Raw genomic sequence first — 55,614 nt, forward strand, 5'->3', positions numbered from 1 at the left:
TTGCGGGTCAGCAATTTGTGCGTCACGTCAAGCGGCATCATCGCGATCGGCACGCCTGAGCGAAAGACGATATCGGCTGCCTCGGGGTCGACATAGATGTTGAATTCGGCCGCCGGCGTGATGTTGCCGCCCTCGAAGAAGCCGCCGCCCATCATCACCAGTTCGCGGATGCGCGGAGCGATGTCGGGCGCTTTCTGCAAGGCCAGGCCGATATTGGTGAGCGGCCCGAGCGTGCAGAGCGTCACCGTACCCTCAGGCTCGCGACGCAGCGTCTCGATGATGAAATCGACCGAATGGCCAGGCTGCAGCGCCATCGTCGGCTCGGCGAGATCAGGGCCGTCGAGGCCGGTCTTGCCGTGCACATGTTCGGCCGTCACCAGCTTGCGGGCGATCGGCGCGTCGGCGCCGGCGAAGACCTTCGTCTCGGTCCGGCCGCAGAGCTCGCAGACGATGCGCGCATTGCGGCTGGTGAACGACAGCGGCACGTTGCCGGCGACCGTGGTGATTCCCAGCACATCAAGCTCGTCCGGGCTGCCGAAGGCAAGCATGATGGCGGCCGCGTCGTCCTGGCCGGGATCCGTGTCGATGATGATCTTTCTTGCATTTGCCATTGCGATCGTCCCATCCTCGCCATATCAGTTGCCGCGGCATGCACCACTTCTTCATTTCCCGTCACAAATCAGCACATTTCGCACGGGCACGTTTTGATGCGAGGCAGCAGACGCTTTGTCAAGCAAGGAGGCGGGCGCCGGCCATCTTAAAATCGAGAGGGCCTAAAACGGCGAAGGCTTAAAATCGGGGAGCCGACGCCGACCGGTTGCCTGTGCCTTGCAGCATCGGGCGGCTCTCCCCATATTAGCGGCATCCGGATGCTGCACTTGAGGTCCGGGATGGTCGCTTGCATCAAGGACTTGAAAAGAGATGAGCCGCATTACCCCTTTCGCCAGCCCGCTGCTTCTGGGCTTCGATGCCATGGAAAAGACGCTGGAGCGCATTTCCAAGGCAAGCGACGGATATCCGCCCTATAATATCGAACGCATCGGCGCCGACAGCGGCGCGCCCGAACGTCTGCGCATCACCCTTGCGGTGGCCGGTTTCAGCGAGGAGGAGCTCGATGTCTCCATCGAAGAGAACCAGCTTCTGATCCGCGGCCGCCAAGTGGAACAGGGTGAACGCGATTATCTCTATCGCGGCATCGCCGCCCGCCAGTTCCAGCGTACCTTCGTTCTTGCCGATGGCATGCAGGTGCTCGGAGCCGGTCTGAAGAACGGTCTGCTCTCCGTCGATCTAATTCGTCCGGAACCCGCGCGCATGGTCAAGAAAATTAACATTTCGGTCTCACAGTAGCACAACGGTTTGTTGAACCGTTGGTCCCTTCTTCCGGAGGAACAGGAATGTTGATGAAAGAAGCCACGTCTCACTTGACCAAATCCGAACTTGCCCACATCGGCAGCGGCGAGGTCGCCTATATCAGAAAAATGCGGACCGAAGAGGTCGCCAGGTGTTTTCCCGAGGCGCCGGATATCGATCCGAACGTCGACCTCTGGGCACTCTTCGGCGCCGACGGCACGCCGATCCTCTTGACGGACAACCGCTCCAGCACCTTCTTCAAGGCTGCCGAAGACGAACTGAAGACGGTCAGCCTGCACTGACCGTCGAAGAACGCCTGTGGCGTGTGACCGCGATTGCGGTGCATCAGGCATTTGTAGCGATGCCGCTTCGAGATAAACTGATCGTCGTTGGTGCCGTGCGGCCCCCTCATCCGACCCTGCGGGCCACCTTCTCCCCGCTGGGGAGAAGAGGGGAGCAAGGCGCGCCGACACTGCCCAACGAACCCGCCTCTTCCGAGCACTTCATTCAATGGAATCCGAGGCGAAGCGGCAATCTCCCTCTTCTCCCCAGCGGGGAGAAGGTGGCCCGAAGGGTCGGATGAGGGGGCCACACGGCACGCCCGTCGCTATTCCCTTTAGCCGCCGTTGAAACTCAGATCTTCCTAAACGTCAGATAGGCCGAGGACCGGCCCTCACGCCGGGCCTTGGCCTCATAGCGCGTGCTTGGCCAGCCCTGATAGGGCGTCAGCCAATCCGCCGCATTGTCGGCCATCCAGTCGAAGCCGCCATGGTCGCGGCATTTGATGAGCGTCCAGTTCACATAGGTGTCGATATCGGAGGCGAAGCAGAAGAGGCCGCCGGGCCTCAGCACGCGGTGGAAGCGGTCGAGATTGGTCTTCGAGACAAAGCGGCGTTTCCAGTGCTTCCGCTTCGGCCAGGGATCGGGATAGAGCAGATCGATCTGATCGAGTGAAGCGTCCGGCAGCCAGTCGAGCAGCTGCGTCGCGTCGTCATTATAGACGCGGATATTGCGCGCGCCGGTCTCGCCGATGCGCGACAGCAGCTTCTGCATGGAATTGACGAAGGGCTCGACGCCGATGAAGCCGGTCGACGGTCTCTCCAGGGCGCGGTGGATCAGGTGCTCGCCGCCGCCAAAACCGATTTCCAGCCGCAATCTCTCGGGCGGAACCGGGAAGAGGGAGGTCAGCGGCTCCGGTGGAGCCGCCGAGAGATCGATCAGGAATGCCGGCAGCAGACTGTTCAGCGTCTCGGCCTGGTGTTCGCGCAGGGCCTTGCCCTTGCGGCGACCGAAAAAGGCTTCGGTCGCCCGGCCGCGGCGTTCCATATCCGTCATGCTGATCTCAGGCCTTCACGCTTTCCTTGAGCGCCTTCACGAGGTCCGTGCGCTCCCAGGAGAACGAGCCGTCGCGGCCGGCCTTGCGGCCGAAATGGCCGTAGGCCGAGGTCTTGGCGTAGATCGGCTTGTTGAGGTCGAGATGGCGGCGGATGCCGGTCGGCGAAAGATCCATGTTCTTGCGGATCGCGGCTTCGATCTGATCCTCGCTGACCTTGCCGGTGCCGTGCAGGTCGACATAGATCGACAGCGGCTGGGCGACGCCGATCGCGTAGGAGATCTGGATCGTGCAGCGGTCGGCAAGGCCGGCGGCAACGACGTTCTTGGCAAGGTAGCGGGCGGCATAGGCGGCCGAACGGTCGACCTTGGTCGTGTCCTTGCCGGAGAATGCGCCGCCGCCATGCGGAGCCGCACCGCCGTAGGTGTCGACGATGATCTTGCGGCCGGTCAGGCCCGCATCGCCGTCCGGTCCGCCGATGACGAACTTGCCGGTCGGGTTGATGTACCACTTGCAATCGTCGGCGATCTTCAGTTCGCCCAGCGCTTCACGGATATAGGGCTCGACGACGGCGCGGACCTTGTTCGAATCCCAGCTCTCGTCGAGATGCTGGGTCGACAGCACGATCGAGGTCGCTTCCGACGGCTTGCCGTCGACGTAGCGCACGGTCACCTGGCTCTTGGCGTCGGGGCCGAGCTTGGCGACTTCGCCGTCGCCCTTCTTGCGGGCGGCTGCGAGCAGCTGCAGGATCTTGTGGGAATAATAGATCGGCGCCGGCATCAGGTCCGGCGTTTCCTTGCAGGCGTAACCGAACATGATGCCCTGGTCGCCGGCGCCTTCGTCACCCTGCTGGTCGGCGGCGCTGTCGACGCCCTGGGCGATGTCGGCCGACTGCGAATGCAGCAGCACGTCGATCTTCGCCTTCTTCCAATGGAAGCCGTCCTGTTCGTAGCCGATATCCTTGATGGCGCGGCGCGCTGCGGCCTTGAACTTCGACGGATTGATGACGTCCTTGCCGTCCTTGTCCTTCTTCATCAGGCTCGGCGGCAGGCGGACTTCGCCGGCGATGACGACGCGGTTGGTCGTCGCCAGCGTTTCGCAGGCAATGCGCACGCCCCACGGATTGACCCCGGTCTTGGCCGCTTCGCGGTAGACCAGATCGACGATCTCGTCGGAGATGCGGTCACAGACCTTGTCCGGATGACCTTCGGCAACAGATTCGCTGGTAAAGAGATAATTCGCGCGCATTCCGGGATTCCCCTCAAAGAACAAAAGCTAGCTAGTAGGTACTCAGTTCGAGGCTCGATGACAAGCGCAGAAGGACATAAATATATCTTTATATCTGCGGCAAAGTGACAAATTTTGCCCTAAAAACGCAAAAAAGGCGGCCTTTCGACCGCCTTTCGAATTCTGCGATGGGGTGGTTCAGTCGGCGTCAGCTTCAGCCGCCAGCGCCTTCACCAGCTCCACGACCTTGCGGCGAACCTTCGGATCGGAAATCTTGACGAAGGCGCGGTTGAGCTGCAGGCCTTCCGAGGAAGAGAGGAAATCGACGACGTAATTCGAGCTCGAAGCTTCGGCCATGCCGCCGACGGCGCTGGAATGTTCGCCGGGCGCGTCCTCGAAGAAAAAGGAAACCGGAACATTGAGGATGTTCGAGATATTCTGCAGCCGGCTTGCGCCGACGCGGTTGGTGCCCTTTTCGTATTTCTGGATCTGCTGGAAGGTGATCCCGAGGCTCTCGCCGAGTTTTTCCTGGCTCATGCCAAGCATCGTGCGGCGAAGGCGAATACGGCTGCCAACGTGGATGTCGATCGGGTTAGGCTTCTTTTTGTTTTCAATCATGGTCGTGCCCTAGCTAAGAATTTCAATCTGTTTCTAACCGGCATGCCCCTGATCCATCCCAAACGCCACGTTGCAAGCGGTGAGAACCCATCTGCAAACATACGCTCAGAACGCCGATTGTCATCACTATGCAATTTTAGGGGTTTTTGGTCAATTCAACCCGGAAATAAAACCCCTACGAGAAATTAGCGCAATCAAAATGAGCAGCGCCTCAGTCAACCAGAAGTATGTTTGCCGGGGGATTGTCGGTTCGGCTCCTTCGCCGAACCTATCGAGGGTTGCATCGATGAAGCCGGTTTCCTCGAGATCGAGACCCCCGATAATTTCCCCATGCGCGTTCACCAGCGCTGAAATGCCGCTGTTGGCATCGCGAATCAGCGGCAGTCCGGTTTCGACAGCCCGGACCCGCGCCTGCTGGAAGTGCTGATAGGGTCCGGGTGTTGCGCCGAACCAGGCATCATTGGTGATATTGAGGATCGCATTGGCGTCTTTGATGTCGCCGGTCATCTCGTTGGGGAAAATGATCTCGTAGCAGATCAGCGGGTAGAGATTGAGCCCGCCGGGCAGCGCCAGCAGGTGCCGGCTTGCCGCCGCGGAAAACCCGCCCGGTATCTCGACGACGTTCTGGATGCCGAATTCGGTGAGCACGTCCTCGAAGGGCAGGTATTCGCCGAAGGGTACCAGATGCACCTTGTCGGAGGCGGCGATGATCTGGCCGCGGCCGTCGATGACGTAGATGGAATTATAGTAGCGCGCCGGCGTGCCGGGTCCCATCTCCTCGGCGCGAACCGCGCCGGCGATCAGGATCTGGTTGTCGTCGAGCGTATCGGCGATCCGCGTCAGCGCATCCTGGTTGTCGGTCAGGATGAAGGGGATCGCGGTTTCCGGCCAGACGATGATATCGGGCTTGCGACCGCCATTCCTAGGCGCTTCGGCCGATAGCTTCAGATGCGTCTCGAAGATCGCGCTGCGATCGGCGTCATTGTCCATCTTCGCCGCCTGGTCGATATCAGGCTGCACCAGCCGCACCACCGGCCGCTTGTCCTCGGGCAAGGTCTCCGGCCGCGGCGCCAGATGGAGGACATAAGCGCCATAACCGAGATGGGCGGCAAACAGCAGGACGGCGAGCGGAATGCCCAGCCGCGCGCCCTGGCGCGTGCCGATAAGGGCGGGCGCAGAAAAGATGAAGACGGCAAGCGTCGTTACCCCCATCGCCCCGATCACATGCGCCGACTGCATCATCAGCGGAACCGGCATCATGCCGTAGCCGATGGCGTTCCAGGGAAAGCCGGTGAGGATGACGCTGCGAAGCCATTCCATCAGCCCGAAGCCGGCCGCAAGTGCGGCGATCCGTCCCAGGCCGTCGGACCAGAAGATCCGGGCAAGCGCGGTCGCCAGCCCGTAGAAAATCGCAAGACAGGCCGGCAGCCCGAGAATGGCGAGCGGCAGCGCCCAGGCGAATTCCTCCTGATCGACCAGCAGCGCACGGCCGAGCCACCAGAGGCCGGCGACGAAATAGCCGAAGCCGAACAGCCAGCCGGTGGCAAATGCCGGCCACAGCCGGCCGGCGAGGCCGCTTTCAGGCGAAGCCGCCGCCCCGTCGATCAGCCAGACGAGCAGGGGGAAGGAGACGAACATTGCCGCGAAAAAGCCGAAGGGCGGCAGCGCCAGCACGGCGAATGCGCCGGCGGCGATGGCCAGCAGCGACCGTTTGAAACCCCAGACCAGGATAACCCTGTCCGCAAGCCGCTCCATGCACACTCCCATCAAACCGCGAATCAACCCGTTCGCAGTCTTTCAAAAAAGCGGCTCTTTGTCCTGTTAATGCATATCGGCCGGAGCCTGTGCAGCGGCTCCGGGATAACGACACGGGTAAAACAAACGACTTTAGCTGGCGGTCGATTCCGCCGGCCGGTCGTCGCCGGCGTCGGCACCGGGAGCGATATCGCCATCCGCCTTGGCGCGGCGGCGGATCGCGTGGCGCTTGCGGGTGATCCGCAGCCGCTTGATGCGGCGCGGATCGGCGTCGAGGATGTGGAACTCGAAGCCCGGCAGGGCCTGGACGACTTCGCCGCGGACGGGAATGCGGCCGAGCGCCGAGAAGATCAGGCCGCCCAGCGTATCGACCTCGTCGACCTGCTCGCTGATGTCGAAATCCGGCCCGATCGCTTCGGCGATTTCTTCCAGTTCGACGCGGGCATCGGCAACGAAGACGTCTTCGGCGACGCGCTTGAACATCACCTCTTCGTCGTCATGTTCATCGTCGATATCGCCGACCACCATTTCGACGATGTCCTCATGCGAGGCGAGCCCGTCGGTGCCGCCATATTCGTCGATAACAAGCGCCATCTGCGTGCGGTTCACCTGCATGCGGCGCAGCAGGTCGGAGGCCAGCATGGACGGCGGCACGAACAGGATCTTGCGGATGATGCCGGCCTCGGCCAGGGTCTTCTGCAGGTCGACGCGGGCAAGATCGAAATTCGGCTTGGCCGACCGCGTGGTCTTCTGGATGTTCTCAGGCGCAACCTCGATCGCCGGCGCGGCGACGGTCGGTTTCGTCGGGCCGCGGCGCTTGTTGCGCGCCTGCTTGGCGACATAGGAGAGCAGGTCGCGGATATGGACCATGCCGCGCGGATCGTCGAGCGTGTCGGCATAGACGGGCATGCGCGAGCGGCCGGATTCCTCGAACAGGATCATCAGTTCGCCGATGGTGATGTTCTGGTCGACCGCCTCGATATCGGCGCGCGGCACCATCACGTCGGCGACACGCACCTCGCGAAAGCGCAGGATATTGTGCAGCATTGCCCGTTCGTCGGGCGAAAAGGCATCGTCGCCGGCCGCATCGGTCATCAGCGCGTCGGCAAGATCCTCGCGCAGCCGCGAGCCTTGCTGCGGTCGAAGGATGCGCGCGGCGCGCGACCAGAAGGATTGGGATCGGCCAGATGGCCGACTACTACTGCCCGCCTCGTCCGAAGAGGAGGATGGCTCGGAGTCCTTGGCGTCTGCCGCCGGCTTCGTCGTAAAGTCGCTCATGGTTCCATTTTAAGGTCTTGACCCTCGTAGGGATCAGATAGGCCGAGCTGCGCCAAAATGCGAGTCTCCAGCCCCTCCATAATTTCGGCTTCGGCATTATTCATATGGTCGTAACCGAGAAGATGCAAGAAACCGTGCACCAGAAGATGGGTCAGGTGGTCGTCGAAACTCTTTTCGAACTCGTGGGCTTCCCGCTCCACCGTCTCCCGGGCGATGATGATGTCGCCGAGCATCGGACCGGGCATTTTGCCGGGCTGAACCGGAAAGGCCGGAAAGGAGAGCACGTTGGTCGCCTTGTCCTTGCCGCGCCATTCGGCGTTGATGTCCTGGATCGAGGCGTCGTCGGTGAAGACGAGAGAAACCTCGGGCGGCATCGCCGGGAAGGGCTGCTTCTCGCTGTCGTGGAGATAGATCACTGCTGCGCCGAGCACACGTTCGCAGAACGACAGCAGCGTCTCCTCGCCCGGCCAGCCGATGTCTTCGACGCTGATCTGGATGTCGAGTTCGGCCATCAGTCCTGCCGGCTGGCTTCCGCTTCGGCGGCAGCATAGGTGGAATCATAGGCCCTGACGATACGCCCGACCAGCGGATGGCGCACGACGTCGGTATCCTTGAAGCGCACGATCGAGATGCCCTCGACGCCGTTGAGAAGCTGCAGGGCCTCGACGAGGCCGGATTTGACGCCGCGCGGCAGGTCGATCTGGCTCGGGTCGCCGGTCACGATCATGCGCGCGTTTTCGCCGAGACGCGTCAGGAACATCTTCATCTGCATCGATGTCGTGTTCTGCGCCTCGTCGAGGATGATGGCGGCATTGGCGAGCGTGCGGCCGCGCATGAAGGCGAGCGGCGCGATTTCGATGACGCCGGCGGTGATCGCCCGGTCGACCTTGTCGGCGGGGATCATGTCGTAAAGCGCGTCATAGAGCGGGCGCAGATAGGGGTCGACCTTTTCCTTCATGTCGCCGGGCAGGAAGCCGAGCCGCTCGCCGGCTTCGACGGCCGGACGCGACAGGATGATCTTTTCGACCGCGCCGCGCTCCAGCAGCTGGGCGGCATGGGCGACGGCGAGATAGGTCTTGCCGGTGCCGGCCGGGCCGACGCCGAAGACCAGCTCGGCACGCTCAAGCGCCCTTATATAGGCGTCCTGGGTCGGCGTGCGGGCGATGATCGTCTTCTTGCGTGTGGAAACCTGCGCCATCGTCAGCTTGGCCTTGCGCTCCATGGTGGGAAGGCTGAGCTGGTCGTCGGCGGCGACCGCCATGCGGATTGCGCCCTCGACGTCGGATCGTTCCACGCTGCCGCCTTTCTGAAGTTTTTCATAGAGATAATCGAGGGTGCGCCGCGCCTGGTTGGTGGTCACGACATCGCCTGTGATGACGACCGAATTGCCGCGGGCCCGCGCATCGATGTTGAGCCGTTCCTCAAGCAGCTTGAGGTTCTGGTCGAACTGACCGAAGAGCTCGCTGGCGAAGCGGTTGTTCTCGAACGTCAGGACGAAGTGATTGGTGTCGCTCGGCGTGCGGGGGTGGCGCGGTGAAGAAGAAACCAATTCTTGTCCGTTCAAGCGGTCGGGCTCCTTGGGTTAAACCGCAGCCTCTGCGCGTTCGGCAAACAGGCTGTTCGTTCCGGTTCCGGTGATTCGCACTTTAATAATGTCACCGATTTGCGATGCTTTTGCATCAACATTCACTGATTGAAGCCAGGGAGAACGTCCGATCAGTTGTTCCGGCATGCGACCGGGCTTTTCGAGCAACAGGTCGATCTCCTTGCCGATGCAGGATTCGGCAAATTCCTGCTGCTGCTTCAGGAGAAGCGCTTGCAGGCGTTCCAGCCGTTCTGCCTTGATCTCTTCCGGCACCTGGTCCTTCAGCTCCGCGCCGGGCGTGCCCGGCCGCGTCGAATATTTGAACGAGAAGGCCTGCGCATAACGGACCTCCGCCACAAGCCTGAGTGTATCCTCAAAATCGGCGTCTGTCTCCCCCGGAAAGCCGGTGATGAAATCGCCGGACAGCGCGATGTCGGGCCGCACCGCGCGGATGCGTGCAATCAGGCTGAGATATTCGGCCGCCGTGTGGCGCCGGTTCATCGCTTTCAGGATGCGGTCCGAGCCCGATTGCACCGGTAGGTGCAGATAAGGCATCAGCGCCCTGAGGTCGCGATGGGCCTCGATCAGCCGGTCGTCCATGTCGCGCGGATGGCTTGTCGTATAGCGCAGCCGCGCCAGGCCGGGGATCTCGGCCAGGCGATAGAGCAGGTCGCCGAGGCTCCACGCCTCGCCGCCGGATCCGGCGCCGTGCCAGGCATTGACGTTCTGTCCGAGCAGGGTGATTTCGCGCACACCGCCCTCGACGAGCTTTTCGGCTTCCTCGACGATCTGGGAAACCGGCCGCGACACTTCCGAGCCGCGTGTATAGGGCACGACGCAGAAGGTGCAGAACTTGTCGCAGCCCTCCTGCACCGTCAGGAAGGCGGTGACGCCGCGGGCACGGATCTTCCGGCTCTCGGCGATCGGCAGATGCTCGAACTTGTCCTCGATCGCATATTCGGTATCGACGACGCGGCGCCCCTGCTTGGCCTGGCGCAAGGCTTCCGGCAGACGGTGATAGGTCTGCGGGCCGATGACGACATCGACGGCCGGCGCCCGGCGGAGAATCTCCTCGCCTTCGGCCTGGGCGACGCAGCCGGCAACGCCGATCATCATCTCCCTTCCGTCCGCCGCCTTCTTCTTTTTCATCTCGCGCAGTCGCCCGAGCGCCGAATAGACCTTCTCGGCCGCCTTCTCTCTGATATGGCAGGTGTTGAGCAGAACGAGGTCGGCCTCTTCCATATCTTCGGTCGGCTCGTAACCGTCGCGGGCGAGCGCGTCGCTCATCCGCGTGGAATCATAGACGTTCATCTGGCAGCCATAGGTCTTGATGAAGACCTTGCGGCTGTTGGAACCGTCGCGGAGTGTCGGCTCCGGGGCCTGGAGGAGGGCGCTGTCCTGTGTCATGGCGCGCTATTTAGTGGTTTTTCACGCTCGAGAAAATCGAAATCTTGATTTAGGCAATGTCGCGCCCGCGCAGGCGGCTGTTCAACAGGTTACGGATGCGTGAGGCGATGGTCGCGCTCACCTCCTTGCGATTGGTGTCGGTGCGGTATTCCACCGCCTCGCCGAAGGAGACCTCGGCATCGATCGCGCCGCAGCGCACGATGTCGAGAAGGTGCGGCAGCAGCTCGATATCCCCAGGCCAGGCAGCGAGCGGCCGGTGATAGCGCCCCATGGCGATGCCGTGCACCCTGGTATAGGCAATCGCCAGCGGCTGCACCACGACGGTTCCGGTCGGCGAATAAGGCACCGCCATCGCCGCGGCGCCGAACAGCGAGGACTTGACCTCCAGCAGCCGGTTGCCGTCCGAGGTCGTGCCTTCCGGAAAGAGCACGACGATCTCGCCATCGGCCATGCGCCCGGCGATCTCGTTGGCCTGATGACCGGTCCTGCGTTTCTCCTCGCGCACGACGAAGACGCTCTTCTGCAGCTTGGCAAGCGTGCCGAAGATCGGCCATTCGCTGACCTCGATCTTGGCGATGAAGGCGACGTCGGCAACCGACGACATCACCATGATGTCAAGCCAGGACGAGTGGTTGGAACAGAGCATCAGCGGCCGGCGCTCTTCCGGCCTGCCGGTCACGCGGACGCGGATGCCGAGGCAATAACAGACGATACGGTGCCAGAGGCGTGGCAGCCTGCGCCGCAGCCGCCAGTCGAAACGAAGCGCCAGCACCTGCAGCGGCATGAGCACGATGCTGACGGCAAGGATGACGACCGCAGCAAGGGCAATGCGCAGCCAGGCGATCAAAGGCTGGTCTCCCGGGCGGCCATTGCTTCAGAGATCTTCCTTCTTCAGCGGGATGCCGTAAAGCTCCAGCCGGTGGTCGACCAGCTGGAAGCCGTGCTCGCGGGCGATGCGCTCCTGCAGCGCCTCGATCTCCGGCGAGCGGAATTCGATGACGGTGCCGGTCTTCAGGTCGATCAGGTGGTCGTGATGCTCTTCCGGCACCGTTTCGTAGCGAGAGCGCCCGTCGCGGAAATCGTGGCGGGCGATGATGCCGGCATCCTCGAACAGTTTCACGGTGCGGTAGACGGTGGAAATCGAGATCTTCGCATCGACCTTCACCGAGCGGCGGTAGAGTTCTTCGACGTCGGGATGGTCTTCCGAGCCTTCCAGGATGCGCGCGATCACACGGCGCTGCTCGGTCATGCGCATGCCGCGTTCGGTGCAAAGCTCCTCAAGGGTCTTGGCTACATCAGTCATCGCCCGCCTTTAGAGATATTTCGTGTTTCGACAACGCCGCACGGCGCTTGCGCCGGCCTGCAGGTTGCCTCGCTGCAAGGCAACTACCGAAGAACGCGCTTCATGACAAGCGCTGTGGAGAGGGCCCCGTTTTCCTGCTTGTAGTACCCCTTGCGTTCGCCGACCTTTTCAAAGCCGAGCTTGCGATAGAGGCCAAGGGCGGCCCTATTGCCGTCGTCGACTTCGAGAAACATGCTCTCGCCGCCGCGCGCGCGCGCTTCCCGCATCGCCGCCTGCATCAGCCGCCAGCCGAGGCCGGCGCGGGCCACCTTCGCCTGCACGGCGATCGTCAGAATCTCCGCCTCGCCGGCGACATGGCGGGCAAGGATAAACCCCGGAAGCGGCTTTTTCAGGATGGCATTGGTCTGGCGCGCGACGAAGCCGAACACCGTCTCCTGCGACAGCAGGCTGTGGAATTCGCCGTCGCCCCAGGGGCGCGCGAAGCGTTCGCCGTGCAGGACGGCGACATCGCGGCAATCCTCGCGCTCCATGGCGATGATCTCGAATTCCGGCTTCAGCGTTAGATAGGCTTCCAGCATGGTCACACTCGTCGGGCGATCGCATACCCGGCCTGCGGCTTGGCATCGGGTCCGCGCAGATAAAGGGGCTTCGGCTTTCCGGAATCGGGGGAGGCGGCAGCACCGAGGCGCGCCACGACGGAGATCGGGAAGTTGTTGGTGTGGTCGCCGCCGGCGTCGGGCCTCAGGAAAGGCGTTGCCGAACCGGTGATCTCGCCGTCGAAACCGGCGGCAAAGGCCTGCGCTTGCGTCACGCTGAGCGCCCGCGGCGCATCGAGCGGCGCACCGTCGGCTGCAAAGGATTGAAGGTAGATTTCGTCGCGCTTGGCGTCCATGGCCGCGAGCACGGCGCGATGCGGCGTCTTTTCGCGCTGGGCCGATGCCATGACCGCGAGCGTGGTGACGCCGACGGCGGGCACATTGAGGGAAAGAGCAAAACCGCGGGCTGCGGCAACGCCGACGCGGATACCGGTAAACGACCCGGGGCCGATGGTGACCGCAAGCCGGTCGATGTGAGAAAGCGCCAACCCGGCCTGATCCAGCGCCCGGTCGACGATACCGATCAGATGTTCAGCATGCCCCTTGCCGATCATGTCCGATGCCTCCCCCAGCATCGTATTCCTGCCGCTGTCATAAACGGCGGCAGCGCAATCCACACCTGCCGTGTCCAGCGCCAGAACGATCATGCCATCAATTTCCGAATAAACTCTTGTCGCCTCTTCATAAATCCGCCTGGCCGAACGAGAGATGAACGGCCGGACGGATTCAGGAATTTAAGCGGCAATCACTTCCTGCACTTCCGGCACGAAATGGCGCAGCAGGTTCTGAACGCCGTGCTTCAGCGTTGCCGTCGATGACGGGCAGCCGGCGCAGGAACCCTTCATGTTCAGATAGACCTTACCGTCCTTGAAACCGCGGAAGGTGATGTCGCCGCCGTCCTGGGCAACGGCGGGGCGCACGCGGGTCTCCAGCAGCTCTTTAATGGTCAGCACGATCGATTCATCGCCTTCGTCGAAGAACTCGTCGCCGGCATCGGCGTCTTCGGAAAGGATGGAGGCATCGCCCATCACAGGCTTGCCGGACATGAAATGCTCCATGATCGAGCCAAGGATAGCCGGCTTAAGATGCTGCCATTCGGCATTGTCCTTGGAGACGGAAATGAAATCATAGCCGAAATAGACGCCGGTGACGCCCGGGATTTCGAACAGGCGGGCAGCCAGCGGCGAAGCCTCAGCCTCCTCGGCGCTGCGGAATTCGGCCGTGCCGTTTTCCATCACGACCTTGCCCGGCAGGAACTTCTGCGTGGCGGGGTTCGGCGTGGCTTCGGTCTGAATGAACATCTGCTTCTCCATGCGGCAGGCACAGGACCTCGGCCGTCTTTAGAATTCTTCAAAAGAAGATAAGCCCATTGCCGGTTCCATTCAAGAGATTTTTACTCAAGAATGATCAGCAGAGGGCGTCGATTTCCTCGTTGGTCAAAGTATCCGGCAGCACGGTGACCGGGATCGGAAATGCCGCGGCGCGGCCGGCGATCGACGAGACCAGCGGTCCCGGACCTTCCTTCGCCGAACCGGCGGCCAGCACCAGGATCGCCACATCGCGGTCGTCCTCGATCACTGCGTTGATCTGTTCGGCCGCACCACCTTCGCGGATGACGATCTCCGGCTCGATGCCGATCGTCTCGCGCACGATCTGGGCGATCTTGGCAACGACCGCCTCTGCCTCCTCACGCGCCTCGGCCCGCATGATCGCCTCGACGCCGAGCCATTGCTGGAAATCCCCGTCGGGGATGACGTAGAGCAGCACCAGCCCGCCATTGGAATTCTTAGCGCGCCGGCCGGCATAATGAACGGCGCGCTGGCATTCCGGTGTCCCGTCGATTACCGCCATGAATTTGCGGCGATGACCTTCGAGCCGTGAGAGTCGTTTCGATACCATGGTGCGGACTCTGACACCCGAAGCGGAGAATTTGCAAGCCCAGTTTTTCCTCTTCTCCTCCCGGGAGAAGTTCCCTCTTCTCCCCGGCCGGGGAGAAGAAGAGATCTACCTCAATAGAGGAAGCCGATGACGTCGCGCACTTGCCTCATCGTCACCTCGGCGCGTGCTCTCGCACGTTCGCCGCCCTTGCGCAGGATGGCGTCGATATGGCTGGTATCGTCCATCAGCCGGCGCATTTCGCCGGTGATCGGCGCCAGCACGTGGATGGCGAGGTCGACCAGCGCCGGCTTGAAGACGGAGAACTGCTGGCCGCCGAATTCGGCAAGCACGTCGGCCTTCGATTTGTCGGCCAGTGCCGCATAGATCGCCACCAGATTTTCGGCTTCCGGCCGGCCCTGCAGCCCGTCGATCTCGCTCGGCAAACCGTCCGGATCGGTCTTGGCCTTGCGGATCTTCTTCGAGATCGCGTCCTCGTCGTCCATCAGGTTGATGCGCGACAGGTCGGAGGGATCGGATTTCGACATTTTTTTGGTGCCGTCGCGCAGCGACATGACGCGCGGCGCCGGTCCGCCGATCAGCGGCTCGACCATCGGGAAATAGGCATGCACCGGCTCGTTGCCGACGGTGATGTCGACGCCGTAATCGGTCCTGCCGATATGCTCGGCATAATCGAGGTTGAACTTCATCGCGATGTCGCGGGCAAGCTCCAGATGCTGCTTCTGGTCCTCACCGACCGGCACATGGGTGGCGCGATAGACGAGAATGTCGGCGGCCATCAGGCTCGGATAGGCGTAGAGGCCGAGCGAGGCCTGCTCGCGGTCCTTGCCGGCCTTGTCCTTGAACTGCGTCATGCGGTTCATCCAGCCGATGCGGGCGACGCAGTTGAAGATCCAGGCAAGTTCGGCATGCTGCGGCACGGCCGACTGGTTGAAGACGATATGCTTTTCCGGATCGATGCCGGCGGCGATGAAGGCGGCGGCGATCGAGCGCGTCTGGCTCGGCATGTCCTCATGCACGAGCTGGGCGGTGAGCGCATGCATGTCGACGACGCAGTAGATGCAGTCATTGCCCTCCTGCAGCGCCACGAAGCGGCGGATCGCGCCGAGATAATTGCCGAGATGCAGATTGCCGGTCGGCTGCACGCCGGAGAATACGAGTTTCTTGAATTCGCTCATGTCGTCCTCAATAGGCTGGTGGAGGGCCCACAGCTTTGGTTTGCTGCATGGCAGCAGGGCTTTTCGCCGATGTTGTCAACGCGGCGGCTTATGCACGGGCAATCGGTTGCAATCAAGGGGTTCAGGCTGCGGCATGCTGGATCAGGTCGAAGCTGTTGCCGTAGGGATCGGCAAAGACTGCGACCGTGCCGTAAACCTCATGCCTGGGCTGCTCCAGAAAGCGCACGCCGGCGGCGAGCATTGCGGCATGGTCGCGGGCAAAATCGTCGGTCTTCAGGAAGAAGCCGACACGGCCGCCGGTCTGGTTGCCGATCGCCGCCCGCTGCGCCTCGTTTGTCGCCTGCGCCAGCAGAAAGGCGGCGCCCTCTCCACCTTTGGGCCTCACCACCACCCAGCGCTTGCCCTCCGGTTGTTTCTCGTCCTGCAGGCAATCGAAACCGAGGTCACCGCAATAGAACGCCTTGGCGCGGTCGTAGTCGTCGACGACGAGGGTGACGAGGAAAAGCGACTGGATCGTCATGGGCGGCTCCGGGCTGACATGGGTTTTCTTGCGGAGCTTGGCAGAAAAGGCAACGAAAATCGTGGTGCGGGCAGTTGACAATATTCCTCGGTAACGTTGCTGCCCCTCACCAACAAAATCTAAGACTTAGCCTTCGGCTAAGATCTTGATTTTGTATCCTCTCCGACAAGGGGAGAGGTATCAGGAGGCGAGCGCCGCGCCCTTCCTCTCCCTTGTGGGAGAGGAAGCAATTTCAACATCTTAGCTTTAGCTAAGTGTTAGAAATTGCAGGTGAGGGGATCATACCCTATCGTCGGGCGCGTTGCAGGAGGGAAGCCATGCGCGACATACCGCCGCCGATCAACCGAAGCCGTGCCAAGGCGATGCGGAAGGATTCTACACGGGCGGAAAACATGTTGTGGCAGGTCATTCGCGATCGGAAACTCGAAGGCTTCAAGTTCAGGCGACAGGTGCCGCTGGGGCACTACATTCTCGACTTTGTTTGCTTCGAAACTAAAATCATCATCGAAGTCGATGGTTGGCAGCACGCCGAGAGCGCCGCTGATCATGTCCGCGACGATCATTTCAGGGCCGAAGGCTTTCGCATCCTTCGCTTTTGGAACGATGAAGTCGAAAACAGCCTCGATTTCGTCTGCACTTCCATCCTGACGCACCTTCGAAATCGAGGCGAATAGCCTCACCCTTCCGTCTTCACCGGCTTGCGATTGAGATTGCGCCTTATCATGCCGAGATCCGCCCCGCCGATCAGGAAGGCGGCGGCGAAATAGATCAGCATGGAAATCGCAATCAGCAGCCCGAGCGTTCCGATCTTGGTCAGAAGCGGCGCGCCGGAAGCAAGCCACGGCGCAAAATACTGCTTGAGGAAGACGATGGCCGCGCCCATCACCGCCGCGGCGACGATCAGCAGAGCGGCGCGCTTTGCCAGCGCCCATTCCCATGTCAGGTGGCCGCGGCGCAAAAGCGTGGTGAACAGCAGCACGGTGCTGATCCAGCCGGCGGTGGCTTCGGCAACGGCGATGCCGGGCGCGCCCATATAGGGAAAAAGGGTGAGCGCCGTGGCGCAGTTGGTCGCCACCGCGATCGCCGAAAAACGCATCGGCGTCTTGGTGTCCTCGCGGGCGTAGAAGCCCGGCTGCAGCGCCTTGATCAGCACGAAGGCCGGCAGGCCGATGCCGTAGATCGCCAGGATCGCGCCGACGACGGCGGTGTTTTCCTGATGGAAGGCGCCGCGCTCGTAGAGCACGCGGATGATCTCGTCCGACAGGATCCACAGCGCGAAGGCGGCGGGGATGGTCAGGAACAGCACGAATTCGATCGAGCGGTTCTGCAGGTTTCCGGCCTCGCGCAGGTTGCCGCCCTTCAGCGCCCGGGCAAGCTCCGGCAGCAGCACCACGCCGACGGCCACACCGACGACGCCGAGCGGCAGCTGGTAGATGCGGTCGGCATATTGCAGCGCTGCGATGGCGCCGTCGCGGGAGGAGGCGATCGCCTGGCCGATCAGCTGGTTGATCTGGGTGATGCCGCCGGTCACCGCGGCCGGCACCGCCAGGATCAGCAGCCGCTTGACGTTCGGGGTCATCTTCGGGAAACGGAAACCGATGCTCATGCCGGCGGCAAGCACGCCGATATAGACGACGGCGAGCTGCAGCACGCCGGCGGCAAGAACGCCCCAGGAGAGATACCAGGCGGTCGTCAGCGGATCGGCGCCGGTATAGAGCGCATAAAACAGCGCCCCGATCATCACCACGTTCAGGAAAACAGGCGCGATGGCCGCGGCGAAGAAATGATGCAGCGAATTCAGCATGCCGCTCATCATCGCCGTCAGCGACATGCACATCAGATAGGGAAACATCACCGCCGCCATGCGGATGGTGATCGAGAATTTCTCCGGATCGTCGGCAAAGCCAGGCGCGATGACGAAGCGCACCAGGAGCGGCATGGCAAGCTCCATCACGATGGTGATGAGCAGCAGCACCGAAAACAGGACGCCGAAGACTTCTTCCGAAAAGCGCTTGGCGCCATCCGTGCCGTTCGCCTCGATCTCCTTGGCAAAGAGCGGCACGAAGGCGGCGTTGAAGGCGCCCTCGGCAAACAGCCGGCGGAAGAGGTTCGGAAAGCGGAAGGCGGCGTAGAAAACGTCGGCCATCGGCCCGGTGCCGAGTGCGGCCGCCATCAGCGTTTCGCGGGCGAAGCCGAAGAGACGGCTGCCGAGGGTGGCGCCGCCGACGGTGGCGAATTTCTTGACGAGGCTCATGCGGATCGGCTCATGCGTGTGGGGCTCATGCGGAGGAATCGGCTTTCTTTTCGGCTGAAGGCGATGTCCGGGCTGTGGCGGCCGGCGCGATGATGCCGGAGGGCATGCGCTCACGCAGCTCGTCCTCCTCCTCGGCCATGACGGCCTTCATCCGGGCGGTGATATTGGCGCGTTTGCTGTCGCCCGAGATCTTCTGTCCCACAAGGTCGGTGACGTAGAAGGTGTCGATCACCTTCTCGCCGAAGGTGGTGATGCGGGCCGACTGGATGTCGAGCGACAGATCGGAGAGTACGGCGGTGATTTCCGACAGGAGTCCCGGCCGGTCGAGGCATTCGACCTCGATGACGGTGAACTTGTTCGACAGGCTGTTGGTGATGTTGACCGACGGCGGAATGACGAAAGCCTTGCTTTTCTTGCGGTTGCGCGTGCGCGTGGCGATGACCTCGGGCAGGCGCTTGCGCCCCGACAGCACATCCTCGATCATCCGGCCGATCGTGCCGGCCCGGCGCAGCTCGTCGGCATCGTCGGCAAATTCGCGGCTGACATGGATGGTGTCGAGCGCCCGTCCATCGGATGTCGTGAAGATCTGCGCATCGACGATGTTGGCCCCGGCCGCAGCGCAAGCGCCGGCGATGACGGCGAGCAGCCTGGGATGGTCGGGCGACAGCACGGTGATCTCGGTGATGGCGTGGAAACTGTCGGTTCGCACCATGGTGGCGAGCGCCTGGCCCGCCTTGTCGGCCTGACGGATGAAGTGGGCATGGCGGATCTGGTCTTCCAGCGGCACGGAGAGCAGATAGGGCTGGTAGTGCAGCTTGGTATAGGTATTGCGGTCCTTCTGGCTCCAGTCGGAAAGGGCGGCATGCAGCGCCTCGGCGGCGGCGTTGGCGCGCTCCTTGCGGGAAACCTCCGAAAAGCCGCCGGCGAGCAGCAGCTCGGTTTCGTAATAGAGCGTGCGCAGAAGCTGACCCTTCCAGCCGTTCCACACGCCCGGACCGACGGCGCGGATATCGCAGATCGTCAGGATCAGTAGCATCTTCAGCCGATCGAGCGACTGCACGCGGTCGGCGAAGTCGGTGATCGTCTTGCGGTCGGTGAGGTCGCGGGTCTGCGCCACCATCGACATGGTCAAATGTTCCTCGATCAGCCAGACGACGATCTCCGTCTGCTTCTGCGACAGGCCGAAGCGGGCGCAGAGCTTGCGGGCGACGCGGGCGCCGGCGATCGAATGATCCTCCAGGCGGCCCTTGGCGATGTCGTGCAGGAGAACGGCGACATAAAGCGCTTCGCGGTCCTCGATATTGGATATCAGCTTGTTGGCGAGCGGATGCAGATCCTCCGAGCGTGACTTGTCGATCTCGGAGAGAACGTCGACGGTGCGGATCAAATGTTCGTCGACCGTATAGTGGTGATACATGTTGAACTGCATCATCGCGACGATCTTGCCGAATTCGGGGATGAAGCGGCCGAGCACGCCGGCCTCGTTCATCCGGCGCAGGATGAGCGCGGGATCGCGTTTCGACGTCAGGATCGACATGAACAGCCGGTTCGCCTCGTCGTTTTCCCTGAGCCTGTTGTCGATCAGGGAAAGCGAACGGGTGACGCGTTTCAGCGCGTCCGGATGAAATTCCAGCCCGTTGATGTCGGCGACGTGGAAGAGCCGGAGGATGCTGACCGGATCGCGCTTGAACACCTCGGGATCGGCAAGCGCGATGCGTCCGCGGTCTTCGACGAATTCGACGCTGCCGGCGATTTTGCGATTTCGGTGGGTGAAGCGGCTGATGACGCCGGTAAGGCCGGGGATGGATTTGGCCTGCTGGTCTTCGAGCGCGGCGCAGAGGATGCGGGTGAGGTCGCCGACATCCTTGGCGACGAGGAAATAGTGCTTCATGAAGCGCTCGACGGCCGAAAGGCCCGGGCGGGTGTGATAGCCGAAGGCCTCGGCGATCTCGCGCTGGATGTCGAAGGACAGGCGCTCCTCGGCCTTGCCTGTCAGGAAGTGCATGTGGCAGCGCACCGCCCACAGGAAATCGTCGGCTTTTTCAAGCAGACGGTATTCGTGTTTCGACAGCACGCCGAGCTTGACCAGTTCCGCCTGGTCGCGCACGTGATAATAATATTTGGAGATCCAGAACAGCGTGTGCAGGTCGCGAAGCCCGCCCTTGCCTTCCTTGACGTTCGGCTCGACCAGATAGCGCGTATCGCCCGCCTTGCGGTGGCGCTCATCGCGCTCGGCAAGCTTGGCGGCGATGAATTCCGGGCCGGTGCCGGTGACGATTTCCTTGTCGAAGCGGGTCTCGAGCTGGGTTTCCAGCCGCTGCAGGCCGCAGATATAGCGCATCTCCAGAATGGCGGTGCGGATTGTCATGTCGGATTTGGAAAGCGCGATGCATTCCTCCACCGTGCGGGTGGCGTGGCCGACCTTGAAGCCCATGTCCCAGAGCACATAGAGCATGAATTCGACCGCCTTGTGCGTCTCGTCCGCCGGCTTCGGCAGGAAGAGGAAAAGCAGGTCGATATCGGAGCCCGGCGCCAGCGTGTCGCGGCCGTAGCCGCCGACGGCGGTGACGGCGAATTTGTCCTTCTGCTGCGGAAAGATATGGGCGGTGGCGAAATGATAGAGGACGGAGATGATCTGGTCCTGCAGCCAGGAAATCCGGTAGGCGCAGTTCAGCCCGCCGCCGTCGGCCAATAGTGCGGCCCGCGCCTTCTGCCGGCCCTCCGTGCTGGCCTTTTTCAGGGCGGCGAGAAGGTCGGCGCGCAGGACGTCCGGCCGGTTGCGGTTGGCCTCGGCAATGGCGTCGCACTGCTTCCGCAGCAGCTCGACGTCGAGGATGTCGGAGAAATCGAGGTTGCGCATCGCTGTCGCCGGGGCGGTTTCCTGTTCATGCCGGGCGGCCTGATCCGGGCTCGCCTCACGTTTCGTCTGCATGCGCTATAACCCCTTTGCCCCGCGATTGACACGGGCTCTCATACTGCAAGAACCTTTAAATTTGGCGAAATGGTGTTGGTAAGCCGCGCAACAGCTTTCCCGAAAAGCTCAGCTGGCAGCCCGTGCGTTCAGCAAATACAGCACCTGCCGCGTCTCGCTCATGATCTCCTCGAGCGATTGCCTGTCGCATTCGCGATAGCCCGCCTTGGCGATCGACGTTGCGAGCTCCGAGATCATAGCGCAGCAGCGGGTGATTTTCAGCATGCCGATTGGCGAGGTCCAGCCGCGCGCATTGCGATCCTCGTCGGCGCGCCGCATCGTGTCGAGCATGGAGCAGATGAGCGAGAGACGCTCGGTTTCTCGAACCAATTTTTCCATGAACATCGGTTGCGCCCCTATTTCAGCTTCTTCTTGAGGTCGTAAAGCGCGTCCATTGCCTCGCGCGGCGTCATGTCGTCGAGGCTCATCGCTTTCAGCGCCTCCTCCACCTTGGAGGGGCCGCGGACGGTGTCCTCGCGGCGCACCGCCACCTGGAAGAGCGGCAGGTCGTCGATCAGCTGGCTCGCCGGGTTTTTGCGGTCGGCATCCTCCAGGCGGGTGAGCACGTCGCGGGCTCGTGTCACGACCGAGGCCGGAAGCCCGGCAAGCCTGGCCACCTGGATGCCGTAGGAGCGGTCCGCCGCACCCGGCCCGACCTCATGCAGGAAGATGACGTCGCCGTCCCATTCCTTGACGCGCATGGTCGCGTTCGATAGCCGGCCAAGTTTTTCCGAAAGCACGGTCAACTCGTGGAAATGCGTGGCGAACAGGCCGCGGCAGCGATTGCCCTCATGCAGATGTTCGACGGAGGCCCAGGCGATCGACAGGCCGTCGAAGGTGGCGGTGCCGCGGCCGATTTCATCGAGAATGACGAGCGAGCGGTCGCTCGCCTGATTGAGGATCGCTGCGGTTTCGACCATCTCGACCATGAAGGTGGAGCGCCCACGCGCCAGGTCGTCGGAGGCGCCGACGCGCGAGAAAAGCCGATCGACGATGCCGATATGGGCCGATGCCGCCGGCACGAAAGAGCCCATCTGCGCTAGGATCGCGATCAGCGCGTTCTGCCGCAGGAAGGTTGACTTGCCGCCCATATTCGGCCCGGTCAGCAGCCAGATCGCGCCGTCCTTGTCGCCTGTTTTCGGCGACAGGTCGCAATTGTTGGCGACGAAGGGGCCGCCTGCCTGCCGCCGCAGCGCCTGCTCGACCACAGGATGGCGTCCGCCTTCGATCGCAAACATCTTCGAGCCGTCGACCTGCGGGCGGCAATAGGCCTGCTCTTCGGCGAGCAGCGCCAGGCTGGCGGCGACGTCGATGACGGCAAGCGCCCGGGCGCCCGATTTGATCGCTTCGGCTTCCGCAACCACGGCTGCCGTCATCCTGTCGAAGGCGGCAAGCTCGATCGTCAGCGCCCGATCGGCGGCGTTGGCGATGCGGCTTTCGAGATCGGCAAGCTCGGTGGTGGTGAAGCGCATCGCGCTCGCCATCGTCTGACGATGGATGAAGCGCGCCTTTGCTTCCGCCGTGTCCGTCATCGGCGAGGCATTGCCGGCCGTCACTTCGATGAAATAGCCGAGGATGTTGTTGTGCTTGATCTTCAGCGACCGGATGCCGGTCTCCTCGGCATATTGCAGTTGCAGCCCGGCGATCACCCGGCGCGACTGGTCGCGCAGCGCCCGAACCTCGTCGAGCTCGGCGCTGGCGCCGTCGCGCAGGAAGCCGCCGTCGCGCTTCAGCAGCGGCAATTCGTCGGCGAGCGTCTCGGCCAGCAGCTTTTCCAGGCCCGCCGGAAGGGCCTGCAGCCCGGACAGCGCCTGACCAAGTTCTTCCGGCAGCATCGCGCCTGCGAGCAGATCGGCAAGTCCGCCGGCCGCCTGCAGGCCCTGGCGGATCGCCCAGAGATCGCGCGGGCCGCCGCGCTCGAGCGCCAGACGCGACAGGGCCCGCGGCATGTCGGGCACATGTTTCAGCGTATCGCGCAGATTGCCGCAGAGCAGGGGTTCGTCGATCAGGAAGCCGATCGAATCGAGCCGGGCATTGATGCGGGCAGGATCGGTCAGCGGTGACATCAGCCGCTCGGCGAGAAGCCGTGCGCCGCCACCGGTGATCGTGCGGTCGATCGCCTTCAGCAGCGAGCCGTTGCGATCGCCCGACAGCGTGCGGGCCAGTTCCAGATTGGCGCGCGTGGCCGGGTCGATGAACAACGTCGACGCCGCACTTTCACGCTCCGGCTTGCCAAGCGGCGGCCGCTCGGCGATCTGGGTCTTTTCGACATAGGCGACGGCGGCGGCCGCCGCCGCCAGCTCGGCGCGGGAAAAAGTGCCGAATCCGTCGAGTGTGGCGACGCCGAAATAACGCGCGATCCGGCCTTCGGCGCTGGCGCTGTCGAAGAGCACGGCCGGCTGCGGCACCGCGGTGCGGCCGAGCACGTCGAAGACCGGCTTGAGTTCCGGATCGTGGAAGATCGTGTCGGGCAGGATGAGCTCGCGCGGATCGATGCGCAGGATATCGGCAAGCAGCCGCGAGGCCTCGGTCTCGGCGAGCCGGAAGACGCCGGTGGAAATATCGATCCAGGCGAGCGCCAGCAAGGGTTCGGCCGCGCCGCGAATGCGGGTGAGCGCCATCAGATAGTTGGATTCCGAGGGCGACAGCAGTTTTTCCTCGGTGATCGTGCCCGGTGTGACCAGGCGGACGACGTCGCGCTTGACGACGGATTTGCCGCCGCGTTTTTTCGCTTCGGCAGGATCCTCGATCTGCTCGCAGACGGCGACGCGGAAGCCGAGTGAAATCAGTTTCTGCAGATAGTCGTCGGCCGCATGCACCGGAACGCCGCACATCGGGATATCCTGGCCCATGTGCTGGCCGCGCTTCGTCAGCGTGATGCCGAGTGCGCGCGAGGCTTCCAGCGCATCTTCGAAGAACAGCTCGTAGAAGTCACCCATGCGATAGAAGAGCAGCGAACCCGGATTGTTCGCCTTGATCTCGATATATTGCTCCATCATCGGCGTCGCCGAGGCACGGCTTTCCGCCGTGGCAAGCTCGGCAGCCGAAAAGGCTTCATTCTCTGTGTCTATTCGTGCGTTCACGGAGGTGCAGTTTTTCCCAAAAAAACAGGTGCCAACCCTATCCGCGCGCCGCTATAGATGACAACAGCATTTGAGGAACAGCAAAGCGTCGCCCACAGGACGTTGGAGGATTTATGCCCGATATCGATAAGAAGGACCGGCCGGTGACCTCTGTTACCGACCAGGAGGCGCTCGAATTTCACGCCATGGGCCGGCCCGGCAAGCTGGAAGTCGTCCCGACCAAGCCGATGGCGACGCAGCGCGACCTGTCGCTTGCCTATTCGCCGGGGGTGGCCGTTCCGGTCAAGGCGATCGCCGCCGATCCGCAGACCGCCTACGACTATACCGCCCGCGGCAACATGGTCGCCGTCATATCGAACGGCACTGCGATTCTCGGGCTCGGCAATCTCGGTGCGCTCGCCTCCAAGCCGGTCATGGAAGGCAAGTCGGTGCTGTTCAAGCGCTTCGCCGACGTCGATTCCATCGACCTCGAAATCGATACCGAAAATGTCGACGAGTTCATCAATTGCGTGCGCTTCCTCGGTCCCTCCTTCGGCGGTATCAACCTCGAGGATATCAAGGCGCCGGATTGTTTCGTCATCGAAAGCCGGCTTCGCGAGCTGATGGACATTCCGGTCTTCCATGACGACCAGCATGGAACGGCGATCATCGCCGCTGCCGGCCTGATCAACGCGCTGGAGCTGACCGGCCGCGACCTGAAGACGACGAAGCTCGTCTGCAACGGGGCGGGCGCTGCGGCGATCGCCTGCGTCGAACTCATCAAGGCGATGGGCTTTGCGCCTGACAATATCATCCTCTGCGACACCAAGGGGGTTATCTACCAAGGCCGCACCGAGGGCATGAACCAGTGGAAATCGGCGCATGCGGCAAAGACCGACACGCGCACGCTGGAAGAGGCGATGGTGGGCGCCGACGTCATTTTCGGCCTGTCGCAGAAGGGTGCGTTTTCGGCGGAGATGATCCGCTCGATGGCGGACCGGCCGATCATCTTCGCCATGGCCAATCCCGATCCCGAGATCACGCCGGAGGAGGTCGCCCGCATCCGCGACGACGCCATCATGGCGACCGGCCGTTCGGACTATCCGAACCAGGTCAACAACGTCCTCGGCTTTCCCTATATTTTCCGCGGCGCGCTCGATGTCCGTGCTTCCACCATCAACGATGCGATGAAGATCGCCGCCGTCAAGGCGCTGGCAAACCTCGCCCGCGAGGACGTGCCGGATGACGTGGTCGCCGCCTACCAGGGCAACCGGCCGCGCTTCGGCGCGCAATACATCATTCCCGTTCCTTTCGATCCGCGCCTGATCTCGGCGATCCCGGTGGCGGTCGCGGAAGCCGCGATCGAGAGCGGCGTCGCCCGCAAGGTCATCACCGACATGGCGGGTTACGCCCGCGAGCTTTCGGCGCGCCGCGATCCGATCGCCTCGACGCTCGCCAGCCTCTACGAGCGCGTTCGCCGCCGCCCGAAGCGGATCGTCTTTGCCGAGGCCGAGGAAGAACAGGTCCTGCGCGCAGCACTCTCCTACGCCAACCAGCAGCTCGGCACCGCCATCCTGCTCGGCCGCGAGGACCTGATCCGGGCGACGGCCGAGCGCGCCGGCATCGATCTCAGCCGCCCGGGCCTTGAAATCGTCAATGCCCGTATCTCGACTCGGGTCGAGGCCTATATCGATTATCTCTATGCCAGGCTGCAGCGGCAGGGTTATCTGCATCGCGACGCCCAGCGGCTGATCCATAACGACCGCAACCATTTCGCCGCCACCATGGTGGCGCTCGGCGATGCCGACGGTATGGTGACGGGCATCACCCGCAACTATTCGACGGCACTCGAGGATGTGCGCCGCTGCATCGACGAGAAGCCCGGCCACCGCGTCATCGGCGTGTCGCTCGCGCTTTGCCGCGGCCGCACCGTCTTCGTTGCCGATACGGCTGTGCACGACATGCCGACGGCCGAGCAGCTTGCCGATATCGCCGAGGAAGCCGCCGGTCTCGCAAGGCGCATGGGGTATCCGCCGCGTGTCGCCATGCTTGCCTATTCCACCTTCGGCCATCCCTCGGGCGAACGCTCCGAGCGGGTGCGCGAGGCGGTGAAGATCCTCGACAGGCGCCGCGTCGATTTCGAATATGACGGCGAGATGGCCGCCGATGTCGCCCTGAACCGCAAGGTGATGGAGCAATATCCTTTCTGCCGCCTCTCCGGCCCGGCCAATGTGCTTGTTATGCCGGCCTTCCACTCGGCCTCGATCTCGACGAAGATGCTGCAGGAACTCGGCGGCTCCACGGTCATCGGCCCGATCCTGGTCGGCCTCGACAAGCCGGTGCAGATCACTTCGATGGGCGCCAAGGATTCCGACATCGTCAACATGGCGGCGATCGCTGCCTATGGCGGCTCGTAAACCTTATCCTGTCCGCATAAGAGACGGCATTCAGTGCCCGGCCGACAGTGCGTCGGCCGGGCACTGGTTTTTGCGGATTATTCCACAGCTTTCAGCTCGCGCGCCTCAGGACGTTCAGGCCGCTGTCCATAAGTCATACTTTTGATACAATAATCTCTTACGCGGCATGAATTGCCCGCCCGGACTTTGAAAGAGTGACGGGCAATTGACGGTTTTGCTGCTCGATTGTTTAATATTTCATCACCGGGTTGGGTTCCATGGCAGAAGACGCATCCCACACTTTCGTCGCCCGATTTCAGGGGCCGACTTTCGACGATATGGTCGAGGCCCTGACCAGAGGATTTGGTTCGCTCGACGCGTGGCGTACCGGCCGGGAGAAACCGCTCGACTGGAAGGTCGGGTTTTGGGGTGATGAAGGGCTGTCGCTGGTCAGCAACCAGGATACCGGCGACTGGGGTGCAAGAACGGCGCACGGAACGCCGGAAACTCTGGCAATCGTCGTTCCGCGCACGGGTGCCCTCAATGTCGGGTTTGGTCGCACGGTGGTCGAAGCGACGCCCGGGCGGCTGCTATTGATGAACAATCTCGAGTCGGATTGGGTTTCCATAGGAGCCGCGCCTCACCGGTCGGACACGCTCAGTCTGAACTGGACAATCCTGGCCCAGGCCGTCGCCGCCATATTCGAGAGGCCTCTGATCGGGGCAATGGAATTGCTGCCCGTCATTGATTTTTCTACGGCAGCGGGACAGTTGTTCGGCAATCTGGTGCAAACGATCATCCTCGGCATGCGCAACAACGGGCCGCTGCTTCACTCGCCAATCGCCATGTCGAACCTGACCCAGGCACTTGCCGATCTCGTGGTGCGCCTGATTCCCAACCGGCTGTCGCATCTGCTCGACAACAAAATCCATCTGATAGCGCCGCGGCATGTCCGTCGAGCCATTGATTTCATGTATGCGAACATCGCCCAGCCGTTGACGATGCAGAGTGTCGCGGAGGCGGCAGGCGTTTCCATTCGCTCTCTTGAAGTCGGTTTTCGTGACTTCAAGGGAACGACGCCGGCAGCCTATCTGAGATCACTCCGCCTGCATGCTGCCCGAGAGGATCTCCGCGATCCTTTGAACCGACAGCCGTTGCGCGACATCTGCCTGAAGTGGGGATTCTTTCACTTTGGCCGTTTTTCGGCACTCTATCGGGCGGCGTATGGGGAGAACCCATCGGACACGAGGAGGCGATCCGGCGGATGAGGCCACCGCCGGCGACATGCGTCAGCTCGCGAAGCGGCCGGCGTCGGCGCCGTAATAATTCAGGTAGCGGTCGGAAATGCTCGAGATCGGCAGCACGATCAGCACGTCGGTCGTGTTGAAGGCATGATCGACGACGGCGCTGGAGCCGACCATCGCGCCGAGGCGCAGATAACCCTTGATGAGCGGCGGCAGGGCCATCAGCGCCCGCTTCGGGTTGATGGCCTCGACCGGCATCAGATCCATGTTGCGGGCGAGATCCGGCAGAGCCCCGACGGCCCATTCGTCCTTCGCCAGCACATTGTGGTAGAGGAAAGACAGCGCCAGCGCATGACTTTCGAGATAGACGCCGGGGAACGAGGCGCAGCCGAACATGGCGCTGACGCCATGCTTCAGCGCATAGGCCCAGTTGCCCTGCCACAGCAGCTCGACGGTGCGCTTGGTGCGGTATTCCGGCAGCACGCAGGAACGGCCGAGTTCCATGAAGCGCTTGTCCGGATGTTTGGCGATCAGGCTCTCGATCTCGAATTCGGAAGCCGAGTAAAAACCGCCATTGGCGATGGCGACATCCTGGCGCAACAGCCGGTAGGTGCCGACGATCTGGTCTTCGGGATCGCCCTCGATCGAGCGGTCGAGAACGAGAAGATGGTCGCAGAAAGCGTCATAGGCATCGACATCTCGCTGGCGGCGCATGGCATCCAGCGGCAGCTGCGCCTTCATTTCGTCGACGAAAACCCGGTAGCGCACGGCCTGGGCGGCATCGATCTCGCGCGCCGTGCGGGCAAGGCGGGTTTCCAGATTGCCGATGCGGCCCAGAATATCGCCGTCCTTTTGCGCAGCCGCCGTCGAGGGCCGTACAGCCTCCGCGGTGGTGTCACGATTCAGGATGTCGATGGCGGACATGACGATTCTCCCGTTGCCGGCTTATCGACGCCATAAAACACTTCTCTGCGACAGGAAAGTGACATATTGAATTTCCCGGCGCAAGAAGCGGGCCGGTCCCGCGGCACGTTATCGCGCCTCTGCCCGGCGGGCGGAAAGCGCGGCGACGGCCTGAACTTCGGTCAGCAGCCGCAGCGGGTCGACCGGCTTGACCATGACGCGGTTGGCGCCGTTCAGCAGGACCTGGCGGCGTGAGTCGTCGCTCTTGTCTGCAGTCAGCACGATCACCGGCACCGAGGCAAGATCGAGCCGCCTTTCGTGGCCGCGCAGGCGCGCCAGCATGTCGATACCGTTGCCACCGGGCATCGACAGGTCGCTGATGATGATGTCGGGCCGGGCATCCGCCTCGCACAGGGCGCAGTCGAGCAGCGCCTCGAAATCCTCGACATGGCGCACCTTATGCCCGCCCTTTTCCAGGACGACTCGCACCAGCATGGCATTGATCGGATCGTCCTCGCCAAGCAGGATGTTGAGGCCGCCTGTCGTCGCCATCATCTCCGCCACCGAAAGGCCGAAGCCGGGCTGGTTGTCGTTCAGCGCGTCGCGTTTCTCCATGCCGCGCATGCGCCCGCGCAGCACGTCGATCAGCGATTGTTCGCGCAGCGGCCGGATCAGCCAGGCATCGAAGAGATCGAGCGGATGGGCGCTGCGCTCCTCCGGATTGACGAGCAGGACCTTGCGCAGGCCAAGGGCTGCGATTTCGGCGCGGTCGGCCAGATGAGCGGAAAATTCCGCCGACATGCGATGGTCGATGATAATATCGGTCGGCCGCTTGCCGCCGTCTGCCAAGCCGAGCAGCGTTGCCCGCGCGCTTTCACCATCGGCGACGAGATGGCAGAGACCGCCGAGTGCGGTGATCGTCTCGGCGATGGCGGCGCGCGCAGCACCCGCCGGCGCCAGAAGCACGACGCTGTTGCCGGCAAGCAGCGTATTGCGCCTGTCGGGGCGCTCGCTGCCGATATCGACAGGGAAGCGGATGGTGAATTCGCTTCCTCTGCCCTTTTCGCCGGCTACCGTCAGCGTGCCGTTGAATTCGCGGATGATCCGGGCGGAGATCGCAAGGCCGAGCCCGGTGCCGCTGCTCTTGTCGGCAACGCTCCCGCCCTGCTCGAACTCGCCGAAGACGCGCGCCTGCTCCTCCGCCGTCATGCCGGGACCGCTATCGGTGACGGTGATCGACAGGTTGTCCGCATCGATCGACACGCGAATGAAAACGCCGCCGACCTGGGTGAACTTCACGGCATTGCCGATGACGTTGAAGAGAACCTGGCGCAGCCGCGCCGGATCGAAGCTCATATTCTCCGGCACATCGGATGAGACCGTGGCGCCGATCTCGATGCCTTTTTCATGTGCCCGGTGGGCGAGCATCTCGACGACGCTTTCCAAGAGCTTACGCAGCGATTCCGAGCGCGGATGCAGCGCGAAGCGGCCGACCTCGATGGTGGAGAAATCGAGCAGATCCTCGACCAACTGCGTCAGCGCGTGGCCGGACTGGCGAATATTCGCCAGATAGTCCTGCTGCTCCTGCGTCAGCCGCGTCTCGGCAAGCAGATGCGTCATGCCGAGGATGCCGGAAAGCGGCGTGCGCACCTCGTGGCTGACGGTGGCAAGCAGCCTGGATTTGGCGGCGCTGTTATATTCGGCTTTCTGGCGGGCCTCCTCGCGGCCCTGGGCGATCAGCCGCTCGTCGGTCACATCTCGCGCCACGCTCTGCAGCAGCAGGCGGCCGTTTGCCGGATCGCGGGTCACGACGTCGCGCCAGAGAAAGATGCGCTGGCCGTCCGGTGTCGAGATCTCGACGTCGTAGCAGTGCGGTATCGGGCCGGGGCGGAAGGCAAGCCCGATCTCCTCGCAACTGCGTCCCTCCGGATGCAGACGCCCGGTCAGACGGCGAAACGTGTCGTTGGCGGAGATGATGCGCCGATCCATGCTGCGGCTGACGGTGATGTCGCCGAGCACGTCGTGCACGTCGGCAAACAGCTTTGCGCCGTCGTTCCAGTCCGGCAGGGGTTTGCCGTCGCGCGGAGCTCTGCGCCGCCGAACCATCAGGACGGCATAGCTTGATATGACGGCAAGGCCGAGAACGACAAGCCCGCCCGACAGCAGCAGCGGGTCGCCGGCATGGGCAAGCAGCGTCAGGATCATCGCGGCAAGCAGGCCGGCGCCGCCAAGCCAGTAGAACAGCAGACGCCGTGTCGCTGCAGGCGGCCCCATCGTGCGATCGTCGGCTGCCTCGGGCGCCGATGCGCCGGGCCGCAGGGAGAGGCCCCCCATCCGCTCTTCATGCGGCTTGGCGGCGGGTCCGCCGAAGGCGGCGGACAATGTTTCCTGCAATTGCCCCAGACTTTGCATGCTATCTGGCTAACATGAGGCCTCTTCCGAATGCCTTCAGGAATTCGATAAGATTTTAGCGACCGGCCTTTTTCGGCAGCAGCAGCTCGTCGAGAATGACGCAGCCAGCGCCGATGGTGATGAAGCTGTCGGCGAGATTGAAGACAGCGAAGGACCAGCTTTCGGTGTGGAACAGAATGTAATCGATCACGTGCCCATAGGCGAAGCGGTCGACGAGATTGCCGATCGCGCCGGCAATGATCAGCGCATAGCCGAGATGGGCAAGCCAGCGGTCTTTCGCCGTGCGGTACCACAGCCAGACGACGAAGGCGACGATGACGAGCCGCATGCCGACGATGAACCAGCCGTCCATGCCCGACAGCATCGAAAAGGCGACGCCGAGATTGTAGGTGCGGTAGAGCGCCAGCATCGGAATAACCGGCACGGCTTCTTCCAGCGGCAAATAGTGGTCGACGGCGATCTTGGCCACCTGGTCGATCAGAACAGCGATCAGGATGAAGAGGAGGATCGGCGCCGGGCGCGAAAACAGCGCGGGGCGGGTAAGCGTCTGTTCGGTCATTTGCCCTCGGCAAGTGAGAGGAGATGGCGGCGCGCCTCGAAAAGCATGACGGCGGTGGCGACGGCGAGGTTCAGGGAATCGGCGCGGCCCTGCTGGGGAATGCGGGCAAGCGCGTCCGCCTCCCTGGCCAGCTGATCAGGCAGGCCGGACTGCTCGTTGCCCATCAGCAGCACGACGGGCTTTTTCCGGTAGTCGATCGTCCGGTAATCGACGGCGCCGGCAAGATGGGTCGCGACGATGGAAACGCCGGCCGATTTCCGCCAGGCGATGAATTCCTCCGGCGTCGCCCGCGCGACGGGAACGGCAAAGACCGAGCCCATGGTCGCCCTGACCGTTTCCAGCGAGAAGGGATCGGTCGCCTCTCCGACCAGAATGACGCCCGAGGCGCCGGCCGCATCCGCCGTGCGGATGATGGTGCCGAGATTGCCGGGATCGCGCACCCGGTCGAGCGCCACCCAGGTCTCGCCATCCCTCGGCCTGATATCCTTCAGCGGCTTCCAGCGCTGCTCGAAGATGCCGACGACCATTTGCGGATTGTCGCGGCGGGTGATCGAGGCGATGACCTTTTCGCTGACTTCGAGCACCAGCCCGCCCGCGGCGACGGTCCTTGCCGCCATCTGCTCGACCAGCGGCTTGCCCTTGGCGGCCTTGGCATAGACCAGCGTACGGATCGTCCAGCCGAGCTCGATCGCGTCGATGACGAGCTTCAGCCCTTCGGCGAGGAAGGTGCCGCTCTCCTCCCGCGCCTTCTTGTTGGTCAGCGCCTTGATGTCCTTGATGATCGGATTGGCGAGCGAGGTCACCTCCTTCACCTGCCCGACCCTGCGCGGTCCCTGATCGTGGAAGTCCTTGCTCATTTCGGCACCCAGCGGGAAAAGAGGGAGGTGGAAAGCGCGCGGCCCGGCGTCTTGCCGTCGAGGCCCGCCTCGCGAATGACCAGCTCGCCGGATTCGACAGCGCCGCCGGCGCCGCGCATCGTCTCGCGCATCAGCTCGTGGATCGAATAGAAGCTGGCGCGGATCGAATAGGCCGTCAGCACCAGGCCCACGGCCTTCGGCGACAGGATCTCGCGGCAGACATCGAGCATCAGGGGAAGATGCTCGAAGAGATGCCAGACTTCGCCGTTCGGGCCGCGGCCGAATTTCGGCGGATCGGTGAGGATGATGTCGTACTGGCTGCCGCGGCGTTCCTCGCGCAGGATGAATTTCATCGCATCCTCGCAGATCCAGCGGATCGGCAACTTCTCCATGCGCCCGAGCGCCTGGTTTTCCCGCGCCCAGCCGATCGCCTTCTTCGAGGCGTCGACATGGGTGACTTCGGCGCCGGCGGCTGCAGCAACCAGCGAGGCGACGCCGGTATAGCCGAAGAGATTCAGCACCTTCAGCGGCCGGCCGGCCTTTTCGACCTGATCCTTCATCCAGCTCCAGTGCACGATCTGCTCCGGGAAAACCCCGACATGGCGGAAGGAGGTGAAACGGCCGAGGAAGTCGACGCCGAGCAGATTGAGCGGCCAGGTCTCGCCGAGCGCCTCTTTCGGGAAGCGCCAGCGGCCGGTGCCTTCCTCGTCGGTATCGCCGGTGAAGACGGCGTCGACCTTTTCCCAGACATGGGCCGGCAGCGACGGCCGCCACAGTGCCTGGGCCTCCGGGCGGATGATACGGTAGGGGCCGTATTGCTCCAGCTTTTCGCCGTTGCCGCTATCGATCAGGTGGAAGTCGCCGGCTCCGAGCGATTCGAGGATGACCGGCACGCGCTCGGTCGGGCGCTCGCCGCTGCGTGTCATCAGCGGACGCTCGATGGCGGCAGGTAGAGCGGCCTCGCGCGCCGTCTCGCGGCTGACTGCCGGCCGGACGACCGGCTTCGGCGGGCGGGCGGCCCGGTCGTCCCTGCGGCTTTCACCGGAAGGACCTGACGTCTTCTTCTGGCCCGGCCGGCGTTCTCTCTGTTTCAACGTGTTTTTCCGCGTGTCTGTCGGGGTGTGTTCACGAGCGGCTGCGCCTTTGCAGCGCCCTTTGAATTATGCAGTAGCCCAGAAAACCGTACCGGATCAACTGCGCGTCGACCCGGCTTGGGGCGAGAGCACAGCTTGTCCCGGCGTGGCCGCTATTTCAAGCCTTCGGTCGCCCGTCCACGAAGCCAGCTTTCGGCCGCATAAAGGGCGGCGACATGCATCGACTGCATGATGACCGCGCCGGACTTGATGTCATCGAGGATGGCGGCAAGATCGGCAAACAGCAGCCCGACCTTCTCGCCGGGGTCGAAACGCGGTTCGCCGGCTCTGCCGAGACCGAGCGCCAGCCAGCTCGTCACCATGTTGCTCTGGCTGGCGGCATTCGGATAGGAGGTCAGCAGCTTGACGAAGGTCGAGGCCTCATAGCCGGTCTCTTCCCGTAATTCGCGCCGTGCTGCCGCCAACCCCGCATCGCCCGTCTCGATATCGCCAGCTTCGGTATCTCCAGGCTCGACGCCGCCGGAAACGAGGCCGAGCACGATCTCGCCGCGGCCGTGCCGGTATTCCCGCGTCAGCAGCACACGCCCGTCGGGCATGACGGGGACGACGTTGATCCAATCGGGATAGTCGAGCACATGGAAGGGGGCGACGACGATTCCATCGGCGGTGACGCAATCGTCGCTCCGCAGCCGAATCCAACGATCCTCATAGGTGATGCGGCTTGCCGTCACGCTCCAGGGCTTCACGTCGTCGTCCATCGCCGGCTCCTTGCTTCGAACGCCAGATAACATTCCTTTCCGGCGTGGCAAATAGCCTTCCCGCTGGATAAGGTGAGCGAATCGGAGATGGGGCTATCGAATGGATTTTACCGGCGAAGAACACATCGCCGCGCCGCGGGACGTCGTCTGGGCAGCACTCAACGATCCCGAGATCATGCGCGGCTGCATCCCCGGCTGCCAGAGCATCGAGCGGCTGTCGCCCGATATTTTCGAAGCGACGATCAAGGTCAGGTTCAGCCTGCTGTCGGCCACCTTCCATGGGTTGCTGACGCTCTCCGATGTCGACGCGCCGAAGAGCTACACACTGTCGGCCGAAGGCAAGGGTGGCCTTGCCGGCTTCGCCAAGGGTAGCGCCGATGTCGTGCTCGAGCCAAACGGCGGCGCGACCATCCTGCATTATCGGGCAAAGGCCGAACTCGGCGGCAGGCTCGCGCAGTTCGGCGCCCGCCTGCTCGATTCGACCTCGCAGAGGCTCGCCGAAGGGTTCTTTTCCGATTTCAACGCCGCCGTCGTCGCGAAGATGGCGGCCGGCTGATCCCGGCCAACGGCTTCGGACTTGGCGCGAGGTGGGGGCTTGGGTTAAATCGACGTCATGACGTGGACAATCAGGCCGCCGCGGGCGGAAGACCAGGAAGTGCTCGCGGAGATTTATCTTTCCGTGCGCCGTCAAACATTCGTCTGGGTCGATCCCGGCAAGTTCTACCGCGAGGATTTCGCCGCCCACACCAATGGCGAGACGGTCTTCGTCTGCGAGCATGAAAACGGCAGTGTGGCCGGCTTCCTGTCGCTCTGGCCGGCCGATGATTTCGTTCACATGCTTTATATAAGGCCGGAGTTCCAGGGGCGCGGCGCCGGGACGGCGCTGCTGCGGGCGCTGCCGGAATGGCCGCAGCACCCATACCGGCTGAAATGCCTGGTGAAGAACCGGCGGGCGAAGGCCTTTTACCTCGCCCACGGTTTCCGCGTGACCGGCAACGGCGCGTCGCCGGAGGGCGATTATGAGGAGCTGAGCTTTTTTCCGCTGTAATCGGTCGCGAAATATCGAGCCGGTTATCGTGCCGGCAATTGCCCGGCGATTTCCTCGGCGCGGCTCTTGTGGCGGTCGGCCTCGCCCTGCCAGCGGATGGCTTCCTTGGCTTCGGTGCGGGCGCGTTTGCGGTGTTTGCCCTGGCTGAACCAGGTAGCGGCCGAGCCGATCAGCATGCCTGCAATCAGCGCGATGAACAGGAAGACGAAGAAGGGCGCGGAAACCGCAAGCACCTGATCGTCGGGCCGGAACGGATTGAAGGCGAGCGTGACGCTTTGCCGGTTGGCGACGCAGAAGACGATGAGGATGACGCCGAGCGGCAGCAGAATCAACAGGTTGACGATCTTCTTGGCCATTGGAGGTCTCCATGCGTCGGCGCTTTATATCAACGTATCGGCCCGAAAATCGATTCCGATTTTCGGGCCGATACGTTGAGCAGAATAGGAAAACGGCGATCGAGTTCAAGTGCGGTTTCGCCGCAGGTGGCTCAATCCTCTTCGTCCGCCTGGCCGGGATTCAGCCGCTCGCGCAGCTCCTTGCCGGTTTTGAAGAAGGGAACCCACTTCTCCTCGACGAAGACCGTATCGCCGGTGCGCGGGTTGCGGCCGGAGCGGGAAGGGCGGTTCTTGACTGAAAACGCGCCGAAGCCGCGCAATTCGACGCGGTTGCCCGCGGCCAGTGCATCCGTGATCTCGTCGAGAACCGCGTTGACGATATTCTCGACGTCGCGGTGATAGAGATGCGGGTTGCGGGCCGCAACAATCTGCACCAATTCGGACTTGATCACGTTCGCCCCCTTAAATTATTGATTTCTTATCAATCGTGGCCAACCTGCCAAACTGAAAGCAGCCCGTCAAGAAGCAACTTTGGGGGCAGGATTCCATTGATATCCTGGCCTTTCAACAGATCGTCATAACCGAAGATCGTAATCAGCCGCGAAACAGCCCCTGCGAGCAGAAACGGCGTATTGCTCTTTTTGTCCCAGTCCACCATCGGCAGGTCGGCGTCGATGCCGCGCGATTTGAGATAGGCCCGGATTTCCGGCTCGCCGCCGATCGTATCGACGAGTTTCACCTTCAGCGCCTGGCGGCCGGTATAGATCGTGCCGTCGGCGAGCTTCAGCACCTCGTCGCGCGGCAGCTTGCGCCGGTCGGCGACCAGGTCGACGAACCAGTTGTAGCTGTCGACGACCATGTTGCGGATCATCGCCTTGGCCTCCTCGCTCGCTTCGTGGAAGGGCGAGGGCTCGGCCTTCAGCGGCGAGGATTTGATCTCCTGCAGCGACACGCCGATCTTGTCGAGCAACGGCTGGATCTGCGGATACTGGAAGATGACGCCGATCGAGCCGGTGATCGAGCTGTCGCCGGCAATGATCGTGTCGCCTGCCGTGGCGATCATGTAGCCGGCGGAGGCGGCAAGAGTGCGCACGTCGGAGACGACAGGTTTCTTCGCCGATATCGCACGGATCGCCTTGAAGATTTTTTCGCCGCCATAGGTCGTGCCGCCGGGCGAGGAGATCGAAATCACCACGGCCTTCACCTGGTCGCTGGTCTCGACTTTCTTCAGCCGCTCCAGAAGCTCGTCGTCATCGACGATCAGCCCTGATATCGTCACATGGGCGATATGCGGGCGGGCGGTCTTGGCATCGCCGACGGCGAAGCTGTAGAAGGCGAAACCCAGGGCCACGACGAGGGCCACCGCGGCCAGGCGCCAGAACCAGAGTTTGCGGCGCAGTCGCCGCCGATCCGCAATCATCGAACTGTCCATTGAAACCTCCAGCGCTGGCACCGGCTTCGGCATGCCGCCGATGGATCCGATGAAATGGCAGCGGCTTGTACGAATGCCACTTTTTGATGTTTTTCCGTTTTGTTGCTTGTTGCAGAAAAAATTCCATATTGGCAAGCCAATGTAATAATGCGAAACGAACTGTGATTGGCGGCCGGCTTTGTTCTGAAGGCGCGGCGATCACCGCACATGGACGAGGCCTATGCTCGATACCCTGAAGAACAACGGACATGCCGCCTATGCCGGGTCCGGCAAGAGCGCCTATGGCGATGCGTTGTTCCATTCCGCCCGCGTGCGGCGGCTGAAGATCTTGCTGCCGGTGGCAGCCCTCGTCATCGCGGCCGGCCTCACGGCGGTTGCCTTGGTCAAGATCTATCTGCCCGAGAATATCAAGATGGAAGGCGCCAAGATCGAGAACGGCAAGGTCGTGATGGAGAAACCGGCGATATCGGGCCGCAATTCCGACGGTATCAACTATTCGATGCTGGCCGAACGGGCGTTGCAGGATATCCGCAATCCCGATTTCATCACGCTCGAAACCATCAAGGCCGCCGTGCCGATGAATGACGGGCTGATTGCCCGTGTCGTCGCCTCGACCGCCGATTACAATCGCGCCACCGACAATCTGCATATGACGGCCCCCTTCACCCTGGTGCTGAGCAGTGGCCTCAATGCAAAATTCCAGTCCGCCCAGCTCGACATCAAGGGCGGAAACATGCGTAGCGACGACCCTGTCACCATCACCAAGGACAATGCCTCCATTCTTGCGCAGACGATGGAGATAACCGATAAGGGGCGGGTGATCACATTCGAGGGAAATGTTCGCATGAATGTCGATCCATCCGCCATCCATAAACAGGGCACTTAACCAGCCGGGTCATTCATGACAAAAGATTGTCGCATTTCCACTTGCAAGACCGGCATGGCGTTCATTGCCGGCGCATTTGCCCTTATTCTGACGGCCACTGGCGCGGGCGCGCAACAGGCGACCACGATGTCGGGCATGAAGCTTTCCAACGACCAGCCGATCCAGATCGAAAGCGACAAGCTCGAGATCCACGACCAGGAGCACACAGCGCTGTTCACCGGCAAGGTCAAGGTCGTCCAGGGGACGACGACGATGCAGTCCGGCAAGATGACCGTCTATTACAAGGACAAGGCGGCAAAGCAGGCCGCTGACGGGGCACAACCCGCAGCCCAGCCGGCGGCGAAGCCGCAGCAGTCGGGTTCGCTGGCCTCGGGAAGCGCCGATATCGACAAGATCCTGGTGACCGACAAGGTCTACCTGACCTCAGGCACGCAGACAGCGACCGCCGACGACGGCGCTTTCGACATGGCCTCGCAGACCTTCGTCCTCACGGCGGATCAGGGCAACAAGGTTATTCTGTCGGATGGGCCGAACGTCTTTACCGGCTGCAAACTGACCGTTCACATGCAGACCGGCCAAGCAGAGCTTGAAAGCTGCGGCGGGCGTGTCCAGATTCAGCTGGATCCGAAATCGCAGCCGAATGCACAGCAGCAGAAGCAGAACTGAAAAGCCGGCCTCCCACGTGAAACTATCATCGCTATCCACCATGTTCGGCAAGCCTGAGCCGCAAGCTTCAGGCGCCGCCGACAAGACTCGTTATCAGGGAACGCTGATCGCCCGCGGTCTGACGAAGACCTATGCGACGCGGCGCGTCGTCAACGGCGTCTCCCTGGTGGTGCGCCGTGGCGAGGCCGTCGGCCTGCTCGGCCCGAACGGCGCCGGCAAGACGACCTGTTTTTACATGATCACCGGCCTCGTGCCGGTGGATGAAGGCACGATCGAGATCGACGGCAACGAGGTCACGTCCATGCCGATGTACCGCCGCTCGCGCCTCGGCGTCGGTTACCTGCCGCAGGAAGCGTCGATCTTCCGCGGCCTGACGGTAGAAGAGAATATCCGCGCCGTTCTCGAAGTGCATGTCAAGGACAAGGCCGAGCGCGAGCAGAAGCTCAACGAGCTGCTGGAGGAATTCCATATCCAGAAGCTGCGCAAGAGTGCCGCCGTCGCCCTGTCGGGCGGTGAGCGCCGCCGCCTTGAAATCGCCCGTGCGCTGGCGACCGACCCGACCTTCATGCTGCTCGACGAGCCCTTCGCCGGCGTCGACCCGATCTCGGTCGCCGACATCCAGAATCTCGTGCACCACCTGACGGCGCGCGGCATCGGCGTTCTCATCACCGACCACAATGTGCGCGAGACGCTGGGCCTGATCGACCGCGCCTACATCATCCATGCCGGTGAAGTGCTCACCCATGGCCGGGCCAACGATATCGTCAACAATCCGGAAGTGCGCCGGCTTTATCTCGGCGACAATTTCAGCCTCTGAACGGCTGATGACGCCAAAGATGGGGACGCTGCCTCAGTCGTCCTGAAACGGCGCAGACCTTTCGCCGACATCTGTCCCACCGCAGAAATTAACCGCGCCGACATAGTTCCGCTTGACCAAATGATATAAAAAAGCAATTTTTGGGCCAGTTGGATTTCCGTCGCCTGAAGTGTGATCGGACGCGGTTTCCCGGAGGAATCGAGGGAGTTTCGCGTCCGTCATGGCACTGTCCGCCAGTCTTTTCCTGCGCCAGAACCAATCTCTGGTGATGACACCGCAACTGATGCAATCGATCCAGTTGCTGCAGATGACGCATGTCGAACTCACCCAGTTCATCGCCCAGGAAGTCGAGAAGAACCCGCTGCTCGAATTTCCGTCGAATGACGGCGAAGCGGGCTCCGAACGCGGCGAAGCCGAAGACGAGCCCTATGCTCGTTCACCCGAGGACGCCGGCTCGGACGACGGTGACGACAACCGCACCGAGGCGCTCTCCAGCGACTGGTACGACAATGGCGGCAGCGCCAGCACCAGCCGGCTGAGCGACGAGCTCGACGCCAACTATACCAATGTCTTTCCCGATGACAGCGCGCCGCAGCGCCTCGATGCGCCGGAACTCGTCGGCCAGTGGAAATCGATGCCCGGCAGCGGCGGCGAGGGGGCCGATTACGATCTCGACGATTTCGTCGCCGGCCAGGTGTCGCTGCGCGATCATCTCGCCCAGCAAATCCCCTTCGTCCTGCCCGACATGGCCGATCGGCTGATCGCGCAGAATTTCGTCGATCAGCTCGACGATGCCGGTTATCTGCAGGTCGATCTCGTCGAGACCGGCGAGCGGCTGGGCACCAGCCTCAGCGCGGCCGAGCGCGTGCTTGCCGCCCTCCAGACGCTCGATCCGCCGGGGGTTTTCGCCCGCAGCCTCGCCGAATGCCTGGCGATTCAACTCAGGCAGAAGGACCGGTACGACCCTGCCATGCAGGCGCTCGTCGAAAACCTCGAACTGCTGGCGCGGCGCGATTTCGCCACGCTGAAGCGGCTCTGCGGTGTCGACGAGGAAGACCTTCTCGACATGCTCGGCGAGATTCGCCAGCTCAATCCGAAGCCCGGCAGCGGTTTCGAGACGGGTGTGTCCGAGGCGATCATGCCCGATGTGGTCGTCAGGCCCTCCTCGGACGGTAGCTGGCTGGTCGAGCTCAATCCGGATACGCTGCCGCGCGTGCTGGTCAACCAGTCCTATTTTTCCCGCGTGACCAGGAACGGCGAGGATCACGCCTTCCTCTCCGAATGCCTGCAGAGCGCCAACTGGCTGACGCGCAGCCTGGACCAGCGGGCAAAGACCATCATGAAGGTGGCAAGCGAGATCGTCCGCCAGCAGGACGCCTTCCTGCTGAATGGCGTCGACCATCTGCGCCCGCTGAACCTGAAGACGGTCGCCGAAGCGATCAAGATGCACGAATCCACCGTCAGCCGCGTCACCTCGAACAAATACATGCTGACGCCGCGCGGTCTCTTCGAGCTCAAATATTTCTTCACCGTCTCGATCAGCGCCGTCGCCGGCGGCGACAGCCATTCGGCCGAGGCCGTGCGTCACAAGATCCGCGCGCTGATCATGCAGGAAAGCCCGGACGCAGTGCTCTCCGACGACGATATTGTCGATATGCTGAAACAGGGCGGAATCGATCTCGCCCGCCGCACTGTCGCCAAATACCGGGAGGCCATGAACATCGCCTCTTCGGTTCAGCGCCGTCGCGAGAAGCGGGCGCTCGCCAAGGTCGCCGGCTTCTGACGCGGGGGCTTCGGTCCTGATCGAAACATTGCCGCCCTCATCCCGCTATTCCTCTGCCGGCAGGACTGATTGCAACCAAAGAGAGAGGTTGTTAGGGGCTGCTGGCGGGTGGTCGGTGGCGGGTGCTGTCCGGCTGGGGATTTGCGGCACGTTTTGCGAGCATTAGCGATAGCAATTCTTCGCCCACTTGACTTTTCAGCAGCGGCTGGCTAGAAGCCCGCCGCAATCGATGCCGCAGAGGGCGTCCGGAGTTATCCCCATCATCTCAAGGGCACCAGGGTACCGCAGGCCTACGCCGATCTTGCTTGAGATTGCGCGAAGTGCTTGGATGAACCTGAGGCTTGGCGTAAACTGATACCCGCAAACGACCAGAAGAAGGGAAACTCCATGAGTGTGCGTGTATCCGGTAAACATATGGAAATTGGTGACTCGTTCCGTCAAAAGATCGAGGACCAAATTGGTATGGCCATCACGAAATACTTCGACGGGGGGTATTCCGGCCAGGTGACCGTTGTGAAGGCAAGTTCCCGGTTCTCCGCAGATTGCAAGCTTCATCTCGACAGCGGGGTGGTGCTGCATGCTGCCGGCGAAGCGACCGATCCCCAGCTTGCTTTTGACGCCGCTTCGGAGCGCATCGAAAAGCGTCTGCGCCGCTATAAGCGCAAGCTGAAGGACCATCATGCCGGAAACCATCTGAACGGTTTTGCAGAAGTCTCCTACACGGTCATGGATTCCGTGCCTGACCACGAGGATGAAATTCCCGACGATTTCGCCCCGGCGATCGTCGCTGAAAGCACGAAGCAGCTGAAGACCATGTCGGTCGCCACCGCCGTGATGGCGCTCGACATGACCGACGAGCCGCTTCTCCTGTTCCGCAGCCCCGGCAAGGAACATTTGAACATCGTTTACCGTCGGCACGACGGAAATATTGGCTGGATCGATTCAGCCAATATCAAAGGCTGAGGTCAGGGCTCCGAGCGGCGGTATCGCCGCCGCTCCTTGCATCTGATCCCGGCGACAGAAGGAAAAAGAAATGGCATTGGCAGATTTGCTCCATCAGGATGCGATCATTCCCGCCCTCAGAGTAAATTCCAAGAAACAGCTGCTTCAGGAATTGGCCGCAAGAGCCGCCAGGATCACCGGGCTCTCCGAACGGGAGATCTTCGACGTCATCCTGCAGCGCGAACGCCTTGGCTCGACCGGAGTCGGCAACGGCATCGCCATTCCCCACGGCAAGCTGGTCAACATCCATTCGATCGTCGGCATCTTCGCCCGGCTGGAGCAGCCGGTCGATTTCGAGGCCCTGGACGACCAGCCGGTCGATCTCGTCTTCCTGCTGCTGGCGCCGGAAGGCGCCGGCGCTGATCATCTCAAGGCCCTGTCGCGCATCGCCCGCGTGCTGCGCGATCATGATCTGGTCGCCAAGCTGCGCGCCACCGATTCCGCTTCGGCGATCTACGCTTTCCTCAACGAAGAGCAGACGTCGAACGCCGCCTGAACGATATTCGCCCCTGAACGCAAAAGGCGCCCGATTTCCCGGGCGCCTTTTGCTTTTATGCGGATTGGACCGGACCGGTCAGAATTCTTCCCAGCTGTCCTCGGCCACGGCGGCCGAACCGCGTGACGGGGCAGCCGCGCGGCGGGTCGGCGGGGCGGCTGCCCGATGCGAAGCGGCAGCGGCAGCCGGCGCCCGCATCTTTTGCGCGACCGAGGCGAGGACGGCGGCATTGCCTGAGCCTGCGACCCTGAAACGGGTGGCGAGCGCCTTCAGCGTCTGCGCCTCGTCGTTGAGCGCGACGCTTGCGGCGGTCGCTTCCTCGACCATCGCCGCGTTCTGCTGCGTCACCTGGTCCATCTGGTTCATGGCCTGGTTGATTTCCTTCAGGCCGACGGCCTGTTCGCTCGCCGATGCCGAGATCTGCCGGATGAGATCGTTGATGCTCATCACCTGTTCGGCGATCTTGTGCAGCGTGCCGCCGGCGCGCCCGACGAGATCGACGCCTTCCTTGACCTGGACGGCCGAGGTGTTGATCAGCGTCTTGATCTCCTTGGCGGCATTGGCCGAGCGCTGCGCCAGTTCACGCACCTCCTGGGCGACGACGGCAAAGCCCTTGCCGGCTTCGCCGGCGCGGGCGGCTTCAACACCGGCATTGAGCGCCAAAAGGTTCGTCTGGAAGGCGATCTCGTCGATGACGCCGATGATCCGGGAAACCTCCGTCGAAGACTGCTCGATCCCCTGCATCGAGGCGATCGCCTTCTGCACCACTTCGCCGGACTTTTCGGCATCCTGGCAGGCGAGGTTGACGTTGTCGGCGGCCGTGCGGGCATTATCGGCGCTGGAATCGACCTGTGCGGTCAGCTCGTTCAGCGCAGCCGCCGTCTCCTCCAGGCTCGCCGCCTGCTGTTCGGTGCGTTTGGCGAGGTCGGAAGCGCTGTTGCTGATTTCGCCGGTGCCCGAGCCGATATTGGCGACGCTGAGGTTCATCGTGTTGATGGTCTCTTCGAGGCTCGCAAGGGCGGCGTTGAAATCCTGCTTCAGCTTGCCGTATTCGCCGGGGAATTCGTCGGTGATGCGGTAACCGAGATTGCCCTGCGACAGCTCGGAAAGGCCGGCGCCGACGATCGAGACGATATGACGCTGCAGCGACACCGATTGTTGGCGATCCGATTCCGACCGGCTGCGCTCGTTCTCCGCTGCCTGCCGCTCTCTGGCGGCCTCGTCTTCCAGGCGACGGCTGTCGGCGAGCGTGAAGCGGAAGCCTTCCAGCGCCTTGGCGACCGAACCGATTTCGTCGGTGCGCTCCTGGGCTGCGACCGGTTGGTCATATTTGCCGTCGCCAAGCGCTTCGACGCTGGCAACGAGCCCGCCGAGCGGTCGCTGCACCAGCGAGCGGACGGCGAAATAGAGCGCCAGCATGACGGCGCCGAGCACGATCAGGCCGTTGATGATCATCAGATAGGTCTGGTCTCGTACCGGTGCATTGATCGCCGTATGCGGCACGTCGACGAGCACGACCCAGGTGGCGTTGACGCCGGGAACCGCGAAGGGATAGACGACGCGGTCGAAGGGATCGAGGCCGTCATAGGTGAGGTTCCGGACGAGGCCGGACTGTTTGCTCGACAGCGCCGACTTGACGACGTCGGCGCCTTCGCCGTCATACTGCTTGGTCATCAGGTCGGGGATCGGCGCGACGATCCAGTTGCCGGCCTGCGACAGCAGCGTGACGCGGCCGGAGCCGAAAGGATGCAGCGCCTGCAGCTTGTCGGTCAGCGACTTCAGCGAGATGTCGACGCCGCCGACGCCGATCATCTTGCCACCTGATATGACCGGATAGGCGATCGACGTCAGCAGCGTCGGGACATCGGTTCCCTCGGCCATGTAAGGCGTCGTGATCGCGCCCTTGCCGCTGTCGGCGGCAAGCTTCCACCATTCGGCGGTATAATCATTGTCGAAGGTCGAATATTGGATGCCGCCGTCCTTGGTCTTCGACCAGTAGGGCGTGAAGGCGCCGTTCTTGTTCGTGCCCTCGTCATTGTTGTTGGCGATCTCGGTGGTCTTGCCGTCGAGCGCGCCGAGCTGCTCGCAGAACCAGCTGCCGAAGGCGAAGGCATTCTGCTCGAGATTGGCCTTCAGCACGTTGATCATGCCCTTGCGATCGAGCGATTTGCCTTCATGGCCGCGGCCGATGACGCCGGACATGGTGCGCGCGGCGCTGGCAAGTTCGCCGACATTGGCGGCGATTTCGTTGGCGATCGATTTTGCCTCGAGATTGGCCTGATCCATCGTCAGCGTCTGGACGCGATCCCGGGTCTGGCCGATCAGGAAGAAATTCGAAACGATGAGAACAAGTGCGATGGCGACGCCGGTGATGACGATGAGTTTCGCCGCAAGCGATTTCATTCGAAAAATGAACATGGGGTCCTCGGGCAAGCATGCGCCGAACGGGCATTCTCCGGCGCAGGAGCAAAGGCATCGCTCCGTCATGGAGCAGCCGCCTACAGCGCCGCTCGTCTTTTCGGACGCGCAAGGGACGCTATAGCACTGTGAATTGCGGTGATCGGCGGGAGCCCAAAGGAATGGCTATCCGTCGACCACGAGCAACATCGCCGGAGATCTGTTAAATTTGAATGAAACTTTAGTATCTGCTCAAGGAAAAGCCGCCGGAATTCCCTAAAAATCGAGGGGGTCTGCCGGCGGCTTCGCAGAGAGACGGAACTTATATCCTGCCTGCGACGTCGCCGCTGACGGGGATCGAAGGCTGTGCCCCTGATTTGAGGCAGGCGAGCGAACCGGCAACCGCTGCGCGGCGCAGCGCCGAGGCAAAATCGAGGCCTTCATCGAGGCTTGCCGCGAAATAGCCGCAGAAAGTGTCTCCCGCGCCGACCGTATCGACGGGTTCGATCTTGAGCCCCTGCGCTCTTGAGATCACTCCTTCTCGTATGGCGACGACGCCGTCGCCGCCGAGCGTCACGATCAGCGTCTGGCCGGTTTCGGCATGCAGGCGGGCAAGCGCTGCCTCGCGCGCCGGCGCATCCATGCCGTCCTGTCCGGCAAGGCGCTCGAACTCGGTCTCGTTGGCGATGACGATATCGGCAAGCCGGCCAAGGCGGGCCGCATCCGGGATCAGCGGAGCGAGATTGAGAATGCTGGTGACGCCTTTGGCGCGGGCGGCCGACAAGGCGCGTTCGACGGCAGCCACCGGCACTTCGAGCTGCAGCATCAGGATGTCGCCTTCGTTCATGCGGGCGATAGTTGTTTCGGCATCGGCGGATGTAACGAGGCCATTGGCGCCTGGAACGACGGCGATCATGTTTTCGCCGTCGCCGCCGACCAGGATCAGCGCCGTGCCTGTCGGGCCGTCGACATGTCTGACGAGAGAAAGATCGGTTCCCGCCTCATCGAGCAGGGAAAGCGCATCGGCGGCGAACGCATCCTTGCCGACGGCACCGGCCATATGCACATAGCGGCCGGCGCGGCGCGCGGCCAGCGCCTGGTTGGCGCCCTTGCCGCCGGCGGCGGTGGCAAAACCGTTGCCGGCCACCGTTTCGCCGGGCTTCGGCAGGCGCTCGGTGGTGGCGATGAGATCCATGTTGATGGACCCGAAAACTGTGATCATCAGGCTGTCCCGTCTTCTGGAGCATGCGGACGACATCATGCTCCTGCTATTTGATGCGGGGCCGACACTGCCCGAAGCGGTCACTCCTCGTCAACCACCCGGAGCTTGAGAAGACCGGTGCGGCTTTCCACCGATTTGGCGGCGGTTTCGCTGTCGCGGGCAGGCTTGACCTCGCCACCCGCATCGAATTCCAGCGCCTCGATCCTGGCGCCGCGCCTGGTCAGCTTGTCGGCGGAGGTGACCACCATGTCGATATCCTTCTGCGCCATGGCGAAATGACCCTGCAGCTTGCGCACCCGCTCGTCGAGACGGCCGAGATCGTCCATCAGGATCGCCACCTCGCCCTGGATCAGATGCGCCTGCGCCCGCATGCGCTGGTCCTTGAGCACAGCCTGGATGACCTGGATCGACAGCATCAGCAGCGATGGTGAGACGATGACGATGCGCGCCCGGTGCGCCTTCTGCACCAGGGCTTCGAAATTTTCGTGGATCTCGGCGAAGATCGATTCCGACGGCACGAAGAGAAAGGCCGTCTCCTGGGTTTCGCCCTGGATCAGATATTTCTCGGAAATATCCCTGATATGGACCTCGAGATCGCGGCGGAACTGCTGGCCGGCGATCTTGCCGGCCTCGGGGCTGCCGGCGTCGCGGATAGCATTCCAGGCTTCGAGCGGAAATTTCGCGTCGATCACCAGCGGCGGCGCGCCGTTCGGCATGCGGATCGTGCAGTCCGGCCGCGAGCCGTTCGACAGCGCCTGCTGGAAGGCATAGGCGCCCATCGGCAGGCCGTCGGCGACGATCGTTTCCATCCTGGACTGGCCGAAGGCACCGCGCGTCTGCTTGTTGGAAAGAATGGCCTGCAGGCCGACGACATCCCTGGCGAGCGTCTGGATATTGTTCTGCGCCGCATCGATCACCGCCAGCCGCTCCTGCAGCCGCTGCAGGTTCTCATGCGTCGATTTGGTCTGCTCGGTGATCGTCGAGTTGACGCGCTGCGACATGCCGTCGAGGCGCTGGCTGATCGCCTGGTTGAGCTCGCTCTGGCGGGCGCCGAAGACTTCGGTCATCGCCGCGATGCGGCCCTGCATCTCAGCCTGGATCTTCAGGAGCTCGGCCATGCGCGCCTCGGTTTCCCCAGCGCGAAAACTTGCCTCCTCGGCCTGTTCGCGGCGAAGGCTTGCGCTACGCAGCAGCAGAATGATTACCAGCAGGCCGAGGGCCAGAAGCGCTCCGCCGGCAAGCGCCAGCATGGCCGGGCTGATCGAGGCAAGAGACAAAGCGTACGAATCGGAATTGACGGTCATGCCGCACCATAACAGAAGGGATGGCAATTTATAGATCAAAACGTGAACGAGACTGACGGTCCTCGATATCTTGGCACGCCGCACCCCTCGGGCGGCACGAGGCGAATATGGCGGAATTCCGGGCGGGAATGCAAAAAAGCGTCTTCCCCGCCCGCCGGATAATTCCATAGTCGGAAAAGATGGGTTATGGGAACGCCATGACCATCAAGCCACTCATCATTCTTCCCGATCCCCTTCTCCGCCAGCTCTCCAAGCCGATCGAGCGGGTCGATGCCGACCTGCAGCGTCTGGCCGACGATATGCTGGAAACCATGTACGACGCGCCGGGCATCGGCCTTGCTGCGATCCAGATCGGCGTGCCGCGCCGCATGCTGGTCATCGACGTATCGCGCGAGGGTGAGGAAAAGCAGCCGCAGGTCTTCATCAATCCCGAGATCGTCACATCGTCCGACGAACGCTCCGTCTATGAGGAAGGCTGCCTGTCGATCCCGGATTATTATGCCGAGGTCGAGCGTCCGGCCGTCGTCTCGGTCAAATATCTCGACCGCAACGGCAAGGAACAGACGGTGGAGGCCGACGGCCTGCTCGCCACCTGCCTGCAGCACGAGATCGATCATCTGAACGGCGTGCTGTTCATCGATTACATCTCGCGGCTGAAGCGGGAGATGGTGATCAAGAAGTTCACCAAGGCGGCGAAGTCGAAGGCGCTCTGAGCGTCGCGTTGAAATTTCGCCGGCGAGGCGCTATGATATCACTGATATCATAATGGAGGTGCCGATGGGTGACCTGCTTATTCGCGATGTTCCGGATGCAATGAAGCGGCAGCTTCAGGAAAGCGCGCAGCGTAATGGCCGCAGCCTTTCGGAAGAGGCGATCGAAATCATCCGCCGGCAGATTGCTGTCGGGCGTTCGGGGGCTTCCGCCGGACAGCGCTTTCGCTGGCTGATGAGCGATGAAAGATTGAGCGATGAGGAGGTGGAAACCATCGCCGCATCTCGCCACGAACCCGACCGCGAACCGCCGCGTTTCGACACATGATCGTCCTCGATACGGATGTGATTTCCGAAATGCAGGGGAGGACCCACAGCGAGCGGATATTGAACTGGCTTGATGGCTACGACGTCGAGACGCTTTTCCTGACGACGATTGCCGTCGCCGAAATGCGCTATGGTCTTGAACTTCTTGATGACGGCAGGCGGAAGGCAACGTTGATATCCGACTTTAATAAGATCGAGTCGGAATTTTCAGGCCGTATCCTCGGTTTTTCCCTGAGCGCGGCCAATCGCTACGGCCTCCTGGCGGCACAGCGCAAGAGGGCGGGGCGGCCGATGGAGACCAAGGATGCGATGATCGCCGCCATCTGCCTTGCTAACGGCGCCACGCTCGCCACCCGCAACACCAGAGATTTCGAGGGGCTTGATCTCAAGCTCGTAAACCCGTTTGAAGACGGCTGAACCGCAATTGGCGAGATAGAATGTCTCTTCGTATCATCTTCATGGGAACACCGGAGTTCTCCGTTCCGACCCTGCGCCTGCTCGTCGATGCCGGACACAGGATCGTCGCCGTCTATACGCAGCCACCGCGGCCGGGCGGGCGGCGCGGGCTCGATCTGCAGAAATCGCCGGTGCATCAGGCGGCCGAACTGCTCGGCCTGCCGGTTTTCACCCCGGTCAATTTTAAGGATCCGCAGGAGCGCGAGCGGTTTGCCGCTTTCAATGCCGATGTCGCCGTCGTCGTTGCCTACGGCTTGCTGCTGCCGGAGGCGATTTTGAACGGCACCCGCGACGGCTGCTATAACGGCCATGCCTCGCTGCTGCCGCGCTGGCGCGGCGCTGCCCCCATCCAGCGGGCGATCATGGCCGGTGACGATAAGACCGGCATGATGGTGATGAAGATGGACAAGGGTCTCGATACCGGCGCCGTCGCGCTGACCCGCGAAGTCGAGATCGGCCCGAACATCACGGCAGGCGAGCTGCACGACCGGCTGATGCTGGTCGGCGCCAAGGCGATGGCGGAGGCCATGGTGAAGCTCCAAATGAACGACCTGCCGCTGACGCCGCAGCCGGAAGAGGGCGTGCTCTATGCCGCCAAGATCGACAAGGCCGAGACCCGCATCGATTTCGGAAGGGATGCCAGGGATGTGCACAACCATATCCGCGGCCTGGCGCCGTTTCCGGGCGCCTGGTTCGAGCTCGTCATCGGCGGCAAGCCGGAGCGGGTCAAGGTGCTGGGCTCGGAGCTGGCTGAAGGGCAGGGGCCGGCCGGGCAATTGCTGACCGACGATCTCGTGGTTGCCTGCGCGTCGGGCGCGGTGCGGCTGACCAGGCTGCAGAAAGCCGGCGGCAAGCCGCTGGCGGCCGCCGATTTCCTCCGGGGCACGCCGCTCGGCGCAGGCACGAGGCTTTCCTGATGCCGCGTTTCCGCATGACCGTCGAATATGACGGCGGCCCCTATGTCGGCTGGCAGCGTCAGGAGAACGGTCCTTCGGTGCAGGGCGCCATCGAGGCGGCGGTGCTGTCTCTGACCGGCGAGACGGTGTCGATCCGCGGCGCCGGGCGCACCGATTCCGGCGTCCACGCCATGGGGCAGGTGATCCATGCCGATCTTTCGAAGGACTGGTCGCCCTATCAGTTGCAGAATGCCTTGAACGCACATCTGAGGCTCGCCGGCGCGCGTGTCGCCATTCTGGACGTCGAGGCCGTTGCCGAATTCTTCGATGCGCGCTTCTCCGCCCTGCGGCGCCACTACCTCTACCGCATCGTCAGCCGCCGGGCGCCGCTGGCGATCGAGGCCGGCAAGGCCTGGTGGGTGCCTAAGGCGCTCGATCATGAGGTCATGCACGCCGCCGCCCAGAGGCTGGTCGGCCGGCACGATTTCTCCACCTTCCGCTCCGCCCATTGCCAGGCAAACAGCCCGGTACGCACGCTCGACAGGCTGGATGTGACGCGCAATGGCGAGCTGATCGAGATCCGCGCCACGGCGCAAAGCTTCCTGCACAATCAGATCCGTTCCTTCGCCGGCACGCTGAAACTCGCCGGCGAAGGCAAATGGACGCCTGACGATGTCGAGGCGGCGCTCGAGGCGCGCGACCGCAAGGCCTGCGGCCCGGTGGCGCCGCCCGACGGGCTCTATTTCATGCAGGTGGATTATCCCGACGTGATACCCGACCGGCGAAGGCCGATCGACGAACACGACGACGATCTGTCGTAAAGCCTCTGCTGCCGAGGTGGATCAGGTGGGATAGATGCCGAGGAAGTGCTGCAGATATTCCGAAAGGATCATCGACGGCACCAGCAGCACCAGCGTCATTGCCCCGACCATCAATGGGTGACCGTGGCAGATCATCCGGAGAATGCGCGCCAGCACGAAGACCTGCGCCAGCATGAAGGCAAGCAGCAGCAGCGAGACGAGGCCGACGGAGCCGGGAAGGAAGACGACCATCGCCAGCAGCAGCCCGTTGATATAGGAGAGCGGCACGCCGAGCCAGTTGACGCTGACGACCACAGGCGCGAAACGCTCACCCATGCGGAAGGCAAGCAGCAGCAGCCCGGCAAAGATCAGCGGCACGAACCAGTTGGCGAGTTCGACGAAGCCGAGCCTGACATAGAAAGCAAAGCCGACATCGGCTTCCGGCGGCATCGACCGCAGAAAGACCTGTCGCCACCAGAGCCAGGAAATGCCCATCGGCGGCAGGCACCAGGCTATCGCCCAGAACGAGCGGTTGACGCCGCGCTCGGACATGTCGAGGTAGCGGAAGCCGCGCGGATCCAGCCGGATCAGCAGCCACAGGCCGGCCAGATAATACTGGACTTCCCTAAACCCCGGCATTGGCGAACCAGCGGGCGATGAAGATTTCGTAGATCGCCGTCAGCGTCTCCAGATCGGCAACAGTGACGCGCTCGTCGACCATGTGCATCGTCTGGCCGACGAGGCCGAATTCGACGACCGGGCAATAATCCTTGATGAAGCGCGCATCCGACGTGCCGCCGGTGGTCGAAAGCTTCGGCGACTGGCCGGTGACACTTTCGACGGCCGATGACAGCGAGGCGATCAGCCCATTGTTGCGCGTCAGGAAGACATGGCTCGGCCGGTCGGCCCAGACGATATCGTATTTCACCGGTCCGCGGCCGGGCCGCAGCTGGCCGTTGCCGGCGGCGGCATCGAGGCGCCGAAGGATTTCGGCGCGAAGCGTCTCGGCCGTCCAGCTGTCGTTGAAGCGGATGTTGAAGCTTGCCGAGGCCTTGGCCGGAATGACGTTGGTCGCCGGATTGCCGACATCGACCGTGGTGACTTCGAGGTTCGACGGCTGGAAATCGTCGGTGCCGCCATCGAAGGGCGGGTCCATCAGCGCCTGCGTCAACTGCAGCATGCCGCGTACCGGATTGTCGGCAAGATGCGGATAGGCGGCGTGGCCCTGGACACCGTGTACGGTGATCCTGCCCGACAGCGAGCCGCGCCGGCCGATCTTGATCATGTCGCCAAGCCTGTCCGGATTGGTCGGCTCGCCCACCAGGCAGGCATCCCAGCGCTCGCCGCGCTCGGCCGCCCATTGCAGGAGCTTGATCGTGCCGTTGATCGCCGGGCCTTCCTCGTCGCCGGTGATCAGAAAGGAAATCGAGCCGTTGGGCGGCCCGTTTTTCTCGATATGACGGGCGACGGCGGCGATGAAACAGGCGATGCCGCCCTTCATGTCGACGGCGCCGCGGCCGAAAAGCTCGCCCTTGGAAATCTCGGCGGCAAAGGGCGGATGCGTCCAGGCGGCCTCGTCGCCGACCGGCACGACATCGGTATGGCCGGCAAACATCAGATGCGGGCCGTCTTTGCCGAGCCGGGCATAGAGGTTCTCGATATCGGGTGTTCCCTCCTCGCTCGCCCTCACTCTGTCGACGGTAAAGCCAAGCGGCGCCAGCATGGCGTCGAGCGCCGACAGTGCACCGCCCTCCGCGGGCGTCACGGAGGGGCAGCGAATCAGCGTCTGGAGATTGGCGACGGGATCGGTAGAGGTCATGGCAGTGGAACTATCCGGCGGGAATGGCAAAGACATGGCAAGGCGGCGCCGCCTCGCGCAAAAGACGCCGTCTGTTTACCGGATCAATCTGCCGATGTCATCAATCTCTGAGCAGCTCGTTGATGCCGGTCTTCGAGCGGGTCTTTTCATCGACGCGCTTGACGATGACGGCGCAGTAGAGATGCGGCGCCGGCTGGCCGTTGCCCATGGTGGCATTGCCCGACGGCATCGAGCCGGCGACGACGACGGAATAGGGCGGCACTTCGCCATAAGTCACTTCGCCGGTAGTGCGGTCGACGATCTTGGTCGACTTGCCGATATAGACGCCCATGCCGAGCACCGAGCCTTCGCGGATGATGCAGCCTTCGACCACTTCCGAACGGGCGCCGATGAAGCAATTGTCCTCGATGATCGTCGGGCCGGCCTGCATCGGCTCCAGCACGCCGCCGATGCCGACGCCGCCGGACAGATGCACATGCTTGCCGATCTGCGCGCAGGAGCCGACCGTCGCCCAGGTATCGACCATCGTGCCCTCGCCGACATAGGCGCCGAGATTGACGAAGGAGGGCATCAGGATCGCATTCGGAGCGATATAGGCCGAACGGCGCACGACGCAGTTCGGCACGGCGCGGAAGCCGCTGGCGCGGAACTGGTTCTCGCCCCAGTTCTCGAATTTCGAAGGCACCTTGTCCCACCAGGTGGAATTGCCCGAACCGCCCTTGACCACCTCCATGTCGTTGAGACGGAAGGACAGCAGCACCGCCTTTTTCAGCCACTGATTGACCGTCCAGGCGCCGTCGGCGCCGCGCGTCGCGACACGGACCTTGCCGGCATCGAGCAGATCGAGTGCTGCTTCGACCGCATCGCGAACCTCGCCTTTCGTCGACGTGCTCACATTGTCGCGATTGTCGAAGGCGGCTTCGATGGTCTTTTCGAGGGATGCGAGGTCGGTGGCGCTCATGAGAATTCCTTAAACTTCGATCTTTATCGTGGAGACGGCAAGGTCTCCGGAATTGCGGTTGGCGGGATTGGGTCCTGCTCTACAGCATGCGCCCGCGGAATGGAATGATTTTTCGGGCAAGTTCACCTGGATTCAAGGCGTTATAGCGACATATCCGGTCTCACGGCCGGCAATACTGAAAGGCATTTCGACATGGCGAAGGGACGAAACGGCGGTTCTAGGCGCAAGGATGGCGTATGGGATCCGCTGAAGAGCAGCTCGACCGACAGGCAGCGCGCCGAAGCCGTGCCGAAGACGCCGCAGACGATGTCGCCCGCCTACCGCCTTGCCTATGTCGACGAGGATTTCCTCTGCCGCGAGGAACTGCGGCCGATCCGCCTGCAGCTGGAACTGTTGAAGCCGGAAATGATGCTGACCGAACGCGGCATCAAGTCGACTGTCGTCATGTTCGGCGGCGCCCGCATTCCCGCCCCCGGCCAGAGCGCCTGGGCCGCCCGCAACGATATCCAGCGCGCCAATCTGGAAGCGGCCTCCGTCTATTATGACGAGGCGCGCAAATTCGCCCGGCTCTGCTCGAAATATTCGGCAAGCTTGAATTTCCATGAATATGTCATCGTCACCGGCGGCGGCCCCGGCGTTATGGAGGCCGGCAATCGCGGCGCCGCCGACGAGGGCGCGCCTTCGATCGGCCTCAACATCGTGCTGCCGCACGAGCAGGCGCCGAACGCCTATGTGACGCCGGAACTCAGCTTCAACTTCCACTATTTCGCCATCCGCAAGATGCATTTCATGGTGCGCGCCAAGGCGATCGCGGTCTTTCCCGGCGGCTTTGGAACGCTTGACGAATTCTTCGAATGCCTGACGTTGATCCAGACCGGCCGCATGGAGCGCCTGCCGCTGATCCTCTTCGGCGAAACCTTCTGGCGAAGCATCGTCAATTTCGACGCATTGGCCGAATTCGGCACGATCGCGCCCGACGACGTCAAGCTGATCAGCTTCGTCGATACGGCCGAAGCCGCATGGAAGATCATCCAGGATTTCTACGAACACCGGGAATAGCAGCAATCCCCGGGCAAAGCGCGAAGCGCTTTTGCCGGGGATTGCATGAAATCGGCAGGGCAGACCCCCGCTCTTCTTCGCCGAAGCGCAAAGAGCGGAGGCGATGGTGCGTCCGGCCTTACAGGAACGGCCGGTCCGGCATGTCGTCGATCGAGATGACGCCGTCCTTGTTGCGGTCCATCCGCGCAAACAGCTTGTCGAAGGCGGCGACGGCTTCCTGTTTGGAAATCTGGCCGTTCTGGTCGGTGTCGATCCGGTGCATCATCAACGAAGCACGCATGATGTTGCCGCCGTGGCGCATCCAGTGATGGTCGCCGTGGCCGTCATGGCCGTCGCGCGGCGGCCGCTGCTGGTCGTTGGCGTCAGGCGTCGCGGCTGCGGTATTGGCATCCTTGTCTTCGCCGGCGTCCTGCTTGCGCTGGTCCCTCATCGCCTGCATCTGCGTTTTCTGGTAGGCGCGGATTTCGCCCGGGGTCAGCGAGCCGTCATTATTGGTGTCGATCGCAGCGAAAATCTTGTCGAGGCCGGCGCTCGCCTCTTCCTTGGTGACCTTTCCGTCCTTGTTCGTGTCGAACTGCTTGAGCATGCGGACATAGGTGATTTCGAGGAAGGCATCGCGGCCCGGGCCCGGATGGTCCCTGC

At 62.7% G+C, this 55,614-nt stretch carries 56 protein-coding genes (2 of these 56 only partly in view); 19 read left to right on the top strand and 37 right to left on the bottom strand.

Annotated features, from left to right (window positions below; translation table 11 throughout):
* Positions 1-611, bottom strand: the 5' portion of a protein-coding gene (locus RHEC894_RS01975) for a nucleoside hydrolase (RefSeq protein ID WP_085735831.1). Its footprint begins 334 nt before the window's first position; 611 of the gene's 945 nt are visible here — the first part of the coding sequence; it begins with the start codon at positions 609-611; its stop codon lies beyond the left edge, outside the window.
* A 310-nt stretch (positions 612-921) separates the two neighbouring features.
* On the opposite strand from RHEC894_RS01975, the gene RHEC894_RS01980 reads away from it, so the two are divergent.
* Together RHEC894_RS01980 and RHEC894_RS01985 are read left to right on the top strand one after the other, a co-directional pair.
* Entirely contained in the window at positions 922-1,347 is a 426-nt protein-coding gene (locus tag RHEC894_RS01980; RefSeq protein WP_003583826.1) for an Hsp20 family protein, read from the top strand.
* A 47-nt stretch (positions 1,348-1,394) separates the two neighbouring features.
* On the top strand, positions 1,395-1,652 hold the full coding sequence (locus RHEC894_RS01985; protein WP_085735833.1) for a DUF1150 family protein: 258 nt from the start codon (positions 1,395-1,397) through the stop codon (positions 1,650-1,652).
* A gap of 331 nt (positions 1,653-1,983) precedes the next feature.
* Here RHEC894_RS01985 and RHEC894_RS01990 read toward each other — a convergent pair whose 3' ends face one another.
* The 16 genes from RHEC894_RS01990 to RHEC894_RS02065 all read right to left on the bottom strand — a co-directional run bounded on the left by RHEC894_RS01990 (position 1,984) and on the right by RHEC894_RS02065 (position 16,046).
* Positions 1,984-2,685 carry a tRNA (guanosine(46)-N(7))-methyltransferase TrmB gene (locus tag RHEC894_RS01990; protein WP_085735834.1) on the bottom strand — a complete coding sequence of 234 codons (702 nt, stop codon included), beginning with the start codon at positions 2,683-2,685 and terminating at the stop codon, positions 1,984-1,986.
* A 7-nt stretch (positions 2,686-2,692) separates the two neighbouring features.
* A complete protein-coding gene (metK, locus tag RHEC894_RS01995) occupies positions 2,693-3,931 on the bottom strand; it encodes a methionine adenosyltransferase (protein WP_085735836.1) in 1,239 nt (412 codons plus the stop codon).
* Positions 3,932-4,108: 177 nt separating this feature from the next.
* Positions 4,109-4,528: a helix-turn-helix domain-containing protein gene (locus tag RHEC894_RS02000; RefSeq protein ID WP_085735838.1), complete on the bottom strand. Its 420-nt coding sequence runs from the start codon at positions 4,526-4,528 to the stop codon at positions 4,109-4,111.
* A 150-nt stretch (positions 4,529-4,678) separates the two neighbouring features.
* Positions 4,679-6,283: an apolipoprotein N-acyltransferase gene (gene lnt / locus RHEC894_RS02005; protein ID WP_085735839.1), complete on the bottom strand. Its 1,605-nt coding sequence runs from the start codon at positions 6,281-6,283 to the stop codon at positions 4,679-4,681.
* 132 nt (positions 6,284-6,415) lie between these two features.
* Positions 6,416-7,561 carry a hemolysin family protein gene (locus RHEC894_RS02010; RefSeq protein WP_085735841.1) on the bottom strand — a complete coding sequence of 382 codons (1,146 nt, stop codon included), beginning with the start codon at positions 7,559-7,561 and terminating at the stop codon, positions 6,416-6,418.
* A complete protein-coding gene (gene ybeY / locus RHEC894_RS02015) occupies positions 7,558-8,073 on the bottom strand; it encodes an rRNA maturation RNase YbeY (protein WP_085735843.1) in 516 nt (171 codons plus the stop codon). The genes RHEC894_RS02010 and ybeY overlap by 4 nt, the downstream gene beginning before the upstream one ends.
* On the bottom strand, positions 8,073-9,125 hold the full coding sequence (locus RHEC894_RS02020; protein ID WP_085735845.1) for a PhoH family protein: 1,053 nt from the start codon (positions 9,123-9,125) through the stop codon (positions 8,073-8,075). The genes ybeY and RHEC894_RS02020 overlap by 1 nt, the downstream gene beginning before the upstream one ends.
* Before the next feature lie 18 nt (positions 9,126-9,143).
* Positions 9,144-10,553: a tRNA (N6-isopentenyl adenosine(37)-C2)-methylthiotransferase MiaB gene (gene miaB, locus RHEC894_RS02025; protein WP_085735846.1), complete on the bottom strand. Its 1,410-nt coding sequence runs from the start codon at positions 10,551-10,553 to the stop codon at positions 9,144-9,146.
* Positions 10,554-10,602: 49 nt separating this feature from the next.
* Positions 10,603-11,400, bottom strand: coding sequence for a lysophospholipid acyltransferase family protein (locus tag RHEC894_RS02030; protein WP_085735848.1), 798 nt, complete (start codon positions 11,398-11,400; stop codon positions 10,603-10,605).
* 27 nt (positions 11,401-11,427) lie between these two features.
* Positions 11,428-11,856, bottom strand: a complete 429-nt coding sequence (locus RHEC894_RS02035) for a Fur family transcriptional regulator (RefSeq protein ID WP_010068897.1) — start codon at positions 11,854-11,856, stop codon at positions 11,428-11,430.
* 83 nt (positions 11,857-11,939) lie between these two features.
* Positions 11,940-12,434: an N-acetyltransferase gene (locus tag RHEC894_RS02040; protein WP_085735849.1), complete on the bottom strand. Its 495-nt coding sequence runs from the start codon at positions 12,432-12,434 to the stop codon at positions 11,940-11,942.
* A 2-nt stretch (positions 12,435-12,436) separates the two neighbouring features.
* Entirely contained in the window at positions 12,437-13,099 is a 663-nt protein-coding gene (tsaB, locus tag RHEC894_RS02045) for a tRNA (adenosine(37)-N6)-threonylcarbamoyltransferase complex dimerization subunit type 1 TsaB (protein ID WP_085735851.1), read from the bottom strand.
* Positions 13,100-13,186: 87 nt separating this feature from the next.
* Complete coding sequence (locus RHEC894_RS02050) at positions 13,187-13,753, bottom strand: NifU family protein (RefSeq protein ID WP_010065800.1); 567 nt, start codon at positions 13,751-13,753, stop codon at positions 13,187-13,189.
* 106 nt (positions 13,754-13,859) lie between these two features.
* Positions 13,860-14,351, bottom strand: coding sequence for a universal stress protein (locus tag RHEC894_RS02055; RefSeq protein ID WP_003583845.1), 492 nt, complete (start codon positions 14,349-14,351; stop codon positions 13,860-13,862).
* 110 nt (positions 14,352-14,461) lie between these two features.
* On the bottom strand, positions 14,462-15,526 hold the full coding sequence (gene trpS / locus RHEC894_RS02060; protein ID WP_085735853.1) for a tryptophan--tRNA ligase: 1,065 nt from the start codon (positions 15,524-15,526) through the stop codon (positions 14,462-14,464).
* 121 nt (positions 15,527-15,647) lie between these two features.
* Positions 15,648-16,046, bottom strand: a complete 399-nt coding sequence (locus tag RHEC894_RS02065; protein WP_085738823.1) for a VOC family protein — start codon at positions 16,044-16,046, stop codon at positions 15,648-15,650.
* A gap of 317 nt (positions 16,047-16,363) precedes the next feature.
* Here RHEC894_RS02065 and RHEC894_RS02070 point away from each other — a divergent pair, with 317 nt between their 5' ends.
* Positions 16,364-16,720 carry a DUF559 domain-containing protein gene (locus RHEC894_RS02070; protein ID WP_085735855.1) on the top strand — a complete coding sequence of 119 codons (357 nt, stop codon included), beginning with the start codon at positions 16,364-16,366 and terminating at the stop codon, positions 16,718-16,720.
* 2 nt (positions 16,721-16,722) lie between these two features.
* Here the strand turns inward: RHEC894_RS02070 and murJ are convergent, their stop codons facing one another.
* The 4 genes from murJ to mutS form a co-directional block, all read right to left on the bottom strand.
* Complete coding sequence (gene murJ / locus RHEC894_RS02075) at positions 16,723-18,300, bottom strand: murein biosynthesis integral membrane protein MurJ (RefSeq protein WP_085735857.1); 1,578 nt, start codon at positions 18,298-18,300, stop codon at positions 16,723-16,725.
* 25 nt (positions 18,301-18,325) lie between these two features.
* Complete coding sequence (locus tag RHEC894_RS02080; protein WP_085735859.1) at positions 18,326-21,232, bottom strand: [protein-PII] uridylyltransferase; 2,907 nt, start codon at positions 21,230-21,232, stop codon at positions 18,326-18,328.
* Between the two features lie 108 nt (positions 21,233-21,340).
* Positions 21,341-21,616, bottom strand: a complete 276-nt coding sequence (locus RHEC894_RS02085; RefSeq protein ID WP_085735861.1) for a hypothetical protein — start codon at positions 21,614-21,616, stop codon at positions 21,341-21,343.
* A gap of 11 nt (positions 21,617-21,627) precedes the next feature.
* Positions 21,628-24,354: a DNA mismatch repair protein MutS gene (gene mutS / locus RHEC894_RS02090; protein WP_085735863.1), complete on the bottom strand. Its 2,727-nt coding sequence runs from the start codon at positions 24,352-24,354 to the stop codon at positions 21,628-21,630.
* 113 nt (positions 24,355-24,467) lie between these two features.
* Between mutS and RHEC894_RS02095 the strand changes: the two genes are divergently transcribed.
* Complete coding sequence (locus RHEC894_RS02095) at positions 24,468-26,750, top strand: NADP-dependent malic enzyme (RefSeq protein ID WP_085735865.1); 2,283 nt, start codon at positions 24,468-24,470, stop codon at positions 26,748-26,750.
* Between the two features lie 257 nt (positions 26,751-27,007).
* Positions 27,008-27,997 (top strand): helix-turn-helix transcriptional regulator, encoded by a 990-nt coding sequence (locus RHEC894_RS02100; RefSeq protein WP_085735867.1) that lies wholly within the window; start codon positions 27,008-27,010, stop codon positions 27,995-27,997.
* 21 nt (positions 27,998-28,018) lie between these two features.
* Here RHEC894_RS02100 and RHEC894_RS02105 read toward each other — a convergent pair whose 3' ends face one another.
* From RHEC894_RS02105 to RHEC894_RS02130, 6 genes are all read right to left on the bottom strand, one after another.
* Positions 28,019-28,897, bottom strand: coding sequence for a GNAT family N-acetyltransferase (locus RHEC894_RS02105; protein ID WP_085735868.1), 879 nt, complete (start codon positions 28,895-28,897; stop codon positions 28,019-28,021).
* Positions 28,898-29,005: 108 nt separating this feature from the next.
* Positions 29,006-31,288, bottom strand: a complete 2,283-nt coding sequence (locus RHEC894_RS02110) for an ATP-binding protein (RefSeq protein WP_085735870.1) — start codon at positions 31,286-31,288, stop codon at positions 29,006-29,008.
* A 55-nt stretch (positions 31,289-31,343) separates the two neighbouring features.
* Positions 31,344-31,847: a signal peptidase II gene (lspA, locus tag RHEC894_RS02115; RefSeq protein WP_010067726.1), complete on the bottom strand. Its 504-nt coding sequence runs from the start codon at positions 31,845-31,847 to the stop codon at positions 31,344-31,346.
* Positions 31,844-32,704 (bottom strand): RNA methyltransferase, encoded by an 861-nt coding sequence (locus RHEC894_RS02120; RefSeq protein ID WP_085735871.1) that lies wholly within the window; start codon positions 32,702-32,704, stop codon positions 31,844-31,846. Before RHEC894_RS02120 ends, lspA begins: the two co-directional genes overlap by 4 nt.
* On the bottom strand, positions 32,701-33,798 hold the full coding sequence (locus RHEC894_RS02125; protein WP_085735873.1) for a class I SAM-dependent methyltransferase: 1,098 nt from the start codon (positions 33,796-33,798) through the stop codon (positions 32,701-32,703). Before RHEC894_RS02125 ends, RHEC894_RS02120 begins: the two co-directional genes overlap by 4 nt.
* 152 nt (positions 33,799-33,950) lie before the next feature.
* Positions 33,951-34,589 carry an NUDIX hydrolase gene (locus tag RHEC894_RS02130; protein ID WP_085735874.1) on the bottom strand — a complete coding sequence of 213 codons (639 nt, stop codon included), beginning with the start codon at positions 34,587-34,589 and terminating at the stop codon, positions 33,951-33,953.
* Positions 34,590-34,656: 67 nt separating this feature from the next.
* Here RHEC894_RS02130 and RHEC894_RS02135 point away from each other — a divergent pair, with 67 nt between their 5' ends.
* Positions 34,657-35,112 (top strand): carbon monoxide dehydrogenase subunit G, encoded by a 456-nt coding sequence (locus tag RHEC894_RS02135; RefSeq protein WP_010067044.1) that lies wholly within the window; start codon positions 34,657-34,659, stop codon positions 35,110-35,112.
* A gap of 57 nt (positions 35,113-35,169) precedes the next feature.
* The gene (locus RHEC894_RS02140) at positions 35,170-35,604 is read left to right on the top strand and encodes a GNAT family N-acetyltransferase (protein ID WP_085735876.1); all 435 of its coding nucleotides are present in this window, start codon (positions 35,170-35,172) and stop codon (positions 35,602-35,604) included.
* A 23-nt stretch (positions 35,605-35,627) separates the two neighbouring features.
* Here RHEC894_RS02140 and RHEC894_RS02145 read toward each other — a convergent pair whose 3' ends face one another.
* The 3 genes from RHEC894_RS02145 to sppA all read right to left on the bottom strand — a co-directional run bounded on the left by RHEC894_RS02145 (position 35,628) and on the right by sppA (position 37,371).
* A complete protein-coding gene (locus RHEC894_RS02145) occupies positions 35,628-35,960 on the bottom strand; it encodes a LapA family protein (protein ID WP_085735877.1) in 333 nt (110 codons plus the stop codon).
* Between the two features lie 131 nt (positions 35,961-36,091).
* On the bottom strand, positions 36,092-36,391 hold the full coding sequence (locus RHEC894_RS02150; RefSeq protein WP_003544934.1) for an integration host factor subunit beta: 300 nt from the start codon (positions 36,389-36,391) through the stop codon (positions 36,092-36,094).
* Positions 36,392-36,420: 29 nt separating this feature from the next.
* Positions 36,421-37,371, bottom strand: a complete 951-nt coding sequence (gene sppA / locus RHEC894_RS02155; protein WP_085735879.1) for a signal peptide peptidase SppA — start codon at positions 37,369-37,371, stop codon at positions 36,421-36,423.
* Positions 37,372-37,591: 220 nt separating this feature from the next.
* On the opposite strand from sppA, the gene lptC reads away from it, so the two are divergent.
* The 6 genes from lptC to ptsN all read left to right on the top strand — a co-directional run bounded on the left by lptC (position 37,592) and on the right by ptsN (position 43,021).
* Positions 37,592-38,257 (top strand): LPS export ABC transporter periplasmic protein LptC, encoded by a 666-nt coding sequence (gene lptC / locus RHEC894_RS02160; RefSeq protein WP_085735880.1) that lies wholly within the window; start codon positions 37,592-37,594, stop codon positions 38,255-38,257.
* Between the two features lie 15 nt (positions 38,258-38,272).
* Positions 38,273-38,923: an LptA/OstA family protein gene (locus RHEC894_RS02165; RefSeq protein WP_085735882.1), complete on the top strand. Its 651-nt coding sequence runs from the start codon at positions 38,273-38,275 to the stop codon at positions 38,921-38,923.
* A gap of 40 nt (positions 38,924-38,963) precedes the next feature.
* Positions 38,964-39,740, top strand: coding sequence for an LPS export ABC transporter ATP-binding protein (lptB, locus tag RHEC894_RS02170; protein ID WP_085735883.1), 777 nt, complete (start codon positions 38,964-38,966; stop codon positions 39,738-39,740).
* Between the two features lie 220 nt (positions 39,741-39,960).
* Positions 39,961-41,523, top strand: coding sequence for an RNA polymerase factor sigma-54 (rpoN, locus tag RHEC894_RS02175; RefSeq protein ID WP_085735885.1), 1,563 nt, complete (start codon positions 39,961-39,963; stop codon positions 41,521-41,523).
* A gap of 387 nt (positions 41,524-41,910) precedes the next feature.
* A complete protein-coding gene (raiA, locus tag RHEC894_RS02180) occupies positions 41,911-42,486 on the top strand; it encodes a ribosome-associated translation inhibitor RaiA (RefSeq protein WP_085735887.1) in 576 nt (191 codons plus the stop codon).
* 70 nt (positions 42,487-42,556) lie between these two features.
* Positions 42,557-43,021 (top strand): PTS IIA-like nitrogen regulatory protein PtsN, encoded by a 465-nt coding sequence (gene ptsN / locus RHEC894_RS02185; RefSeq protein ID WP_003570770.1) that lies wholly within the window; start codon positions 42,557-42,559, stop codon positions 43,019-43,021.
* A 78-nt stretch (positions 43,022-43,099) separates the two neighbouring features.
* On the opposite strand, the gene RHEC894_RS02190 is transcribed toward ptsN, so the two are convergent.
* The 3 genes from RHEC894_RS02190 to RHEC894_RS02200 all read right to left on the bottom strand — a co-directional run bounded on the left by RHEC894_RS02190 (position 43,100) and on the right by RHEC894_RS02200 (position 47,944).
* Positions 43,100-45,439 carry a methyl-accepting chemotaxis protein gene (locus RHEC894_RS02190; RefSeq protein WP_085735888.1) on the bottom strand — a complete coding sequence of 780 codons (2,340 nt, stop codon included), beginning with the start codon at positions 45,437-45,439 and terminating at the stop codon, positions 43,100-43,102.
* Positions 45,440-45,740: 301 nt separating this feature from the next.
* Positions 45,741-46,640: a ribokinase gene (locus RHEC894_RS02195; protein WP_085735890.1), complete on the bottom strand. Its 900-nt coding sequence runs from the start codon at positions 46,638-46,640 to the stop codon at positions 45,741-45,743.
* Between the two features lie 80 nt (positions 46,641-46,720).
* Positions 46,721-47,944 (bottom strand): DNA recombination protein RmuC, encoded by a 1,224-nt coding sequence (locus tag RHEC894_RS02200; RefSeq protein WP_085735892.1) that lies wholly within the window; start codon positions 47,942-47,944, stop codon positions 46,721-46,723.
* A gap of 197 nt (positions 47,945-48,141) precedes the next feature.
* Here RHEC894_RS02200 and def point away from each other — a divergent pair, with 197 nt between their 5' ends.
* The 5 genes from def (at position 48,142) to truA (ending at position 51,154) form a co-directional block, all read left to right on the top strand.
* The gene (gene def / locus RHEC894_RS02205; protein ID WP_085735894.1) at positions 48,142-48,657 is read left to right on the top strand and encodes a peptide deformylase; all 516 of its coding nucleotides are present in this window, start codon (positions 48,142-48,144) and stop codon (positions 48,655-48,657) included.
* 64 nt (positions 48,658-48,721) lie between these two features.
* A complete protein-coding gene (locus tag RHEC894_RS02210) occupies positions 48,722-48,982 on the top strand; it encodes a plasmid stabilization protein (protein ID WP_085735896.1) in 261 nt (86 codons plus the stop codon).
* The gene (locus RHEC894_RS02215) at positions 48,979-49,398 is read left to right on the top strand and encodes a type II toxin-antitoxin system VapC family toxin (protein ID WP_085735898.1); all 420 of its coding nucleotides are present in this window, start codon (positions 48,979-48,981) and stop codon (positions 49,396-49,398) included. Before RHEC894_RS02210 ends, RHEC894_RS02215 begins: the two co-directional genes overlap by 4 nt.
* Positions 49,399-49,418: 20 nt before the next feature.
* Positions 49,419-50,354 carry a methionyl-tRNA formyltransferase gene (gene fmt / locus RHEC894_RS02220; RefSeq protein ID WP_085735900.1) on the top strand — a complete coding sequence of 312 codons (936 nt, stop codon included), beginning with the start codon at positions 49,419-49,421 and terminating at the stop codon, positions 50,352-50,354.
* Positions 50,354-51,154, top strand: coding sequence for a tRNA pseudouridine(38-40) synthase TruA (gene truA / locus RHEC894_RS02225; RefSeq protein WP_085735902.1), 801 nt, complete (start codon positions 50,354-50,356; stop codon positions 51,152-51,154). The genes fmt and truA overlap by 1 nt, the downstream gene beginning before the upstream one ends.
* Positions 51,155-51,175: 21 nt before the next feature.
* Here truA and RHEC894_RS02230 read toward each other — a convergent pair whose 3' ends face one another.
* The 3 genes from RHEC894_RS02230 to dapD all read right to left on the bottom strand — a co-directional run bounded on the left by RHEC894_RS02230 (position 51,176) and on the right by dapD (position 53,913).
* Positions 51,176-51,772, bottom strand: a complete 597-nt coding sequence (locus RHEC894_RS02230; RefSeq protein WP_085735904.1) for a hypothetical protein — start codon at positions 51,770-51,772, stop codon at positions 51,176-51,178.
* Positions 51,759-52,952 carry a succinyl-diaminopimelate desuccinylase gene (gene dapE / locus RHEC894_RS02235; RefSeq protein ID WP_085735906.1) on the bottom strand — a complete coding sequence of 398 codons (1,194 nt, stop codon included), beginning with the start codon at positions 52,950-52,952 and terminating at the stop codon, positions 51,759-51,761. Before dapE ends, RHEC894_RS02230 begins: the two co-directional genes overlap by 14 nt.
* Positions 52,953-53,052: 100 nt before the next feature.
* Entirely contained in the window at positions 53,053-53,913 is an 861-nt protein-coding gene (dapD, locus tag RHEC894_RS02240) for a 2,3,4,5-tetrahydropyridine-2,6-dicarboxylate N-succinyltransferase (RefSeq protein ID WP_085735907.1), read from the bottom strand.
* Positions 53,914-54,105: 192 nt separating this feature from the next.
* Here dapD and RHEC894_RS02245 point away from each other — a divergent pair, with 192 nt between their 5' ends.
* Entirely contained in the window at positions 54,106-54,972 is an 867-nt protein-coding gene (locus RHEC894_RS02245) for an LOG family protein (RefSeq protein ID WP_085735909.1), read from the top strand.
* 118 nt (positions 54,973-55,090) lie between these two features.
* Here the strand turns inward: RHEC894_RS02245 and RHEC894_RS02250 are convergent, their stop codons facing one another.
* Positions 55,091-55,614 carry the 3' portion of an EF-hand domain-containing protein gene (locus tag RHEC894_RS02250; RefSeq protein ID WP_085735910.1) on the bottom strand. It continues 109 nt past the right edge of the window, so 524 of the gene's 633 nt are visible here — the last part of the coding sequence; its start codon lies beyond the right edge, outside the window; its stop codon occupies positions 55,091-55,093.

The sequence above is a fragment of the Rhizobium sp. CIAT894 genome, assembly GCF_000172795.2.
Lineage (GTDB): Bacteria > Pseudomonadota > Alphaproteobacteria > Rhizobiales > Rhizobiaceae > Rhizobium.

Excerpts from the sequence above, each read along its gene's own strand:
- RHEC894_RS02055 (WP_003583845.1), bottom strand. The coding sequence starts at position 14,351 with ATGGTATCGAAACGACTCTCACGGCTCGAAGGTCATCGCCGCAAATTC.
- RHEC894_RS02210 (WP_085735896.1), top strand. The coding sequence starts at position 48,722 with ATGGGTGACCTGCTTATTCGCGATGTTCCGGATGCAATGAAGCGGCAG.
- miaB (WP_085735846.1), bottom strand. The coding sequence starts at position 10,553 with ATGACACAGGACAGCGCCCTCCTCCAGGCCCCGGAGCCGACACTCCGC.
- RHEC894_RS02165 (WP_085735882.1), top strand. The coding sequence starts at position 38,273 with ATGACAAAAGATTGTCGCATTTCCACTTGCAAGACCGGCATGGCGTTC.
- RHEC894_RS02230 (WP_085735904.1), bottom strand. The coding sequence starts at position 51,772 with ATGCCGGGGTTTAGGGAAGTCCAGTATTATCTGGCCGGCCTGTGGCTG.
- RHEC894_RS01980 (WP_003583826.1), top strand. The coding sequence starts at position 922 with ATGAGCCGCATTACCCCTTTCGCCAGCCCGCTGCTTCTGGGCTTCGAT.
- RHEC894_RS02105 (WP_085735868.1), bottom strand. The coding sequence starts at position 28,897 with ATGTCCGCCATCGACATCCTGAATCGTGACACCACCGCGGAGGCTGTA.
- murJ (WP_085735857.1), bottom strand. The coding sequence starts at position 18,300 with ATGAGCCTCGTCAAGAAATTCGCCACCGTCGGCGGCGCCACCCTCGGC.
- ybeY (WP_085735843.1), bottom strand. The coding sequence starts at position 8,073 with ATGGCCGAACTCGACATCCAGATCAGCGTCGAAGACATCGGCTGGCCG.
- truA (WP_085735902.1), top strand. The coding sequence starts at position 50,354 with ATGCCGCGTTTCCGCATGACCGTCGAATATGACGGCGGCCCCTATGTC.
- lptB (WP_085735883.1), top strand. The coding sequence starts at position 38,964 with ATGTTCGGCAAGCCTGAGCCGCAAGCTTCAGGCGCCGCCGACAAGACT.
- RHEC894_RS02065 (WP_085738823.1), bottom strand. The coding sequence starts at position 16,046 with ATGACGATCCAGTCGCTTTTCCTCGTCACCCTCGTCGTCGACGACTAC.
- lptC (WP_085735880.1), top strand. The coding sequence starts at position 37,592 with ATGCTCGATACCCTGAAGAACAACGGACATGCCGCCTATGCCGGGTCC.
- rpoN (WP_085735885.1), top strand. The coding sequence starts at position 39,961 with ATGGCACTGTCCGCCAGTCTTTTCCTGCGCCAGAACCAATCTCTGGTG.
- RHEC894_RS02110 (WP_085735870.1), bottom strand. The coding sequence starts at position 31,288 with ATGCAAAGTCTGGGGCAATTGCAGGAAACATTGTCCGCCGCCTTCGGC.
- RHEC894_RS02145 (WP_085735877.1), bottom strand. The coding sequence starts at position 35,960 with ATGGCCAAGAAGATCGTCAACCTGTTGATTCTGCTGCCGCTCGGCGTC.
- RHEC894_RS01985 (WP_085735833.1), top strand. The coding sequence starts at position 1,395 with ATGTTGATGAAAGAAGCCACGTCTCACTTGACCAAATCCGAACTTGCC.
- RHEC894_RS02010 (WP_085735841.1), bottom strand. The coding sequence starts at position 7,561 with ATGAGCGACTTTACGACGAAGCCGGCGGCAGACGCCAAGGACTCCGAG.
- RHEC894_RS02100 (WP_085735867.1), top strand. The coding sequence starts at position 27,008 with ATGGCAGAAGACGCATCCCACACTTTCGTCGCCCGATTTCAGGGGCCG.
- RHEC894_RS02070 (WP_085735855.1), top strand. The coding sequence starts at position 16,364 with ATGCGCGACATACCGCCGCCGATCAACCGAAGCCGTGCCAAGGCGATG.
- lnt (WP_085735839.1), bottom strand. The coding sequence starts at position 6,283 with ATGGAGCGGCTTGCGGACAGGGTTATCCTGGTCTGGGGTTTCAAACGG.
- RHEC894_RS02200 (WP_085735892.1), bottom strand. The coding sequence starts at position 47,944 with ATGACCGTCAATTCCGATTCGTACGCTTTGTCTCTTGCCTCGATCAGC.
- raiA (WP_085735887.1), top strand. The coding sequence starts at position 41,911 with ATGAGTGTGCGTGTATCCGGTAAACATATGGAAATTGGTGACTCGTTC.
- RHEC894_RS02050 (WP_010065800.1), bottom strand. The coding sequence starts at position 13,753 with ATGTTCATTCAGACCGAAGCCACGCCGAACCCCGCCACGCAGAAGTTC.
- RHEC894_RS02085 (WP_085735861.1), bottom strand. The coding sequence starts at position 21,616 with ATGTTCATGGAAAAATTGGTTCGAGAAACCGAGCGTCTCTCGCTCATC.
- RHEC894_RS02040 (WP_085735849.1), bottom strand. The coding sequence starts at position 12,434 with ATGCTGGAAGCCTATCTAACGCTGAAGCCGGAATTCGAGATCATCGCC.
- trpS (WP_085735853.1), bottom strand. The coding sequence starts at position 15,526 with ATGAGCGAATTCAAGAAACTCGTATTCTCCGGCGTGCAGCCGACCGGC.
- RHEC894_RS02245 (WP_085735909.1), top strand. The coding sequence starts at position 54,106 with ATGGCGAAGGGACGAAACGGCGGTTCTAGGCGCAAGGATGGCGTATGG.
- RHEC894_RS02140 (WP_085735876.1), top strand. The coding sequence starts at position 35,170 with ATGACGTGGACAATCAGGCCGCCGCGGGCGGAAGACCAGGAAGTGCTC.
- RHEC894_RS02130 (WP_085735874.1), bottom strand. The coding sequence starts at position 34,589 with ATGTTATCTGGCGTTCGAAGCAAGGAGCCGGCGATGGACGACGACGTG.
- dapD (WP_085735907.1), bottom strand. The coding sequence starts at position 53,913 with ATGAGCGCCACCGACCTCGCATCCCTCGAAAAGACCATCGAAGCCGCC.
- RHEC894_RS02195 (WP_085735890.1), bottom strand. The coding sequence starts at position 46,640 with ATGATCACAGTTTTCGGGTCCATCAACATGGATCTCATCGCCACCACC.
- dapE (WP_085735906.1), bottom strand. The coding sequence starts at position 52,952 with ATGACCTCTACCGATCCCGTCGCCAATCTCCAGACGCTGATTCGCTGC.
- RHEC894_RS02080 (WP_085735859.1), bottom strand. The coding sequence starts at position 21,232 with ATGCAGACGAAACGTGAGGCGAGCCCGGATCAGGCCGCCCGGCATGAA.
- lspA (WP_010067726.1), bottom strand. The coding sequence starts at position 31,847 with ATGACCGAACAGACGCTTACCCGCCCCGCGCTGTTTTCGCGCCCGGCG.
- fmt (WP_085735900.1), top strand. The coding sequence starts at position 49,419 with ATGTCTCTTCGTATCATCTTCATGGGAACACCGGAGTTCTCCGTTCCG.
- tsaB (WP_085735851.1), bottom strand. The coding sequence starts at position 13,099 with ATGATCGTTCTGGCGCTGGACACGGCAGGTGTGGATTGCGCTGCCGCC.
- RHEC894_RS02095 (WP_085735865.1), top strand. The coding sequence starts at position 24,468 with ATGCCCGATATCGATAAGAAGGACCGGCCGGTGACCTCTGTTACCGAC.
- metK (WP_085735836.1), bottom strand. The coding sequence starts at position 3,931 with ATGCGCGCGAATTATCTCTTTACCAGCGAATCTGTTGCCGAAGGTCAT.
- RHEC894_RS02000 (WP_085735838.1), bottom strand. The coding sequence starts at position 4,528 with ATGATTGAAAACAAAAAGAAGCCTAACCCGATCGACATCCACGTTGGC.
- RHEC894_RS02215 (WP_085735898.1), top strand. The coding sequence starts at position 48,979 with ATGATCGTCCTCGATACGGATGTGATTTCCGAAATGCAGGGGAGGACC.
- RHEC894_RS02190 (WP_085735888.1), bottom strand. The coding sequence starts at position 45,439 with ATGTTCATTTTTCGAATGAAATCGCTTGCGGCGAAACTCATCGTCATC.
- ptsN (WP_003570770.1), top strand. The coding sequence starts at position 42,557 with ATGGCATTGGCAGATTTGCTCCATCAGGATGCGATCATTCCCGCCCTC.
- RHEC894_RS01990 (WP_085735834.1), bottom strand. The coding sequence starts at position 2,685 with ATGACGGATATGGAACGCCGCGGCCGGGCGACCGAAGCCTTTTTCGGT.
- RHEC894_RS02135 (WP_010067044.1), top strand. The coding sequence starts at position 34,657 with ATGGATTTTACCGGCGAAGAACACATCGCCGCGCCGCGGGACGTCGTC.
- def (WP_085735894.1), top strand. The coding sequence starts at position 48,142 with ATGACCATCAAGCCACTCATCATTCTTCCCGATCCCCTTCTCCGCCAG.
- RHEC894_RS02120 (WP_085735871.1), bottom strand. The coding sequence starts at position 32,704 with ATGAGCAAGGACTTCCACGATCAGGGACCGCGCAGGGTCGGGCAGGTG.
- RHEC894_RS02035 (WP_010068897.1), bottom strand. The coding sequence starts at position 11,856 with ATGACTGATGTAGCCAAGACCCTTGAGGAGCTTTGCACCGAACGCGGC.
- sppA (WP_085735879.1), bottom strand. The coding sequence starts at position 37,371 with ATGGACAGTTCGATGATTGCGGATCGGCGGCGACTGCGCCGCAAACTC.